51 protein-coding genes and 1 pseudogene (2 of these 52 cut by a window edge) are annotated in these 57,671 nt (G+C 37.2%); 37 read left to right on the top strand and 15 right to left on the bottom strand.

All coding sequences use genetic code 11. From position 1 onward, the window contains the following. From ACYQ0E_RS09420 to folA, 12 genes are all read left to right on the top strand, one after another. Positions 1-66: the end of a peptidoglycan D,D-transpeptidase FtsI family protein gene (locus ACYQ0E_RS09420; protein WP_460187974.1), read on the top strand. The gene continues 1,863 nt to the left of window position 1, outside the view; only the last 66 of its 1,929 coding nucleotides appear in the window; its start codon lies beyond the left edge, outside the window; it ends in the stop codon at positions 64-66. Between the two features lie 12 nt (positions 67-78). After that, positions 79-1,719 (top strand): UDP-N-acetylmuramoyl-L-alanyl-D-glutamate--2,6-diaminopimelate ligase, encoded by a 1,641-nt coding sequence (locus ACYQ0E_RS09415; protein WP_460187973.1) that lies wholly within the window; start codon positions 79-81, stop codon positions 1,717-1,719. Further along, entirely contained in the window at positions 1,716-3,296 is a 1,581-nt protein-coding gene (locus tag ACYQ0E_RS09410; protein WP_460187972.1) for a UDP-N-acetylmuramoyl-tripeptide--D-alanyl-D-alanine ligase, read from the top strand. Before ACYQ0E_RS09415 ends, ACYQ0E_RS09410 begins: the two co-directional genes overlap by 4 nt. Before the next feature lie 96 nt (positions 3,297-3,392). Continuing rightward, positions 3,393-4,475, top strand: a complete 1,083-nt coding sequence (gene mraY / locus ACYQ0E_RS09405; protein WP_460187971.1) for a phospho-N-acetylmuramoyl-pentapeptide-transferase — start codon at positions 3,393-3,395, stop codon at positions 4,473-4,475. A 32-nt stretch (positions 4,476-4,507) separates the two neighbouring features. Beyond that, a complete protein-coding gene (gene murD / locus ACYQ0E_RS09400) occupies positions 4,508-5,917 on the top strand; it encodes a UDP-N-acetylmuramoyl-L-alanine--D-glutamate ligase (RefSeq protein ID WP_460187970.1) in 1,410 nt (469 codons plus the stop codon). Between the two features lie 157 nt (positions 5,918-6,074). After that, entirely contained in the window at positions 6,075-7,328 is a 1,254-nt protein-coding gene (gene ftsW / locus ACYQ0E_RS09395) for a putative lipid II flippase FtsW (RefSeq protein WP_460187969.1), read from the top strand. A gap of 69 nt (positions 7,329-7,397) precedes the next feature. Beyond that, positions 7,398-8,468, top strand: a complete 1,071-nt coding sequence (murG, locus tag ACYQ0E_RS09390) for an undecaprenyldiphospho-muramoylpentapeptide beta-N-acetylglucosaminyltransferase (RefSeq protein ID WP_460187968.1) — start codon at positions 7,398-7,400, stop codon at positions 8,466-8,468. 90 nt (positions 8,469-8,558) lie between these two features. After that, positions 8,559-9,338 (top strand): SDR family NAD(P)-dependent oxidoreductase, encoded by a 780-nt coding sequence (locus ACYQ0E_RS09385; protein ID WP_460187967.1) that lies wholly within the window; start codon positions 8,559-8,561, stop codon positions 9,336-9,338. 327 nt (positions 9,339-9,665) lie between these two features. Further along, on the top strand, positions 9,666-11,696 hold the full coding sequence (locus tag ACYQ0E_RS09380; RefSeq protein ID WP_460187966.1) for a methyl-accepting chemotaxis protein: 2,031 nt from the start codon (positions 9,666-9,668) through the stop codon (positions 11,694-11,696). A gap of 176 nt (positions 11,697-11,872) precedes the next feature. Further along, positions 11,873-12,697 carry a prolipoprotein diacylglyceryl transferase gene (gene lgt / locus ACYQ0E_RS09375; protein WP_460187965.1) on the top strand — a complete coding sequence of 275 codons (825 nt, stop codon included), beginning with the start codon at positions 11,873-11,875 and terminating at the stop codon, positions 12,695-12,697. Between the two features lie 110 nt (positions 12,698-12,807). After that, a complete protein-coding gene (locus ACYQ0E_RS09370) occupies positions 12,808-13,641 on the top strand; it encodes a thymidylate synthase (RefSeq protein ID WP_460187964.1) in 834 nt (277 codons plus the stop codon). Further along, on the top strand, positions 13,638-14,126 hold the full coding sequence (folA, locus tag ACYQ0E_RS09365) for a type 3 dihydrofolate reductase (protein ID WP_460187963.1): 489 nt from the start codon (positions 13,638-13,640) through the stop codon (positions 14,124-14,126). Before ACYQ0E_RS09370 ends, folA begins: the two co-directional genes overlap by 4 nt. A gap of 61 nt (positions 14,127-14,187) precedes the next feature. On the opposite strand, the gene ACYQ0E_RS09360 is transcribed toward folA, so the two are convergent. Together ACYQ0E_RS09360 and ACYQ0E_RS09355 are read right to left on the bottom strand one after the other, a co-directional pair. Then, on the bottom strand, positions 14,188-14,985 hold the full coding sequence (locus ACYQ0E_RS09360; RefSeq protein ID WP_460187962.1) for an iron chelate uptake ABC transporter family permease subunit: 798 nt from the start codon (positions 14,983-14,985) through the stop codon (positions 14,188-14,190). Continuing rightward, positions 14,982-15,833 (bottom strand): ATP-binding cassette domain-containing protein, encoded by an 852-nt coding sequence (locus tag ACYQ0E_RS09355; RefSeq protein ID WP_460187961.1) that lies wholly within the window; start codon positions 15,831-15,833, stop codon positions 14,982-14,984. Before ACYQ0E_RS09355 ends, ACYQ0E_RS09360 begins: the two co-directional genes overlap by 4 nt. A gap of 149 nt (positions 15,834-15,982) precedes the next feature. On the opposite strand from ACYQ0E_RS09355, the gene ACYQ0E_RS09350 reads away from it, so the two are divergent. The 11 genes from ACYQ0E_RS09350 to lpxC all read left to right on the top strand — a co-directional run bounded on the left by ACYQ0E_RS09350 (position 15,983) and on the right by lpxC (position 28,993). Continuing rightward, positions 15,983-17,023: a zinc ABC transporter substrate-binding protein gene (locus ACYQ0E_RS09350; protein WP_460187960.1), complete on the top strand. Its 1,041-nt coding sequence runs from the start codon at positions 15,983-15,985 to the stop codon at positions 17,021-17,023. 49 nt (positions 17,024-17,072) lie between these two features. Next, on the top strand, positions 17,073-17,909 hold the full coding sequence (locus tag ACYQ0E_RS09345; protein WP_460187959.1) for a GTPase: 837 nt from the start codon (positions 17,073-17,075) through the stop codon (positions 17,907-17,909). Positions 17,910-18,041: 132 nt separating this feature from the next. Next, entirely contained in the window at positions 18,042-19,553 is a 1,512-nt protein-coding gene (gene sufB, locus ACYQ0E_RS09340) for a Fe-S cluster assembly protein SufB (protein WP_460188711.1), read from the top strand. Between the two features lie 64 nt (positions 19,554-19,617). After that, complete coding sequence (sufC, locus tag ACYQ0E_RS09335) at positions 19,618-20,376, top strand: Fe-S cluster assembly ATPase SufC (protein WP_460188710.1); 759 nt, start codon at positions 19,618-19,620, stop codon at positions 20,374-20,376. Positions 20,377-20,395: 19 nt separating this feature from the next. Then, positions 20,396-21,721 carry a Fe-S cluster assembly protein SufD gene (gene sufD, locus ACYQ0E_RS09330; protein WP_460187958.1) on the top strand — a complete coding sequence of 442 codons (1,326 nt, stop codon included), beginning with the start codon at positions 20,396-20,398 and terminating at the stop codon, positions 21,719-21,721. An 84-nt stretch (positions 21,722-21,805) separates the two neighbouring features. Then, positions 21,806-23,035, top strand: coding sequence for an aminotransferase class V-fold PLP-dependent enzyme (locus ACYQ0E_RS09325; protein WP_460187957.1), 1,230 nt, complete (start codon positions 21,806-21,808; stop codon positions 23,033-23,035). Between the two features lie 471 nt (positions 23,036-23,506). Continuing rightward, positions 23,507-24,895 carry a UDP-N-acetylmuramate--L-alanine ligase gene (gene murC / locus ACYQ0E_RS09320; RefSeq protein ID WP_460187956.1) on the top strand — a complete coding sequence of 463 codons (1,389 nt, stop codon included), beginning with the start codon at positions 23,507-23,509 and terminating at the stop codon, positions 24,893-24,895. Continuing rightward, positions 24,895-25,800, top strand: a complete 906-nt coding sequence (locus tag ACYQ0E_RS09315; protein WP_460187955.1) for a D-alanine--D-alanine ligase — start codon at positions 24,895-24,897, stop codon at positions 25,798-25,800. The genes murC and ACYQ0E_RS09315 overlap by 1 nt, the downstream gene beginning before the upstream one ends. Positions 25,801-25,905: 105 nt before the next feature. After that, entirely contained in the window at positions 25,906-26,583 is a 678-nt protein-coding gene (locus ACYQ0E_RS09310) for a cell division protein FtsQ/DivIB (RefSeq protein ID WP_460187954.1), read from the top strand. A 61-nt stretch (positions 26,584-26,644) separates the two neighbouring features. After that, positions 26,645-27,892 carry a cell division protein FtsA gene (gene ftsA / locus ACYQ0E_RS09305; protein WP_460187953.1) on the top strand — a complete coding sequence of 416 codons (1,248 nt, stop codon included), beginning with the start codon at positions 26,645-26,647 and terminating at the stop codon, positions 27,890-27,892. Positions 27,893-28,069: 177 nt separating this feature from the next. Beyond that, positions 28,070-28,993 carry a UDP-3-O-acyl-N-acetylglucosamine deacetylase gene (lpxC, locus tag ACYQ0E_RS09300; protein ID WP_460187952.1) on the top strand — a complete coding sequence of 308 codons (924 nt, stop codon included), beginning with the start codon at positions 28,070-28,072 and terminating at the stop codon, positions 28,991-28,993. 48 nt (positions 28,994-29,041) lie between these two features. Here lpxC and ACYQ0E_RS09295 read toward each other — a convergent pair whose 3' ends face one another. Then, positions 29,042-29,479: a DciA family protein gene (locus ACYQ0E_RS09295; protein ID WP_460187951.1), complete on the bottom strand. Its 438-nt coding sequence runs from the start codon at positions 29,477-29,479 to the stop codon at positions 29,042-29,044. Positions 29,480-29,680: 201 nt separating this feature from the next. Between ACYQ0E_RS09295 and secA the strand changes: the two genes are divergently transcribed. Next, on the top strand, positions 29,681-32,398 hold the full coding sequence (gene secA / locus ACYQ0E_RS09290) for a preprotein translocase subunit SecA (protein ID WP_460187950.1): 2,718 nt from the start codon (positions 29,681-29,683) through the stop codon (positions 32,396-32,398). A 108-nt stretch (positions 32,399-32,506) separates the two neighbouring features. Continuing rightward, the gene (argJ, locus tag ACYQ0E_RS09285) at positions 32,507-33,718 is read left to right on the top strand and encodes a bifunctional glutamate N-acetyltransferase/amino-acid acetyltransferase ArgJ (RefSeq protein ID WP_460187949.1); all 1,212 of its coding nucleotides are present in this window, start codon (positions 32,507-32,509) and stop codon (positions 33,716-33,718) included. A gap of 163 nt (positions 33,719-33,881) precedes the next feature. On the opposite strand, the gene hisC is transcribed toward argJ, so the two are convergent. Then, the gene (gene hisC, locus ACYQ0E_RS09280; protein ID WP_460187948.1) at positions 33,882-34,940 is read right to left on the bottom strand and encodes a histidinol-phosphate transaminase; all 1,059 of its coding nucleotides are present in this window, start codon (positions 34,938-34,940) and stop codon (positions 33,882-33,884) included. A 246-nt stretch (positions 34,941-35,186) separates the two neighbouring features. Between hisC and ACYQ0E_RS09275 the strand changes: the two genes are divergently transcribed. Continuing rightward, a complete protein-coding gene (locus ACYQ0E_RS09275) occupies positions 35,187-36,128 on the top strand; it encodes a Nudix family hydrolase (RefSeq protein WP_460187947.1) in 942 nt (313 codons plus the stop codon). Positions 36,129-36,153: 25 nt separating this feature from the next. On the opposite strand, the gene coaE is transcribed toward ACYQ0E_RS09275, so the two are convergent. The 3 genes from coaE to ACYQ0E_RS09260 form a co-directional block, all read right to left on the bottom strand. After that, a complete protein-coding gene (gene coaE, locus ACYQ0E_RS09270; RefSeq protein WP_460187946.1) occupies positions 36,154-36,753 on the bottom strand; it encodes a dephospho-CoA kinase in 600 nt (199 codons plus the stop codon). 65 nt (positions 36,754-36,818) lie between these two features. Then, the gene (locus tag ACYQ0E_RS09265) at positions 36,819-39,056 is read right to left on the bottom strand and encodes an EAL domain-containing protein (RefSeq protein WP_460187945.1); all 2,238 of its coding nucleotides are present in this window, start codon (positions 39,054-39,056) and stop codon (positions 36,819-36,821) included. Continuing rightward, the gene (locus tag ACYQ0E_RS09260) at positions 39,053-39,961 is read right to left on the bottom strand and encodes a DUF1749 domain-containing protein (protein ID WP_460187944.1); all 909 of its coding nucleotides are present in this window, start codon (positions 39,959-39,961) and stop codon (positions 39,053-39,055) included. Before ACYQ0E_RS09260 ends, ACYQ0E_RS09265 begins: the two co-directional genes overlap by 4 nt. A gap of 380 nt (positions 39,962-40,341) precedes the next feature. Here ACYQ0E_RS09260 and ACYQ0E_RS09255 point away from each other — a divergent pair. The 3 genes and pseudogenes from ACYQ0E_RS09255 to grxD form a co-directional block, all read left to right on the top strand. After that, a pseudogene (locus tag ACYQ0E_RS09255) lies at positions 40,342-41,259 on the top strand (IS256 family transposase, variant Zn-binding type); the annotation flags it as partial. A 200-nt stretch (positions 41,260-41,459) separates the two neighbouring features. Further along, positions 41,460-43,283, top strand: coding sequence for an N-acetylglutaminylglutamine amidotransferase (locus tag ACYQ0E_RS09250; RefSeq protein ID WP_460187943.1), 1,824 nt, complete (start codon positions 41,460-41,462; stop codon positions 43,281-43,283). Positions 43,284-43,362: 79 nt separating this feature from the next. Then, positions 43,363-43,713: a Grx4 family monothiol glutaredoxin gene (grxD, locus tag ACYQ0E_RS09245; RefSeq protein WP_460187942.1), complete on the top strand. Its 351-nt coding sequence runs from the start codon at positions 43,363-43,365 to the stop codon at positions 43,711-43,713. A gap of 113 nt (positions 43,714-43,826) precedes the next feature. On the opposite strand, the gene rnt is transcribed toward grxD, so the two are convergent. Together rnt and argA are read right to left on the bottom strand one after the other, a co-directional pair. Continuing rightward, complete coding sequence (gene rnt, locus ACYQ0E_RS09240) at positions 43,827-44,447, bottom strand: ribonuclease T (protein WP_460187941.1); 621 nt, start codon at positions 44,445-44,447, stop codon at positions 43,827-43,829. A 21-nt stretch (positions 44,448-44,468) separates the two neighbouring features. Continuing rightward, positions 44,469-45,755, bottom strand: coding sequence for an amino-acid N-acetyltransferase (gene argA, locus ACYQ0E_RS09235; RefSeq protein WP_460187940.1), 1,287 nt, complete (start codon positions 45,753-45,755; stop codon positions 44,469-44,471). Between the two features lie 100 nt (positions 45,756-45,855). Between argA and ilvD the strand changes: the two genes are divergently transcribed. Next, positions 45,856-47,715, top strand: a complete 1,860-nt coding sequence (gene ilvD, locus ACYQ0E_RS09230; protein ID WP_460187939.1) for a dihydroxy-acid dehydratase — start codon at positions 45,856-45,858, stop codon at positions 47,713-47,715. Positions 47,716-47,735: 20 nt separating this feature from the next. Next, positions 47,736-48,137 (top strand): tellurite resistance TerB family protein, encoded by a 402-nt coding sequence (locus ACYQ0E_RS09225; protein ID WP_460187938.1) that lies wholly within the window; start codon positions 47,736-47,738, stop codon positions 48,135-48,137. Between the two features lie 212 nt (positions 48,138-48,349). Here the strand turns inward: ACYQ0E_RS09225 and soxA are convergent, their stop codons facing one another. From soxA to ACYQ0E_RS09200, 5 genes are all read right to left on the bottom strand, one after another. Continuing rightward, entirely contained in the window at positions 48,350-49,180 is an 831-nt protein-coding gene (soxA, locus tag ACYQ0E_RS09220) for a sulfur oxidation c-type cytochrome SoxA (RefSeq protein WP_460187937.1), read from the bottom strand. Positions 49,181-49,284: 104 nt separating this feature from the next. Further along, on the bottom strand, positions 49,285-49,596 hold the full coding sequence (soxZ, locus tag ACYQ0E_RS09215) for a thiosulfate oxidation carrier complex protein SoxZ (protein ID WP_460187936.1): 312 nt from the start codon (positions 49,594-49,596) through the stop codon (positions 49,285-49,287). A 56-nt stretch (positions 49,597-49,652) separates the two neighbouring features. Continuing rightward, positions 49,653-50,120 carry a thiosulfate oxidation carrier protein SoxY gene (soxY, locus tag ACYQ0E_RS09210; RefSeq protein ID WP_460187935.1) on the bottom strand — a complete coding sequence of 156 codons (468 nt, stop codon included), beginning with the start codon at positions 50,118-50,120 and terminating at the stop codon, positions 49,653-49,655. Between the two features lie 36 nt (positions 50,121-50,156). After that, positions 50,157-50,534, bottom strand: a complete 378-nt coding sequence (soxX, locus tag ACYQ0E_RS09205) for a sulfur oxidation c-type cytochrome SoxX (protein WP_460187934.1) — start codon at positions 50,532-50,534, stop codon at positions 50,157-50,159. A 184-nt stretch (positions 50,535-50,718) separates the two neighbouring features. Next, positions 50,719-52,200, bottom strand: coding sequence for a M48 family metallopeptidase (locus ACYQ0E_RS09200; protein WP_460187933.1), 1,482 nt, complete (start codon positions 52,198-52,200; stop codon positions 50,719-50,721). Between the two features lie 90 nt (positions 52,201-52,290). Here ACYQ0E_RS09200 and ACYQ0E_RS09195 point away from each other — a divergent pair, with 90 nt between their 5' ends. From ACYQ0E_RS09195 to rimI, 6 genes are all read left to right on the top strand, one after another. Then, positions 52,291-52,503, top strand: coding sequence for a sulfurtransferase TusA family protein (locus ACYQ0E_RS09195; RefSeq protein WP_460187932.1), 213 nt, complete (start codon positions 52,291-52,293; stop codon positions 52,501-52,503). Between the two features lie 4 nt (positions 52,504-52,507). After that, positions 52,508-53,032, top strand: a complete 525-nt coding sequence (locus ACYQ0E_RS09190; protein WP_460187931.1) for a DsrE/DsrF/DrsH-like family protein — start codon at positions 52,508-52,510, stop codon at positions 53,030-53,032. 233 nt (positions 53,033-53,265) lie between these two features. Next, positions 53,266-54,153, top strand: a complete 888-nt coding sequence (gene pssA / locus ACYQ0E_RS09185; protein WP_460187930.1) for a CDP-diacylglycerol--serine O-phosphatidyltransferase — start codon at positions 53,266-53,268, stop codon at positions 54,151-54,153. 59 nt (positions 54,154-54,212) lie between these two features. Then, positions 54,213-55,757, top strand: coding sequence for a 2-isopropylmalate synthase (locus ACYQ0E_RS09180; RefSeq protein WP_460187929.1), 1,545 nt, complete (start codon positions 54,213-54,215; stop codon positions 55,755-55,757). 45 nt (positions 55,758-55,802) lie between these two features. Beyond that, positions 55,803-56,459 (top strand): hypothetical protein, encoded by a 657-nt coding sequence (locus ACYQ0E_RS09175; RefSeq protein WP_460187928.1) that lies wholly within the window; start codon positions 55,803-55,805, stop codon positions 56,457-56,459. Positions 56,460-56,487: 28 nt separating this feature from the next. Continuing rightward, positions 56,488-56,985 (top strand): ribosomal protein S18-alanine N-acetyltransferase, encoded by a 498-nt coding sequence (rimI, locus tag ACYQ0E_RS09170; protein WP_460187927.1) that lies wholly within the window; start codon positions 56,488-56,490, stop codon positions 56,983-56,985. A gap of 82 nt (positions 56,986-57,067) precedes the next feature. Here the strand turns inward: rimI and ACYQ0E_RS09165 are convergent, their stop codons facing one another. Continuing rightward, positions 57,068-57,671 carry the 3' portion of an inositol monophosphatase family protein gene (locus tag ACYQ0E_RS09165; RefSeq protein ID WP_460187926.1) on the bottom strand. It continues 206 nt past the right edge of the window, so only the last 604 of its 810 coding nucleotides appear in the window; its start codon lies beyond the right edge, outside the window; its stop codon occupies positions 57,068-57,070.

The following is a 57,671-nucleotide window of genomic DNA, read 5'->3' as shown; positions in this document are numbered from 1 at the left end:
GTCATGGAAGAAGCTTTGCGCTTACGAGATGTTCCGCCTGACGAGTTATTAGTGAATCATAAATGATGGGTTGTTTGTATGGTAGTTACTAACCAAAAAACAGATCAACAAGCTAAAACGGTTGAACAAATAGCGCAATTTTTGGTGGAATACTCTGCTTGTTTTGATCGTAATCTTTGTTTAAAGGCTTATCAAAAAAATGAAATTACCAGGCCTGGTAAAAATCAAAAACAGAGTTTGATTAAACACTGTTCATTAGATTCAAGAGAGATTACACAAGGTGATTTGTTTTTAGCGATTGAAGGTGAGCAGCGACACGGTATTGATTTTTTACAGCAGGTTTTAACAAAATTACCAGGCCTGGTAATTTGCGATAGAAACTTAACGAAAGCTGAAAACTTATTACTGCAAGAATCATTACAACAAAGTAATAAACCTAAAACAGAAGTGTGGATTGTTAAAGACATAAAAACATTTATAGGTGATTTTGCCGCTTGGTTTTATAACCAACCCAGTCAAAAAATAAAAGTGGTTGGTATTACTGGTACTAATGGAAAAACGTCAAGCGCTTTTTTTACAGGGCAGTTGTTAAAACAATTGGGTAAAAAAGTGGCACTTATTGGTACTTTAGGCAATGGGCCAATTGACGCTATTAAGCAGTCAAACAACACCACTCCAGAAAGTGTGACTGTGCATAGATTATTGCATGAGTTTTATCAACAAGGCATTGAATGGGTCATTATGGAAGTGTCTTCGCATGGTTTGTGTTTAGGGCGAATTCAAGGGGTCGTTTTTCAAACCGTTGCGCTGACTCAAGTAACGCGTGATCATATTGATTTTCACGGCACAGAGAGCGCATATAAAGAAACCAAAAAACGCTTATTTACAGAATATAAAACACAAAATCAGGTTATTAATTTAGATGATGCTGTGGGTCAAGACTTATGTTTATTAGCCAATAATACACACAATAATCAGTGGTGTTACGGCACTCACTCTTATACAGAGCAAGCCAATTTACAATGCGTTAATAGTCAGTTAACGCCAGATGGCATTATGTTTGACGCTATGGTTAAAGACAAAGCCAATAGCGGGACTACTCAAAAAGAGAATCAGGAATTTAACGGGATTAAACTGCCATTAATGGGAGTGTTTAATTTAGAAAATTGCCTTTGTGCCTCATCTATATTATTGGTGAACGGTTTTAATGCAGAGCAAGTTTTTGCAAAAATTCCGACTCTTCAATCGGTTGCAGGTCGAATGCAAATATTGGCTAAATCGCCAACGATTATTTTAGATTTTGCACATACGCCAGATGCTTTACAACAAGTATTAAAAGCGGTTAAAGCGCATTTACAAGAATCTAAAGGTAAATTAACAGTGGTATTTGGTTGCGGTGGTAATCGTGACCAAGGCAAACGTCCATTAATGGGAAAAGTGGCAGAAGACTTGGCGGATAACATAATGGTAACAACCGACAACCCACGAGATGAACAGCCAGAACAGATTATAAAAGAGATCGAAAAAGGCTTAAGTTTTCCGCAAAAAGCGATGCAACAGATAGATAGAACTCAAGCTATTTTATCTGTGTTAAGTCTGGCTAAAAAAGAAGATATTATTGTTATTGCTGGCAAAGGGCATGAAGAGTACCAAGAAATAAAAGGGGTAAAACACCCTTATAGTGATGCGGCAGTGGTAAAAAATTGGTTGCAACAATGATGACTCAAATAACGGCAACAGAAACTTCTGAACAGCTTGTAGAAAATTTGCAAAATCAACTCAATGGCAATAACGATGTTAGTGCGATTAATAAGGAAACAAATATGTTCTTTTGGACGTTAGAACAACTTTGTGAAAGTACCGATGGCGATAGAATTGGTCCCATTTCTGATACGGTTAAATTTACCTCCATCAGTACGGATACTCGTACCTTACAACCTGGGGCTTTATATATTGCCATTAAAGGTGAAAACTTTGATGGTCACGTTTTTATAGATAAAGCCATTCAACAAGGTGCAGTAGCGGTTTTGGTTTCGGATGATATTGATGTCATTGTGCCCGGTGTACAAGTTGCTGATACACGTGTGGCATTGGGTGAATTTGCCCGCTGGCATCGTTTACAAATGCCGGTAGAAACATTGATAGCCGTAACAGGTAGTAATGGTAAAACCACCACAAAATCATTGTTGCAAAACATTTTTTCAAACGTGGGTAATACGCTGGCAACCGAAGGCAATTTAAATAACGATTTTGGTGTGCCACGGACTTTATTGAATCTAAGACCTGAACATCAATTTGCGATTATAGAGATGGGGGCAAACCATCAGCATGAAATTACCTATTTAACCGCCTTAGCTTTACCTGATATCGCCATGATAAATAATGCCTCTGGCGCGCATTTAGAAGGATTTGGAAGCTTGCAAGGTGTTATAAAAGCCAAAGGTGAAATTTTTGAAGGGCTAAATAAAATACCTGGTCGTAAACCAGGTGTAGCGATTTTAAATACCGATACAAACGGTTATAAAGATTGGTTGTTTAGCTTAGAAAAGATGAATGTAAAAAATGTCATTAGTTTTGGCACAGCCAAAAATGCGCAAGTGAAATTAGCCAACTTTACAACTGCTAATAATCAAGTTAATCAAGCAAGTCAGAACAAAGAGGATAGCCTCTCAATTGCTTTTGATTTAATCATTAATGGCAATAACAAAGATGTTGCGGTGCATAGAGTACAAATGCCTGTATTGGGTTTACATAATGCCATGAATGCCGCAGGTTGTACTGCAATAGCATTGGCTGCAGGTTTAAACTGGAATCAGATTTTACCAGGCCTGGTAAATTTTACAGGCGTTGCAGGAAGGCTGCAAAAAACCCGAATAAATCATGGTTGGTTAATTGATGACAGTTATAATGCCAACCCAGAATCTGTTAAGGCTGGTATTGATGCGTTAGTCTCTTTACCAGGCCTGGCAATTTTGTGTTTGGGTGCCATGGCAGAGATTGGCAAAACCTCACAACAAGTACATCAGCAAATAGCAGAATACGCCAAAATTAAAGGGATTAAATATCTATTTGTATTTGGTGAGGCGGCTAAAAATATGCCCAATGTTTTTGGCGAAAATGCACATTATTTTGAAACACATTCCGCTTTAGCTAATCATTTATTAGCGATATTATCGCAGCCTGATAACCAACAGAAGGCAATGAATATATTAGTAAAAGGTTCAAGAAGCGCCAAGATGGAAATGGTGGTACAAAACATTTTACAGAGTGTAAAAAAAACAGACAGCAGTAACTAAAAAGGTCACCAAGCCTAAAACCCATCTGCGCACAAAAGTGATTAAAGGTCTAAATATTTATACACACAACTCGACTGGCTTAGAGGAAACAATGACATGCTCATTTATTTAACAGATTATTTACAGCAATATATCTCAGGTTTTGGGGTGTTTCATTACATCACCATGCGTGCGATTATGAGTGTGTTAACCGCCTTAGTGTTATCGTTTCTTGTCGGGCCATCCATGATACGTTGGCTTACCCGTTTAAAAGTGGGTCAAGCCATTCGACAAGATGGACCACAAACCCATTTAATCAAAGCCGGTACGCCAACCATGGGCGGTACCATGATTATATTTTCAGTTGCTATGGCGGTTGTTTTGTGGGGGGATTTAACCAACCATTATTTATTGATTATTACGTTATCTATGTTTGGTTTTGGGGTGATTGGTTTTGTAGATGATTATAAAAAAGTCGTTTACAAAGATCCAAATGGTATGCGCGCTCGTACCAAATATTTATGGCAGTCTATTATTGGGTTTGCCACCGCTTATGCCATTTTTGCCTTAGCCACGGTGCCTGCAGAAACCGACTTATTAATCCCATATATGAAAGATACCGTTATTCACTTAGGTGCGTGGACAGTCGTACTAGGGTATTTTGTTATTGTGGGAACCTCAAATGCCGTGAATTTAACCGATGGTTTAGATGGCCTGGCCATTATGCCAACGGTTATGATTTCTGCGGCATTGGGCGTGTTTGCTTATCTTTCTGGTCATGTCTATTTTTCCGCCTACTTAAATATTCCTTATATTCCGGGGGTAGAAGAGCTGACAATATTGGCAGCCGCATTAGTGGGTGCTGGTTTAGGTTTTTTATGGTTTAACGCACACCCTGCACAAGTCTTTATGGGAGATGTAGGTTCATTAGCGATTGGTGCTGCCTTAGGGGGTATGGCCGTAGCGGTAAAACAAGAATTGGTTCTGTTTATTATGGGTGGTATTTTTGTGGCAGAAACCGTGTCAGTTATATTGCAAGTTGGTTCATTTAAGTTACGTGGAAAGCGCATCTTTTTAATGGCGCCATTGCATCACCATTATGAGCAAAAAGGCTGGCACGAATCGCAAGTGATTGTGCGTTTTTGGGTTATTACCATTATTTTGGTATTAATTGGTTTAGCCAGTTTAAAACTGCGCTAATCGGTTAAATACGCTTTAAAGAGAGTTTATAAATGTACTTAATAGCTGGGTTAGGGGTGACGGGGCAATCTGTTTTGCGCTATTTTAAGGCTCTAAAAGAGCCTTGCTTAGCGTTTGATACCCGTGCAGATTTAGATGTGTCTGAGTTGCAACATACGTTTCCTGATGTGCAGTTTGCCTTAGGCGAAATACCCAATTCTTGGCTTAAAAAAATTGAATTTGTTGTTTTAAGTCCTGGTATTGCAATAACAGAGCCTTGGGTTACGGCATTACAAAAATTAGATAAACAAATTATTGGTGATATTGAACTGTTTGCCAGAGCAGTCGGTGCGCCGGTTATGGCCATTACGGGTTCAAATGGTAAAAGTACAGTCACAACCTTGGCAGGTTTAGCCCTGCAAGAAGCGGGTTATTCTGTGGGTGTAGGCGGTAATATTGGTCTACCTGCTTTAGACCTATTAATTGATGATAATGAATATGATGTATATGTGCTTGAGTTGTCGAGCTTTCAATTAGAAACCACCTATTCATTAGCCACCATCTCTTCTACGGTATTAAATATATCGGAAGACCATATGGATCGATATTTAGGCATTGAAGATTATATTCATGCCAAAACCAAAGTATTTGCTGAAACCGATTTAGCCGTAGTTCCAAAAGATTTTGGGCTAGAAGGATTAATTCATCATGGCAAAGTAGTACGTTTTTGTGCCGATGATAACTATATCCAAAACGATAGTCATTATGGATTACTGCAACATAATGGTGAAACCTGGTTAGGGCATGGAAATACTCCGCAAGTACCGATGAACGCTATGAAATTACAGGGCAAACATCATGTATTAAATGCGCTGGCGTTATTAGCCTTATGCCAACCTTTTAATATTGAAAATAAACACTTTGAAAAAGTACTTAGCGAGTTTGTTGGTTTACCGCATCGTACACAGTTAGTGCAAATCGCACATGATATTGCCTGGATAAATGATTCAAAAGGCACAAATGTTGGGGCGACTATTACTGCAATTGAAAGCATTGGCGAACAAATTAAAAATACACAATCTATAGATAGTCAAACCTCAGGGCAAATGATTTTAATTGCTGGAGGTGTAGGTAAAGATGCCGACTTTTCAGCATTAAAACAGCCAATATATGAATTTTGTAAACATGTTATTTTATTTGGTAGAGATCAAGATGTCATTGGTTCGGCGATACGGCAAGAAGAAGTCAATGCGGCAACATTAACTGTAACCAAAGTTGAAGACCTTGCTTCAGCCGTTGCCATAGCTTTAGAAAACGCTTTACCAAATGATTGTGTTTTGTTTTCACCGGCATGTGCTAGTTTTGATCAATATGCTAACTATGTACAACGTGGCGAACACTTTGTTGAATTAGTGCATCAAGCTTGTAATGTGATTCACATTAATGAACAAAATATGGGTTAGAGTCGAGTTGCCTGAATCAACAAAAAACAGGTGTGTTTTAGCCATTTTTAACCGAAATATTATTAATAAATATTATTAAGTTAAACACAATGCCCAAAATAGTTATAAAGACAATTTGTCTATAACGTAAATAAACTGGTAACGAGCCAAAATACTGATGAAAGCTTTTATTTACAATATTCAACAACAAAATAAATCCTGGCCAATGGACTTTTGGCTACTTGGTTTTATAGTGATATTAGCTGTCACTGGATTAACAATGGTGGCATCCAGTTCCGTTGCCATTAGCCAAACGCGTTTTGGTAACCCAGACCATTATTTTTTTAGGCAGCTTATGTCTATGGGAATGGGAGCGGTAGCCGCTTATATCTTTTTTCAAATTCCGCTCGCCTTTTGGGAAAAACATCGCGGTAAAATTTTCTTGTTTGCTATTTTTTTGCTTATTGCTGTGTTGCTTTTTGGCCGCGAGATAAATGGTAGTAAACGCTGGTTACCGCTTATTGTTATGAACTTTCAACCTTCTGAGTTTATGAAACTGGCTATCGTGCTGTTTATGGCAGGCTATTTAGATAGACATGCTTCTGCAGTTAAAGAAGATTTTAGTGCGGTCATACGATTAGCTTTACCGTTTGGTTTAATGGCAATTTTACTGTTGATGGAACCTGACTACGGCAGTACTTTTGTTATTGCCGTTATTATTACAGGAATGTTGTTGATTGCAGGTGCGCCTTGGCGTTATTTTGTATTAACGGTTTTGCCTATGGTCACGATATTGGTTGCCTTGGTGGTTACATCCAAATATCGTATGGCACGAGTCAGTAGCTTTTTAGATCCTTGGCAAGATCCATTTGGTGCGGGGTATCAGCTCACTCAGGCCCTAATTGCGTCGGGCAGTGGAGAATGGTTTGGGGTCGGTTTGGGCGCTAGTGTGCAAAAGCTTTTGTACCTACCAGATGCGCATACCGACTTTTTATTCTCAATTTTTGCAGAAGAATTTGGCTTTTTTGGCGTTATTTTTTTAGTCATACTGTATTTATCTATTTTGTACCGTCTGTTTAGAATTGGACGAAAAGGGATACAAGCGAATCACTTTTTTGGCGGCATGATCGCTTACGGTATTGGTATTTGGATTATTCTTCAAGCGGGTATCAATATGGGAGTTAATCTTGGCGCTTTTCCAACCAAAGGATTAACACTTCCCTTTATGAGTTATGGCGGTAGTAGTGTTTTATTACTCAGCATTGCTTTAGCCATTGTCTTTAGGGTAGATTATGAAACTCGTTATCATCCTAGAGAGCCTAAAGAAGAAGTGGATAAAGAGCCCGAAGAAGATCAAGAAAAACAAAAAACAAAACGTAAAACACCTAAAACAAGACGAGTTTCTCCATCGCGCGGCGTAGCAGGAAGTTAGCTTGAATTGTCATTTCTAAATAACTAAAGATATCTAGCTTTAGTTCTCTTTTATAAGCAGAAGAAAAGTATGGCGCAAAGAAAAAAAATATTAATTATGGCTGGCGGTACGGGTGGACATGTCTTCCCTGGTATTGCTTTGGCAGACGCATTAAAACAAAAAAATATTGACGTTTTTTGGTTGGGAACAGAAGGTGGTATGGAAGCCACTTGGGTAAATAATGCACAAATTCCTTTGTATACCATTTCAATTAAAGGTTTACGAGGTAATGGTTTAAAAGGTTGGTTAAAAGCGCCTATAAATGTAGCTAAAGCATGGTCACAAGCTAAGAAAATAATGCAAAAAGTTCAGCCAGATTTAGTTTTAGGAATGGGTGGGTTTGTGTGTGGTCCAGGTGGGTTAGCCGCAAAATCATTAGGCATACCATTAGTTTTACATGAACAAAATGCCATCCCAGGTTTAACCAATAAACTACTCTCTCGTTTTGCAAATTTAGTCATTACAGCGTTTCCGCAAAATAAAATAACAAGTAAAAATGTTATTAATATTGGTAACCCCGTAAGAGCAGGCCTGGAAGATATAGATATTGTTGAAAACACACAGCCATGTCACTTGTTGGTTTTAGGCGGAAGTCGCGGAGCCTTAGCCTTAAATGAAACCCTACCAAAAGCCCTTGCATTAATGGACGAATCCATTAGACCAGTGGTGAAACACCAAACGGGCGAAAAAACTTTAGAACAAGCTAAAAAAGCCTATGAAAAAGCGGGTATGCAAGCGGATGTTGTGCCGTTTATAGACAATATGCTTTTAGCCTATGCTAGTGCAGATATGTTGTTATGTCGTTCAGGTGCTCTAACAGTCAGTGAATTAATGGCCTGCGCAAGGCCCGCTATTATGGTGCCTTATCCACATGCGGTGGACGACCATCAAACCGCAAATGCTCAAGCATTGGTTGATCTTGATGGGGGTGAAATAATTCAGCAGAACGAGCTTACGGCAGAAGCTCTTGCCAGCGCATTAACACTTTGGTGTGAACAGCCAGAAAAGCGTGTTACAGCGTCTATTAATATTCGTTACCAAGCTAAAACGCAGGCCACTGAAAAAATTGTAGAGCAACTACTTAATATATTAAATAAATAAAAGATTTTACCGGTATATCAAATAGTTAAATGTTCTCTTGTAAGATAATAAATACACATAAAGTTCGTAATTAACGAACAGGGTTAAAGAATGACAGGTTTAAAAAATAAACGAATTTTAATTACCGGTGCTTCAAGTGGTATTGGTGCAGGTATGGCTAAAGTATTAGCTCGTGAAGGTTGTCAGCTTGTTTTACATTACAACCGTAATGTGTCTGGTATTCAAAATACACTGCAAGAAGTAAAACAATTGGGTGCTAAAGCAAAATTGCTTAAATGTGATTTTAAAAACTTAGCGAGTTTACCAGACTTTTTTTATCAGGCCTGGTCACTATTTGGTGGATTAGATGGTTTAGTAAATAATGCTGGTATTGTCACTAAAAGCACTGCGCTAAACGATCCTTTAGGTGAGAAGTTTGCAGAGACTTTACTTGTTAATTTACAAGCGCCATATCAATTAAGCGTGGCTTTTGCCAATGCCTGTATTAAGGCTAAACAGCCTGGTGTTATTGTGAATAACAGTAGTATTCATGGACAGGCAACTTGTGAATGGTTTTCGGCCTATTCAGCCTCTAAAATGGGATTAGATGCCATTACAAAAGTTCAGGCCGTAGAATGGGGTAAATTTGGTATACGTGTTAATGGATTGGCTCCTGGAGTTGTGCCTGTTGAACGGACTAATAAAATCTTGCATGAACCCTCTATGGAAAAAAAATGGTGTGAACAAATGCCAGCAGGGCGTTATGGTACGACCGAAGAGATGGGTGAAGCAACGGCTTTTTTACTGTCAGATGCCGCTAAATGGATGACAGGTTCTGTTTTAACAATGGATGGCGGTTTAATTGCTCGTGGTAATTATCCCGTTAGATAATAGTTAAATTCAATAAATTACCCGTTGAGTTGATTTAACGGGTTGTTAAGTTAAGGGTTAAATAAAGCAATAACTAACATCCAAAACTCAATCTATAACAAAATCTAAGGGTAGATTGTTTCAAAATTACCAGGCCTGGTAAAACTCCAATTTACCTTATTGCAAGTCCGCTATAGCAGTAATCTTCAAAGCTTAATCATATTCACCATAGATTGCCACGTCGCTCCACTCCTCTCAATGACATGAATATTCAAAATCCAAAATCCAACGAATGGCATTTAATTTGCTTTTACAAACCATTATGTGTCAAAAAAATGAAGAAGCGTTATGAAGAATTGGTTGAATAAACTGACAATTAAACAAAAAATGCGTTTTGGTTTTGGTGTTATCTGGGCTGTTTTAGCGATTATTACCATTCAAGCAGCGGCAAATTTGTACGTTGTACGTTCAAATATGTCAGATGTGGTAACTGAACAACAGCCTGTTGCCTTAGACGCGATGGAATCAGCTTTTTTGCTAGAAAAAAGCATGAATGATTTAAGTATGTACATCTTAATGAATGATGAAGAATTGCTTAATAAATATGAAAAAGGCATTGATTCTGTTCAGAAAAATATGGCAAAGGCACAAAAAAATCTAACAGGTAGTGGTGTTGAAGAGAATATATTAAAAGATAAATACAAAGTACTAGATCAGCATCTTGCGCAGCTTAATGGGTTAGTTACCGATGTTAAAAGTTTTCAAAAAAATCGAGCAGATAATTTCCCTGCATTTAAATATGTAAATAACAATATGTTGACGGTGGCCAAACAGATTCAACAAATTATCTCAATGATGATTGATTCTGAATTGTCAGATTTATTGCCACAGCGTAAAAAAGTGATTAGTGATCTGCTGGCCTTACAAAAGAATTGGTTAAATGTGACCAGTAGTTTACGTGGGTATATTGGCTTTAGAAGTCAAGTTATGTCGGATGCAACGGATAACTACCTTGATCAATTTGAAACGGTGATGAAAAGATTAAATAATCAAAAACAGGTCGAATTAACGATTGAAGAAGAGGATGGTTTAAGTAATCTTGAAGGCTTGTATGAAGCGTATCGTGAACACTTTATGGTGGTTAAAGGGATTCATGGCGGTGATAAGTGGCGCATGGATGTTTGGTTTATGAGTAATAAAATTCAACCGTTATTCCATACGTTAGATAAAGAACTTATGTCTATTTCAGAGCTGGCTGTTTCAAAAGTGAAGGCAACAAGTGAAAATGTACTCGATCTTAGTTTAAATAGTATTATCTTATTAATACTTTTATCTGGTATTGGACAGATAGCGGGCATGATTATTTCAAATAGAGTAACTCGTTCTGTGGTGACTCCTATTCAAGAAATTTCAGCAGCCATGAAGGATATCTCAGAAGGTGAAGGAGATCTAACTCGAAGACTTCCGGTTAATAGCTCAGATGAAATGGGGCAGTTAGCACAACACTTTAATTTATTTGTTGAGAAAATTCATCAGATGCTGTCAGAAGTGTCTAGCACCATTCGTGAGTTAGAAGTTTCCTCTTGTGATTTACTTAAAATTACCACTCAAGCAAAATCAGGCGCACAACAACAGTTATCCGCAAGTGGTGGTTTATCTGCCTCTATGGTTGAGATGACTCAAAAATCTAAGAGCGTTGAAGATCATTCGCATAATGCATCTAGAGCAACCAATGAAGCCACCGAAAGAGTGAAACAAGGTGGTGAAATGGTGTTGAACACAGCAGGCCAAATTCAACAACTTACCAATGGTATGGATGAAATGACGGCTTCTGTTAAATTGTTAAGAGAAGACAGCGAATCTATTGGTACTGTGGTGAATGTGATTAGAGAGATTGCTGAACAAACCAACTTATTATCCCTCAATGCGGCGATTGAGGCAGCAAGAGCGGGTGAACACGGCCGTGGTTTTGCTGTAGTGGCTGATGAAGTACGAGGGTTGGCACAACGTACTCAAGATTCAACGCGTCAAATTGAACAAATTATTGAAAAAATTCGTCACGCAACGTTAACAACAGCCGATGTGGTTGAAGCAGGACAAAGTGCGACTAAAGCGAGTTGTGATGCTATTTCTAAAACTAAAGATGCATTGCAGCCAGTGATTATTTTAATGGATGATATCAATAAAATGAGTCAACAGATGTCAAGTGCGGCACATTCACAGAGTGTGTTAGCGCAAGAAATTAATCAAAATATTACCCAAATACATGATGTCACTGAAATGGTAGCAAACGGATCAACAGGGACAGAACAGGCGGGTAATCATTTGCAAGTTTTGGCAGATAAGTTAGAGCGGTTGGTTCATCAATTTAAAATATAATCTTTCTCATCTAAACGACCACTTCAGGTCGTTTTTTTATGTTTCAATTTTATCCAACTAATGATGAATTGTTTTAAAGGTTTATTAACCATTTTCTGACGTATTTAGAGTTAGAAACTATATAATGCAACCAAGTTATTTCTTTTGCCCAATTAACGTGAGTTTACATTTATCTTATGTGGTCTTATCCAAATATTAATCCCGTCGCCCTTGATTTAGGTTTTTTACAGGTACATTGGTATGGTTTGATGTATTTATTAGCCTTTGCTTTAGGCTGGTTTTACGGCACTTATCGAGCTAAAACAATTAAACCTTGGAACAGTGAAATGGTAGGAGACCTACTGTTTTATGTTGCTATGGGTGTGGTATTAGGCGGTCGAATTGGTTATATTTTATTCTATGATTTAAGTCACTATTTGGTTGCTCCGCTTGACGTATTTAAAGTATGGCAAGGTGGTATGTCTTTTCATGGTGGTTTATTGGGCGTGACGATCGCCATGATTTTATTTGCTAGAAAAACACATCAAAGCTTATTTCAAGTGGCCGATTTTGTGGCTCCTTTAATACCCATTGGTTTATTTACAGGGCGTATTGGTAACTTTATTAATGGTGAGTTATGGGGTAAAACAACCGATTCACCTTTAGGTATGTGGGTCTATGACCCCGTGTTACAACAAACTGTACAGAAGTACCCAACTCAACTTTTAGAGGCTTTGTTAGAAGGTATTGTATTATTTACTTTATTAGCGTGGTATGCCAGAAAACCACGAAGCTCTGGTTCTGTTGCGGGTCTGTTTTTAGTCGGTTACGGTCTATTTAGATTTACGGTTGAGTTTTGGCGAGTGCCTGATGTTCAGTTGGGCTATTTACTTTGGGGTTGGGTCACTATGGGGCAGGTTTTATCGCTTCCTATGATTTTAGTCGGGCTAGGGTTAATGGCTTATAAAAGTAAAAATAACACCAAAGCAGAATCAAATAAAGACGTAAAAACAGCGGTTTAATGTAATGAATTTAATGTTTTTACCAGGCCTGGTAAAATGCATTTATTCATATTAATCCCCCTTAAACTATTTTAGCCTTATTAAGTCATTAACAAACAAAGCGTATCATTATGAAACAGTATTTAGAATTATTAACCCATATATTAGAAAACGGAACCGACAAAGGCGATAGAACAGGTACGGGTACACGTTCGGTATTTGGTTACCAAATGCGTTTTGATTTGCAAAAAGGGTTTCCGTTAGTGACCACTAAAAAACTGCATATACGTTCTATTGTGCATGAGTTATTGTGGTTTTTAACGGGCGATACCAATATTCAATACCTAAAAGATAATGGCGTAAGTATTTGGGATGCTTGGGCAACTGAATCGGGAGATTTAGGGCCTTTATATGGTAAACAGTGGGTCGCTTGGCAAAAACCAAATGGCGAAACTATTAATCAGATTGCTGAGGTGGTAGAAACCTTAAAAAATAACCCGAATAGTCGCCGTATGATTGTGACGGCATGGAATCCGGCAGACTTACCAGATGAATCAATTAGCCCACAACAAAATGTAGAAAATGGGCAAATGGCTTTAGCAACTTGCCATGCGTTTTTTCAATTTTATGTCGCTAATGGCAAGCTTTCTTGCCAATTATATCAACGCAGTGCAGACACGTTTTTAGGCGTACCTTTCAATATTGCAAGTTACGCTTTATTAGTACACATGATTGCTCAGCAAACAGGGTATGACGTTGGTGATTTTGTATGGACTGGCGGTGATGTGCATTTGTACAATAACACCATGGATCAAGCTAAAGAGCAAATAACGCGTACTCCTTATGCATTACCTAAATTGGTTATTAAACGTAAACCAGACACTATTTTTGATTATAAATTTGATGATTTTGAAATTGTCGATTATGAATCGCACCCACATATAAAGGCTTCGGTATCAGTATGAAGATTGCCATGATTGCCGCTATGGCAAATAACCGAGTAATTGGTTTAGACAATGATATGCCTTGGCATTTACCTGATGATTTAAAGTTTTTTAAATCGGTAACAACCGGTAAACCTGTGATTATGGGCAGAAAAACATTTGAATCCATTGGTTCAAGACCGTTACCTAATCGCCCTAATTTTGTGATTAGTCGCCAAGCCGGTTTTAATGCACCAGGGGCAAGCGTTTTTAGTTCTGTTGATGATGCTTTGGCAGAATTATCGAATGCTGAAGAGGTGATTATTATGGGGGGTGGTCAGCTTTACAAAGAGATGTTAGTTAAGGCGGATACCTTATATCTTACACAAATTGAGGCTAATATTGACGGTGATACGTTTTTTCCAGACTGGACTCAAATGCAATGGAAAGAAGTGGCCAGAGAGCATCACGATGCAGATGAACGTCACCAATATGCTTTTGATTTTGTGACTTTGCAAAGAGTTTAAAATGTAAATGCATAGAGTAGTAAAAAAGGGCTTTATTAAGCCCTTTTTTTATATCTATAAATTATTGATTAGGTTGCGGTTTGAGCAGTAATAATACAAATATAATTGTGGCTGTGGTAACAATGCTTGGGCCTGTTGGTAAGTCAACTTGGTAGGAGAGTACCAGGCCTGACAAAATGGATAAACAACCAATTAAAATACTATAACCCAGCATTTGTTCAGGTGAACTAGATAAGCGTCTGGCCGCAGCAGCAGGAATAATCAGTAATGACGTTACCAATAAAACACCGACTATTTTCATTGATAAAGCAATCATAAAGGCTAAGAGTAAAATAAACAGTAATTGTACACGTTTAACATTTACACCTTCAACCTGAGCCAGTTCTGGATTGAGGGTAACGTTTAATAATGATTGCCAGTGTTGCGCATAAAATAGCAGTATTAAAATACTGGTTAATAAAATTAGGCTTAAGTCGACGGCGTTAATACTTAAAATATCACCAAATAAATAGGACATTAAATCAACTTGAATATTGTCTTGTAAGCTAATTAAAATTAATCCAAAAGCCAAACTACTGTGCGCCAATATCCCCAGTAAGGTGTCTGAAGAGAGTTGATTAAAATGGTTTAGCCAAAAAATCATTGCCGCCACAATCATAGACACAATAATGACACTTAGAGTTAAGTCTATTTGTAAAAAAAGGCCAATGCTAATTCCTAAGAGTGCTGAATGCGCTAGTGTTGCGCCAAAATACGATTGTCTTTGCCATACCATAAACACCCCTAAAGGCGCAGAAATAATGGCTAAACCCATTCCACCAATTAAGGCGTAAAGCATAAAGTCAGGCAGCCAATTCATGAGTTAGCTCCCTTGTTTTTTATATTTTTAGTTGAATCTTCTGGGGCGTGATTGTGTGTATGACCGTGCGTTTGACTACAGGAACCGTCATGATGGTGCTCATAAATTGCTAAGCTGTCAGATAAATCACCAAATAAAGCTTTAAATTCAGTTGATTTACTGACGCTCAGTGGGTGGCCAGTACAGCACATATGCTGGTTTAAGCACAGCACTTCATCAGTATGTTTCATAACAATATGTAAATCATGGCTTACCATTAATATGCCACATCCATACTCGTGGCGAATTTTATTAATGTAGTCATATATTTCAGTTTGTCCTTGTAAGTCAACACCTTGAACGGGCTCATCTAAAACTAATAAGTCAGGTTTTCTTATTAAGGCTCTGGCTAATAAAATGCGTTGCATTTCACCGCCCGACACTTTTTGAATCGGTTTTTTTAATAAGTCGGTAATATCAAGATCCGAGGTGGTTTTATCCATCAATGTGGTAAAATGTTCAGCGCTAGATTGACGGCTAAATAGTTTTTTAAAAAGATTGCTGTTTGGTAAGCCAAGTTGTAAAAAGCGTTCAACAGTCATCGGTAAGGTAGGGTCAATTTGAATTTTTTGTGGCATAAAACCTATATGCAAATTCTGTTGACGAGTTATCGTGCCTTGAGTGGGGGTAATTAAACCAAGTAAAATCTTAAGCAGAGTTGATTTACCCGCACCATTAGGCCCAATTAGGGTCACAATCTGCTTTGGAAATATTTGTAATGAAATCTGTTGCAGTACTTGGGTAGAATTGAACTGATGATAGACATTAGTTGCCTGAATCAGTGGTTGCGAGGATTGTGATGATTGCACGATAGCAAAAGCCTTTGATTAACAAATATATATTACAAAATAAAAGTAAGTGGTTAATATTAACTAAGTATTAGCCGTTTAGTAAATAGTTTAAAGTATTTAAGCTAATAGAATTAGGTTAGCTTAATTAAGCAAGGAATAGAAATATAGTGAATATTTTATCGAGTTTACAGCGTAAAGTCAGAAAAGAATCGTTTTTACATCATACTATTTTGGCTAGCGGTATGTTTTTTGCAATGGGGTTTTCTTCGGTAGCCAATGCAATTAATATTACAGTATCAATACCTCCTATTGCCGGAATGATTGCACCTCTATTGTCTGATGATGATCATATTGATGTTATTTTAAAGCCTGGAGCCAGTCCACATGGCTTTCAGCTTAAGCCATCAAACATAAAGACCATACAGCAAAGTGATTTGGTTTTATGGGCAGGGTCTCCAGTGGATCATTGGATGGAAAAACCACTAGAAAACAGTAAAGCTCCTGTTATTTCTATTTTATCGTTGCCTGATGTGCAGCAATTACCTATTCGTCAAGGCGGTTTGTGGGAACGAAAAAATCATAAACATGGCGATGAAAATGAAGAGCATGAAGATCACGAAGAGCATGATCATGACGAGCATGCCAATATGAATCAAATGGATGGACATATTTGGATGTCTTTTAATAACGCCCAGAATTTGATTAAAGCCGTTTCAAGTCAACTTCAAAAACTGAAACCACAACAAGCTAAAGAGATTCAACAAAAAACAGATGCGTGGCTGTTAGAACTTGTTTCGGTTGATCTGCAAATACAGAGTCAGTTATCGCCAGTAAAAGAAGTGCCTTTTATGGTATTGCATGATGCTTTTCAGTATTTTACAAACCGATACAATTTAAACGGTGTAGGCTCAATTCAGTTAAACCCAACCATTTCTCCGAGTTTAAAACGTGTGGCTTTATTGCGTAATAAAATTAAGCAGGGTGGCGTACGTTGTGTTTTTAAAGAGCCGCAGTTTCCTGAAAAACGTGTATTAGCTGTAACAAAAGGTTTGGAGGTTAAAGTCGGTAGTCTTGATCCTATAGGCTTGGTTTCAAAGGCGTATCAACAAAAACACAATTTGGATTTTATGCCATATGACGAGTTTTTAACTCAGTTGTCTAATCAGTTTTATAACTGTTTATCTCAGCCAAAGTCTATTTCTAAGTAAGTCGTTGGTTTTTAGATAAAGCAAAGAGTCCATTCTTAAATTGATGAAGATGCAATCACAAAATATAGTGCTAGTTGGTTTACCAGGCGCGGGTAAAAGCCAATTAGCAAATGCGTTGCAAAATCAATTTGCTTGTAGTGTGTTGGATAAAACGGCTATAAAACGTGATAACCAACAGATTGAATTTACCAGGCCTGGTATATATGAATGGCATGATTTAAATCATTTGCCTATATTGAATAATCAATATTTGGTGTATTGCGTGATTGATATACGTTCAGTATTGCTCAATCACGCGCATCAATGGCCACAACAGATTTTGCAACGATTGCTTAATTTAGCTGATGGTGTTGTGTTTAGTTTTACTGAAAACAGCTCATTAAATGACCAGGCCTGGTGGAATCAATGGCTCACTCAGAACTCTCCATTAAAACGACTTCCTGTTGTTAGGCTTCTAAACCAAAATTTACCTAATGAATTTAAAGGTTTTGAAAAACAAAATAATCCAATTATTGAAGAATCTACAGGTTCAAATCAGCCGACTAAAAACACCCAATGGCCACCACTTGCGGAGATACAATGTTTTGAATTTTATGTTGAACGAGTGATGCTTGAGCATTTGTTAATGGTGCTCGATAATGCCAGACAAAATCTACAAGCCAATATTACTCGGGTAACAGGAGTGATAAATACCTTTGAGTATCAAAATTTAGTGCAGATCGAAGGCACGCCATATCGTTGGGACACCTTTGCTGCGGACAACACTTTTAATGATGATCAAAAAAGTCATTTAGGGCGAGACTTTAAGGTTGGAAAAATTACCGTGTGCGGTACAGAAATTAATCAAAATTGGTTAGCTGAATTAATACAAGCCTGTAAAGTTTAAAACCCTTTCCATTCACCAAAATATATTACCTAAATACCTTGCAGTTAGTGATGTAAAATTTGGGCTAGGCATGGACTTTTGGTAAATAACCCACTAAAATACTCTGATATTAAAACTAGGCGATTTAGAATGATGGCTAATGCAGAAAAAATAACCGAATTACAGCCTCAAAATAGAGCAGATGAAAGTGATTATGAAGAGATAAATGCTCTTCTATCTAAAAATCAGCACTATAAAGAGGGTTTTGTAACTACGACCAATGTAAATACCTTTGCTAAGGGATTAAACGAAGATGTCGTGCGCGCAATTTCCGCCAAAAAGAATGAACCAGAGTGGATGCTAGATTTTCGCTTAAAAGCATTTTCCTATTGGGAAACTTTAGAAGAACCGCATTGGGCAAAACTTGAATATACCCCTCTGGATTATCAAGAGTACAGTTATTATTCTGCACCAGAATGCGGTTCATGTGCGGGTACCTGTGCTACAGAAGAAGAAAATAATGAAATTGATCCAGAAGTAGCAAAAGCCTTTGCAGAATTAGGCGTACCAATTACAGGTGATAATTCTAATGTAGCGGTGGATGCCATCTTTGATTCTATTTCGGTTTCAACGACCAAAAGAGAAGATTTAGCTGAATTAGGCATTATTTTTTGTTCTTTCTCAGAAGCGGTGCAGGATTATCCAGAGTTAGTACAAAAATATATTGGTAGTGTGGTTCCATATCATGACAACTATTTTGCCGCTTTAAACTCGGCGGTTGCTTCTGATGGAACGTTTGTTTACATTCCAGAAGGCGTACGTTGCCCGATTGATTTATCGACCTACTTCCGTATTAACGAAGCCAAAACAGGGCAGTTTGAACGAACTATTTTAGTGGCCGAAAAAGGCAGTTATGTTAGTTACTTAGAGGGTTGTTCTGCCCCTGTGCGCGATACCTATCAATTACATGCTGCAGTGGTAGAAGTTATTGTCCATGAAGAGGCAGAGGTTAAATATTCAACCGTACAAAACTGGTACCCTGGTGATGATGATTGCCAAGGGGGAATCTTAAATTTTGTAACTAAACGTGGTATTTGTGAAGGTAAAAATTCAAAACTATCATGGACACAAGCTGAAACAGGATCGGCGATTACCTGGAAATACCCAAGTTGTATTTTAAAAGGGGATAACTCTATCGGTGAATTTTACTCTGTGGCCTTAACCAATCGCAGACAGCAAGCCGATACGGGTACCAAAATGATTCATATTGGTAAAAACACACGTAGTACCATTATTTCTAAAGGGTTATCAGCAGGTAAAAGTAACAATACCTACCGTGGTTTAGTTAAAATTTTACCTACGGCAGAAGGGGCAAGAAACTTTACCCAATGCGATTCTATGTTAATTGGTGATAAGTGTGGTGCTCATACTTTTCCGTATATTGAAGTAGAAAACCCAACCGCTCAAATTGAGCACGAAGCAACAACATCACGTATTGGTGAAGATCAGTTGTTTTACTGTAAACAGCGTGGAATCAGTGAGCAAGATGCAATCTCTATGATTGTGAATGGTTTCTGTAAAGAGGTATTTAGTGAGTTACCACTTGAGTTTGCGCAAGAAGCGGAAGAGTTGTTAGCAATTAGTTTAGAAGGGTCTGTTGGTTAAGTTGCAAACGCAAAACCCAATATTGACTAAACATAAAAGAATTAATAAAAAAAGTATTGATGCCATGTTATTAAAAGTAGAAAACCTACAAGCAGAAATTGATGAAAAACAAATCCTTAAAGGATTAAATCTTGAAGTTAAACCTGGTGAAGTTCACGCCATAATGGGGCCAAACGGTGCGGGTAAAAGTACTTTAGCAAATGTATTGTCTGGTAGAGATGATTACGAAGTCACTGGCGGTAGCGCTGAGTTTGATGGTGAAGATTTACTTGAACTTGATCCAGCAGACCGTGCTCGTAAAGGAATCTTTTTGGCGTTTCAATACCCAGTAGAAATTCCAGGCGTTAGTAATAAACTATTTATGCAAACCGCTTTAAATGCCATTCGTGAAGAACGTGGTTTACCCGCTCTTGATATGTTTGACTTTGACGAATTTGCTAAGGCAAAAATTGAACTGTTAGACATGCGTGCTGATTTACTAGAGCGTTCGGTTAATGTTGGTTTTTCGGGTGGTGAGAAGAAGCGTAATGACATTTTTCAAATGGCGCTTTTAGAACCAAAGCTTTGTATTTTAGATGAAACCGATTCGGGATTAGATATTGATGCCTTACGAGTGGTTGCTAATGGGGTAAATGCTTTACGTTCTAAAGACAGAAGTTTTATTGTTGTAACGCATTACCAGCGTTTGCTTGATTATATTAAGCCAGATCACGTTCATGTTTTATATGACGGAAAAATTGTAAAATCAGGCGGCTTTGAATTAGTTCATGAGCTTGAAGAGAATGGTTATGATGACATCATTCAGCAAAATCAATCTAACTAAGACAATAGCGGATATCTAAATGCAAAGAAAAATCTCTCCCGTAGCCAAAAAAGCGGTTGAGCATTATATCGCTCAGTCTGAGTTGCTAAATGCCAATTGCCAAAGTGCGGCTTTTAAAAAAGTTCGTAAACAAGCCCAAGAGCACATTGCGTTGCAAGGTTTTCCAACACAACGTGATGAAAACTGGCAATACACTCGTTTAACGAACTTTGTGCAAAATCAATTTCAAATGCAAGATGCCAATACGGTAAGTCGTGAGCAAATCAGCGCATTAAGACCAAGTTTTGCCGTTTCTATGGTGGTATTTGTGGATGGTTGGTTTAGCGAGTCTTTATCGGATGATTTAACGTCTTTACCTAATGGTGTGATTTTTGAATCGTTTAGAGATGTCGAGCAACTTTCTGGTGACTCTTCTGTCATTTTTGAAAATCAATCCGCTATTTTTGATGAACCTTTTGGTGTGTTAAACAGCTTGTTATTAGCAGATGGTTTTTATTTGCAGTTAGCCGCAAATGCCTATTTAGAAACGCCATTTTTTGTATTAAATGTTCAGACTCGTGCTAATCAAATGAGCAATGTACGCAACCGTATTGAGCTGGCTGAAAATGCAGAGCTTACCATTATTGAACGTTTTGTTAGTTTAAGTGAAGACACTGAACAAACGGCTTGTACTAATGTGGTAACAGAAATTCATTTAGATAAGCAGGCACGTTGTAAACAAGTCTTAATGCAAGAGCAAAATGACCAGGCCTTCTATTTTAATAATCAGTTTATTTACCAAGCGGATAATAGTAATTTTAATACTTTCTACGCTGGTTTAGGTTCGCAATTATCTCGCCATCAAAACCATATTTATATGAATGGCGAACATATTGAAAACAACCAAAATAGTGCGTGTTTGGCTAAAGATAATCAAGTAGTTGATTCTCGTAGTGACACTCAACATAATGATGTTTGGGGGTTAAGTCAGCAGCTGCATAAATATGTTTTGGCTGATCATGCGATTGGTGTCTTTAACGGTATGATTAAGGTAGATCAAAAAGCTCAAAAAACCGATGGTCAGATGGATAATAAAAATTTATTGTTGTCTGATACCGCAAAAATGGATACCAAACCGCAATTAGAAATTTATGCTGATGATGTTAAATGTTCGCATGGTGCGGCTTCTGGGCAAATTGATAAAAATCAAATTTTCTATTTGCAGGCGCGCGGTATTCACCGTGCCGATGCCATTAAAATGATAACGCATGCCTTTTTATTAGAACCCGCAGAAGGCATTAGTAACCTTAATATTCGTCATTGGGTAACCGAGCGTTTATCAGCTAGTCTACTAAAGGTTCAATAGTCGTTTCCAATAAAGCGTCTGTAAATTCATTAGATTCATTCACTTGGTTCACTCTTAAAGGAGTGAATAATTAACGGAATAAGTATGTCAACAAATACCGTGGACTTTGCAAAAGTAAGAGCTCAATTTCCAATACTCAATGTCGTTGAAAATGGTCACTCTTTGGTTTATTTAGACAGTGGTGCTACATCACAAAAACCTTTAAGGGTGATTGAAGCTTTAGATAAATATTACCGTGAAGAAAATGCCAATGTACACCGTGGGGTGTATGGCTTAAGTGAGCGTGCCACCGAAAAATATGAAGCCGCACGTGAAACGGTTAGAAAATTTTTAAACGCCAAAAGCACCAAAGAAATCGTATTTGTTAGAGGTACAACCGAGGCCATTAACCTAGTGGCGCAAAGTTGGGTGCTAGAAAACCTTAAAGAGGGTGATGAAGTCATTGTGACAGAGATGGAGCATCATTCAAACATTGTGCCTTGGCAGTTATTAAGAGATCGTATTGGTATACGTTTGATTGTTTTGCGCATGAACCAAAAAGGTGAAGTGTGCATGAATGCCTTAAAAAGTTTAGTGTCTGACAAAACTAAGCTTGTTTCAGTAACGCACATGTCTAATGCGTTAGGCACAATAAATCCGGTTAAAGAAATGGCAGAAATCGCCCATTCGGTTGGCGCAAAAATTATGGTGGACGGCGCTCAAGCGACACCGCATATGGCGGTAGATGTACAAGATTTAGATTGTGATTTTTATGCTTTATCGGGTCACAAAATGTATGGCCCAACGGGTATTGGTGTTTTGTATGCCAAAGAAGCATTATTAGAAGCGATGCCTCCTTACCAAGGTGGTGGGGATATGATTTATTCTGTTACTTTTGATAAGACTGAATACAATATATTGCCTTATAAATTTGAAGCCGGTACACCGCATATTTCTGGAGCAATTGGTCTTGCAGCCGCCATAGACTTTTTAAATGAAGTTGGTTTAGATAACCTTGCACAGCATGAAGCCGAGTTATTAGCCTACGCCACAGAAAAACTCTCTGAAATTGAAGGCTTGCGTATTATTGGGCAAGCTGAGCATAAGGGCGGCGTCGTTTCTTTTATTATAGATGGTGTTCATCCGCATGATATGGCGACGCTAATGGATCAAGATGGTATTGCAGTAAGAGCAAGCCATCACTGTGCGATGCCTGTAATGCAACATTACAATGTACCCGCCACCATTCGAGCTTCTTTTGGCGCTTACAATAATTTTGATGATATTGATCGTTTGGTTGAATCTATTATTGATGCCAAAGAAATGCTGTTGTAATTGGTCTTTAAATCCGTTTGTACGCGGTATTTTAATGCACTGATTTCTTATTGGTTTACAAATTACCAGGCCTGGTAATTTGTAAACCTCTTAATATTCTTTAACTCAACGAGTTTATTCCCTTTTAAGGCGTGTTAGTTTGGTATTAATGCCTTTTGTTTTTAAACTTATAATTACATTCTGTTATGTAATATTACTTTACATAATATTACTCTACATAATATCGCTTACATAGTTCCCTTCACATCATCACAAAATCTTAACTAAATTTACTTTATTTCGTTTTAATAGCCCTTGAATTCGAATACTAATTGATTAGAGGATTCAATAGCTTGGTTGTTTACTGTTTTTAAAGGGTGAAGAAAGTATTAAAAAACCACTCTTTTTGCGCTAGAAATTAGCCTTACTTTACGTAAATCATTGTATGATATTGCACATATCCAAAATTTAAACGATGAAGTTAACAAAGCAATGAAAGAACAAGTAAGGCAGATACATTTTGTAGGTATTGGTGGAGTAGGTATGGCAGGCATAGCCGAGGTTTGTTTAAACCTGGGCTATATCGTGTCTGGCTCTGATTTAAAGCACAATCCAACGGTTGCTAGATTGGAATCTTTAGGTGCTTTGATTCAATTAGGGCATGAAGCTAACCATGTTAAAAACACCGATGTGGTGGTTGTATCTACAGCAATTAGGGCAGGTAATGCGGAAGTTGATTGGGCTAAATCAGCTAGAATCCCCGTTATTCCCCGTGCAGAAATGTTAGCTGAGTTAATGCGTATGCGTTTTGGTATTGCTATTGCAGGTACACATGGTAAAACGACAACAACCAGTTTAGCTGCCTCAGTATTAACTCAAGGCGGTATTGATCCAACTTTTGTTATTGGCGGCAAGTTAAACCAAATTGATTCCAATGCACGTTTGGGTTCTAGTCAATATTTATTGGCAGAGGCCGATGAGTCTGACGCTTCTTTTTTACATCTTTCACCTATGATGTCCGTGGTCACCAATATTGATGAAGACCACATGGAAACCTACCAAGGTGATTATCAAAATTTAGAAAATACTTTTATTGAATTTATTCATCGTTTACCGTTTTACGGTATCGCTATTATGTGTATTGATGATGAGAATATACAAAAGATTCTGCCTAAACTGTCACGTAAAATCATGACATATGGTTTTTCTGAAAATGCGGATATTAGAGCCATTAATGTGAGTGCGCATGGTTTACAAATGCAGTTTCAAGTACTGGTTGGACGTGAATTAAGTTTTGACGTGACCCTAAATGCGCCAGGAAAACATAACGTATTAAATGCCCTTGCTGCAATTGGTATTGCCTTAGAACTTGACGTTACGGTTGAAGCTATTCAGCAAGCCTTAACTTTATTTGAAGGCGTTGGCAGACGTTTTGAAGTGTATCCAAACCGAATTATTGGTGAGCATACGGTCACGTTAGTAGATGATTATGGGCATCACCCAACTGAATTAGAAGCTACGATTTCTACGGCTAAAGAAGCGTTTACAGAAAAAAGATTGGTGTTGGTCTTTCAGCCACATCGTTATACCCGAACCCGCGATCTGTTTGATGATTTTGTACAGGCATTAATGGGACCAGATTTAGTTATTTTATTAGAAGTCTATGCCGCAGGTGAAACACCTTTACCTATGTTCGATTCAAAAGCGTTGTTACAAGCTTTAAGGCTTAGAGGTGGGCATGGTTTTTATGCCGATAGTCTAGAGCAGTTAGATGAAATTGCTAAAGACGTTCTGCAAAATGATGATGTGTTACTGGTTATGGGTGCAGGTGATGTAGGGCAAGTTTCTAAAAATTGGCAAAGTATAGAGGGGCACGCGTAATGAATTTTGGAAAAGTTGCTGTTCTAATGGGGGGGAATGCCGCTGAACGAGAAGTGTCCTTACGTAGCGGTACTGCAGTAACTCAAGCTTTTATTGATCAAGGTATTCAAGCCGTTTCTGAAGATGTCACCAATCTTCAGGACTTACAACGTATCGCTAAAGAATATGACCGAGCTTTTATCGCTTTGCATGGCCGTTGGGGTGAAGATGGCGTAGTACAAGCTATTTTAGATGATTTAGAATTGCCTTACACAGGAAGTGGTATGGCGTCATCTGCCGTTGCAATGGATAAATTAAGAACTAAATGGATGTGGTTGGGTGCAGGTTTGCCTACACCTGGATTTATTTGGGTTTCTGATATTATGCCGTTAGACATCGAAGAATTTGATTTACCTTTTCCTGTTATTGTAAAACCAAGCCATGAAGGGTCTAGTATTGGAATGCGTAAAGTCTATGACAAAGCCAATTTGTTAGAAGCCGTTAACTACGCACGTGAATTTGACTCGGAAGTCTTGATTGAACAATGGATTACAGGACGTGAATATACAGGTGCCGTGTTAAATAATGAGGCTTTACCTCTTATTGAACTCAAAACAACACACGATTTTTACGATTTTGATGCCAAATATAAAGCGAATGATACACAATATATTTGCCCTTGTGGTTTAGATTCGGAAACAGAAAAAGATATTCAAGAACTGATATTACAAGCCTTTCATGTGCTAGGTTCTAAAGGTTGGGGGCGAGTAGATTTAATGTTAGATGACGATGACCAACCTTGGTTGATTGAATTAAACTCTGTTCCAGGAATGACTGACCATAGCTTGGTTCCAATGGCCGCTAAAGTAGCCGGTATAAGTTTTGAACAACTGGTGCTTGAGATTTTAAAAACCACCTTAAAATAATAACCTGATTAAGACATTAAAAAGGGTTCTTTTTACTATGTCTAATGATTATCTAATGTTGCCTAAATGTTGAGTATATAAATTTTGTTTAATGTAAAACGCAGTATGCAAATAGCAACACTTATTTTGGCTTTGATTTTACTAGGCCTGGTAGGTTGGTTGTCTACTCAAAAAAACTCACCTTTTTATCAACCTATAGAAAGCTATGAGTTGCTTACACCAATACAACAAGTGACTCAAACAGAAATAGATAAAACGATTAAGCCATATTTAGGCAGTTCTTTTTGGGATATTCCACTCAATAAAATTCAGGCCGATTTAACGCATTTAGATTGGATTAAATCATCCCAAGTAAAGCGTGAATGGCCGAATTTGCTGTATATTTCAATTAAAGAACAAACGCCTGTTGCACGTTGGGGAGATTCAGGCCTAGTAAATCGTTCTGGTGAAGTATTTTTCCCCCAATCTATTGATGGCTTTAAAAACCTCGTTAAATTAAATGGCTCTTTAGATGAATCAGAGAAGGTGTTACGCTATTTTATTAGCTTACAAAATCAGTTTAAAGAATTGGATTTAACCATTAAGTCATTAGAGTTATCACCAGATAAAGTCTGGCACATCTCATTCTTAAATGGTCCATCGGTCGTTTTAGATTCATTGAATTATGAACATAAGTTACAGCGATTTATTAAAGCCTATCCAAAGCTAGATTTGGATATGAGAAAATCAGCAAGAATTTATGATTTACGCTATAGTAATGGTTTTATTATTGCCAAAAAATAGATCATTAATTTCTTGGAAAATTTAAAGTTTGATAGTGTGAAAATAAAAGGTAAAGCATAGCATGGCGCGAAAACAACACTCCTCAAATACCGTAGTAGGTTTAGATATTGGTACTTCTAAAATTGCTGCCATAATCGGTAAAATTAAAGCTGATGGTGAAATAGAAGTCATTGGAATGGGGACTCACCCATCAAGAGGATTAAAAAAAGGTGTTGTGGTTAATATCGATTCTACTGTTGAATCGATTCAGCGCGCAATTGATGAAGCTGAACGTATGTCAGGCTACGAAGTTGAATCGGTGTATGTTGGTATTGCTGGAAGCCACATTAAAAGCTTTAACTCTAACGGTATGGTTGCTATCCGCAATCAAGATGTTCAACATGATGATATTGAACGTGTTATGGATGCGGCTCAAACAATAGCTATACCTGGCGATCAACGCGTTTTACACATACTTTCACAAGAATACATTATTGATAATCAAGGTGGAATTCGTGAGCCAATTGGCATGTCAGGCGTTCGTTTAGAAGCCAAAGTTCATATGGTTACGGGTTCAGTTAGTGCGGCACAAAATATTACTAAATGCGTAGAACGTTGTAATTTAGGTGTGGCAGACATTATTCTTGAACAATTAGCTTCTAGTGAAGCGGTACTTTCTGAAGATGAAAAAGAGCTAGGTGTTTGCTTAGTTGATATTGGAGGAGGTACCACTGATATTGCTGTATTTCATAATGGTGCTATTCGCCACACGGCGGTTATTTCTGTGGCAGGTGATCAAGTCACAAATGATATTGCTGTGGCGTTACGTACACCAACGCAAGCAGCCGAAGAAATTAAACGTAAATACGCATGTGCCTTACCTCAGTTGATTGATAAAGATGAAGAAATTGAAGTGGCTAGTGTGGGAGATCGTCCAGCTCGTTGCTTATCACGTCGTACCTTAGTTGAAGTTATTGAACCGCGCTATGAAGAATTGTTTCAATTAATTCAGGCGGAACTTCGCAGTGCAGGATTTGAAGAAGCATTGGCAGCAGGTATTGTTTTAACAGGTGGTAGCTCTTTAGTTGAAGGTGCTGTTGAATTAGCTGAAGAAGTTTTTCATATGCCTGTAAGACTCGGTTATCCACAAGGTGTTCATGGACTTAAAGATGAAGTTAATAGTCCCTCTTATGCCACAACCGTTGGTTTATTAATGCATGCAAGAGATCATTTAGGCGCAGGTGTTTCAGAGGTGGCTGAGAAATCAAGTTTTGCAGATGCCGGTACAATATATGAGCGCATGAAAACCTGGTTTAGTAAAAGTTTTTAAGGTTAATTTACGCTAAGAATAAGTAGATTTAGGTCTAATTTGTAGTGTGTTTTGTATGGTAAAATGCGGGCATTCATTACAGATATCAGTTGGCTATAAATATTAGTGAATGTACATATGTGCAATCTTTGTTCACTAAGCCAAAATATAAAATAAAATTTAAAGAATGAGTTTCCATTGAATCAAAGAACATTAGCCAACAAAATTAAAGCCAAAGGTATTGGTCTACACACCGGTCATGAATCAGTTATGACCTTACGTCCAGCGCCTGTTAATACAGGTATTGTTTTTAGACGTATTGATTGTTCACCTGTTATAGAGTTTAGAGTGTCACCTGAAATAGTTGGAGAGACCACTTTATGTACAACTATTGTGCGCTCAATAGAGGGTAAAAAACTCAAAATAGCCACTATCGAACACCTTATGTCAGCACTTGCGGGAGTGGGTGTAGATAATGTGTATATTGATATTTCTTCTGATGAAGTGCCGATCATGGATGGTAGTTCTTCTCACTTTATCTTTTTACTACAATCTGCTGGTATTGAAATTCAGGATGTACCTAAGAAATTTGTAAGAATTTTAAAACCTATTCGTGTAGAAAATAATAAGGGTGGTTCTGCTGAATTTAAACCTTATGAAGGTTATCGATTAAACTTTTCGATTGATTTTGAGCACCCAGCTTTTCAACAAACAGCTGAAAAAATGACTTTAGAATTTTCTTCTACGGCTTATTTTAAAGAAGTCAGTCGCGCTAGAACGTTTGGTTTTATGAAAGACATGGAAATGTTAAGAGCGCAAAACTTAGGGTTAGGGGCTAGTTTAAAAAATGCCATAGGTTTAGATGAACAAGGCGTGATGAATACAGAAGGTTTAAGAGACAAAGATGAATTTGTTCGTCATAAAATCTTAGATGCCGTAGGTGATTTATATATGCTCGGTCATCCAATTGTCGGTCAATTTACTGCTCATAAATCGGGACATGCTTTAAATAATCAATTATTACGATCATTATTATCTCAGCCAGATTCATATGAAATAATTGAATATGTCGATGGTGTAAAACCGCCTGTGCAATACGGTAGCAGTAAAGTCGTAGCTTAAAAATACAGGTAATTGAGTTTACCAGTAACAATATAAATAAAAACGTCCTTATTTAAGGGCGTTTTTTTTTGCTCGTAAACTCAGAGATTTTAAAGCGTCACTTAATCCTTTAGATTTAACGTGCTGGCTTATCTCAAGCATTTGTTCAGCATCCATTTCACTGGGAGGAGTAACGACTCTTTTGGTTTTAATAGGTTCAGGTGATTGTGGTAAAACCTGAACTTTAACTTTGTTAAGTTCTAAGTGTGGAAAATGTTCTTGATAAATACCTAAAAGGTTAGGTTCATAAAAGCGCAACTGAGTGGCCCAAATACTCTCATCTAATTGTAATAACAACGTATTTTTTTCAAAACTCACCCCTACTAAATGGGGTTGTAAATCCATTGGTAGGCTATCTTGACCGACTTCAAGTAATGCTTGAAATAGCTGAGCATCAGCAAGTAAATTTTTTAGCGCGCCCTGTGCCTGATTTAAGAGTGGTTTCATACTGTTACTGTTTGGTTTTATGTTAGAATATTTGCTCATTTTACCGCATTAAGATTAACTTAAATCCCAATAATTGATGGTTACTCTAAAATGGTATTTTTTTAGAGAGGGTACAAAAGCTCTCTTACACAACAAGATTTACTTAATTTGCAGTCGGTAACATTACACTGTTAGCACTTTTTAACTGGAATGAACATTTAAATGGCCTTAAATATCTTTACAAAACTCTTTGGTAGTCGTAACGAGCGTATGCTTAAACAGTACCGCAAAGTGACTCAATCAATTAATGCTTTAGAAGCGTATTATGAAGCGTTGTCTGACGCTGAACTGCAGCAAAAAACCGAAGAATTTAAACAGCAGCTTGCAGATGGTAAAACTCTAGATGATATTTTACCGCAAGCATTTTCTGTCGTTCGTGAAGCAGGTAAGCGTGTATTTGGTATGCGTCATTACGATGTTCAGATGATTGGTGGTATGGCACTACATGAAGGGCGTATTGCTGAAATGCGAACTGGTGAAGGTAAAACCTTAGTTGCAACCTTACCTGTATATTTAAATGCCTTAACGGGAGAAGGTGTTCACGTTATTACGGTCAATGATTATCTTGCTCAGCGTGATGCCGAACAAATGGGCCAATTATTCTCATTTTTAGGGTTAAGTACCGGAGTTATATTAAGTGGTCAATCTCAGCAAGAGAAGCAAGAAGCTTACGCTAAAGACATAACCTACGGAACCAACAATGAATTCGGTTTTGATTACTTACGCGACAATATGGCAATTTTTTCTGCCGAGAAAGTGATGCGTGGTCAACACTATGCGGTTATAGATGAAGTTGACTCAATTTTAATTGATGAAGCTCGTACACCTTTAATTATTTCAGGGCCATCTGAAGATAAATCAGAGCTGTATAGAACCATTAACCCATTAGTGACTAAGCTTGAGCAAGGTGAAGAAGATTTAGAAAGTAAAACATCGTCAGGTGATTTTACAATTGATGAAAAAGCCAAACAAATTTATCTAACAGATGACGGTCACGCAAAAGTTGAAGCGATGATGGCTGAACAAGGCCTGTTGGAAGAAGGCGACAGTTTATATGATGCCGCACACATTGGTTTAATGATTCATGTAAATGCCGCATTACGAGCAAATTTATTATTTGAAAGAAATCGTGATTATATTGTTGAAAATGACGAAGTGGTTATTATCGATGAGTTTACTGGACGTAAAATGGAAGGCCGTCGTTGGAGTGAAGGGTTACACCAAGCAGTAGAAGCAAAAGAAGGCGTTAAAATCCAACAAGAAAGTCAGACTTTTGCTTCAATTACATTCCAAAATTACTTCCGTCAGTATAAAAAATTATCTGGTATGACAGGTACGGCTGATACTGAAGCGGGTGAGTTTCTTTCAACTTATAACTTAGAAGTTGTAGTTATTCCGCCAAATAAAGTACCAACACGAAATGATTTACCCGATTTAGTCTTCTTAGATATGGAAGGCAAGTTTGCTGCAATTGTTAAAGATATTGCTGAAACACACAAAAATTCACAACCTGTACTCGTTGGTACGGCCTCGATTGAAATGTCTGAATTGTTATCAGGCTTTTTAACACAAGCCAATATTCCACATAACGTATTAAACGCCAAACAACATGAAAGAGAAGCTTCAATTATTGCCAATGCTGGTCAGCCTGGTGCAGTAACGATTGCAACCAATATGGCTGGTCGTGGTACTGATATCGTATTGGGTGGTAATCTTGAACTTGAAATTGCTGAATTAAAAAAACCAACTCAAGAAGCCATTCAAAAAGTTAAAGAAGCTTGGCAAATACGTCATGATCAAGTTTTAAATGCTGGTGGTTTAAAAGTAATTGGTTCTGAACGTCATGAATCTCGTCGTATTGATAACCAGCTTCGTGGACGTTCTGGTCGACAAGGGGATGTGGGTACAACTCGTTTTTATCTTTCATTAGATGATGACTTAATGCGTCGATTTGCTTCAGAAAAAGTAAAATCAATGATGAAACGTTTAGGTATGAAGTCAGATGAAGCCATTGAACATAAAATGGTTTCAAAATCGATTGAACGTGCTCAAAAACAAGTTGAACGTATGCATCAAGATGAGCGTGCAAATTTACTTAAATTTGATGATATTTCTAACCAACAACGTAAAGTGGTTTATCAACAACGTAATGAATTAATGGAAGCCGAAGATGTTTCTGAAGTCATTGATAATTTGCGTGAACAAGTTGTTGAACAAATTATGGGTATGTATATTCCGTCAGGTTCTCTAGAAGAACAATGGGATATCCCTGGTGTTGAAAAAGCCTTAGCAGAAGAGCTGGGGGCACATTTTTCAATTCAAACCTGGTTAGATGAAGATAAAAATCTATATGAAGAAAAATTAATTGAACGTGTTCTTGCCGAAGTTGCAGAAATGTATGAATCAAAAATGACGGTGGTTGATCCAGCCACACGTCATCATTTTGAAAAAGAAGTTCTGTTAAGAACGATTGACAGTAAATGGCGCGAACATTTATCTGAAATGGACTATTTACGTCGTGGTATTCATTTACGTGGTTATGCTCAAAAAGACCCATTCCAAGAATATCGCCGTGAATCATCAGAAATGTTTCACACCTTCTTACAAGAAGTGACTTTTGAAACCGTTAAGGTTCTTTCTCTAGTTCAAATAGAGGGTTCACAAGACGTTGCTGACTTTGATGAACAGGCGGAGAAAGAACGTCCACATGAGTTAGATGCCGTGCATCCTGATGCTGATCACGTATCTGACCATAATTCGGATGTAGAAAATGAAGCAGATACGACCTTTAAAAGGGAAGCGCCAAAAGTTGGGCGTAATGATCCTTGTCCATGTGGATCGGGTAAAAAATATAAACAATGTTGTGGAAAAATAAGTTAATTGGCAGTATGCTAAATTAATTTTATAATCTCTCAAACGTTATAAAACCCACCTTATGGTGGGTTTTGTTTTTCCCTATTATAGAAAGGGAATTTTTAAGGAATAGTTATGAATATTGATACTCTAGAACTGCATCCAATAGCAGGTGTTTATTTAGGTTCTTGTGAAGCAAAAATCAAAAAAAATGGTAAAACAGATTTAGTTATTTTAGAGCTGGCAGAAGGCGCTCTTACTGCCGCCACTTTTACGTTAAATGCATTTTGTGCTGCCCCCGTTACTTTGGCTAAAAAACACTTAAAAGTGGCGCAGCCACGTGCTTTATTAATTAATAGTGGTAATGCTAATGCAGGTACAGGTAAACAGGGCATGCAAGATGCACAGCAAACATGCGAGTGGGTTGCGCAAGAGCTGGGCTGTTCTGTTGAAGAAGTTTTGCCTTTTTCAACTGGGGTGATTGGTGAGAATCTTCCGCTTGCTAAATTTGAAACGGGTATTCCTTTAGCGTTATCAAATTTATCTATATCAGGTTGGCAAAATGCTTGTAAAGGGATTATGACAACGGATTTAGTCCCTAAAGCAGTCAGTAAAGTGGTTGATATAGATGGCCATTCAGTGACGATTACGGGTATCTCTAAAGGTTCGGGTATGATTCATCCTAATATGGCGACAATGCTTGGATTTGTGGCTACTGACGCTAAAATTAATCAGGCCTGTTTACAGCAATGTTTATCAGATGCAGTAAACTTATCTTTTAACCGTATTACGGTTGATGGCGATACCTCTACCAATGATGCTTGTACCTTAACAGCCACACAACAAGCGGATATGCCTGAGATTAATTCTACTGAGTCAAATGCCTACAAAGCCTTTGCGATTGAAATTAATAGCGTTATGACGGAATTAGCGCAGATGATTGTTCGTGATGGTGAAGGCGCTACTAAATTTGTTAGTGTGATTGTTGAAGGTGGTGTAAACCAAGAGGAGTGTTTAAAAGTGGCTCACGCGGTCGCTTTGTCGCCATTGGTTAAAACAGCATTGTTTGCTTCAGATCCTAACTGGGGTCGTATTTTAGCGGCGGTGGGTAGAGCGGGTGTTGATTCACTTGATGTTGATGCGCTTAAAATTTATTTGGGTAAAGAGTGCATTGTTGAGAATGGTGGTAGAGCCGCAAGTTATACCGAAGCTGCAGGCCAAGCGGTAATGAATCAAACGGATATTGATATTTTGATTCAATTAAACCGTGGTGATGCTAAAGAAACGGTTTGGACCACGGATTTTTCATATGATTATGTAAAAATTAACGCTGAGTATCGTTCATAATTTTGATAGATATTCGTATTTAAACTATTTGTTTTTATACTCGGTATCAATCAAAAGCCCTGAATTAGATTATCTAATTCAGGGCTTTTTTATGGACAAATTTATTGCCAGAGTATTATCCGTTTAATGCCTGTTTACACAGTCAGTGTTGTTAAATCGAATATTAGCCAACAATTTCACTTAACGCGTTACACAACGCTTGGTTTTCTTGGTTATTACCAATCGTAATACGAAGGTGTTGATCGATACGAGGTTTGTTAAAGTAACGAACAATAATAGATTTATCGCGTAACTTAGTGGCAATCTCTTCTGCGGCAAAGGTTTTATGACGAGCAAAGATAAAATTGGCTTTTGATGGAATAACATCAAATCCAATTTTTTCAAGGTGAGAAACTAACTCCTCGCGAGTTTTTATAATAGCTTTACAGGTTTGTTGAAAAGCATCTTCATCATCAAAAGAAGCTGCAGCACCATATATTGCCATGCGGTCTAAAGGATATGAGTTAAAACTGTTTTTAACGCGTTCTAATCCTTCAATAAGGTCAGCATGACCAATGGCAAAGCCTACTCGTAAACCTGCTAAAGAGCGTGATTTAGATAAGGTTTGTGTAACCAATAAGTTTGGATATTGATTAACAAGTGTAATTGCACTGTTTCCACCAAAATCAATATAAGCTTCATCAATAACCACCACTTGGTTTGCATGGCTTTTAAGTAAAGATTCAATTTGATTGAGTTCTAACAAACGACCTGTTGGCGCATTTGGATTAGGGAAAATAATGGCGCCACACTCTTGTTGGTAATCATCTATATTGATTGTAAAGTCATTGGTTAAAGGTACTTCTTTAAAATCAATATTATAAAGGCCACAATAAACTGGGTAAAAACTGTAAGTAATGTCTGGAAACAATAAAGGTTTATCGTGTTTTAGCAAAGCCTGAAAAGCGTGCGCTAACACTTCATCAGAGCCATTACCGACAAAAACTTGGTTAGCTTGTAAGCCATGGTAATCTGCTATACGCTGTTTAAGGACGTCGGCATTTGGGTCTGGATAAAGTTTTAATTTATCATCGGCCACGTCTTTAATCACCTTTAATACATGCTCAGAAGGTGGGTATGGGTTTTCATTGGTATTGAGTTTTATTAAGTTACTTACTTTTGGTTGTTCACCAGGAACGTAAGGCGTTAGGGTGTGAACTAAAGAACTCCAAAATTGACTCATGCGCTAGACTCTTAAAATGTTAAATAGGGTTTTTCTGCTTATTTATTGTTGATTCGTTGTTCTGCTTTAAACAGAGTTATATATTACATTGAATAAGCATTAAATGATTTTGACTATTTTACATTAATTTACCAGGCCTGGTCATTTAGGCTTTGCAGTTATAGCAAAGCAACTATCGTCTTATGTTTAATTAAGGGATAATATCCACTATAAAATAATAATCAATTTACAGTTAAAGGCTAAAATTTGAAACCATTTATTGATATAGCGATTGGTATTCTTAAAGATCAAAATAAAATTTGTTTAAGTTTAAGACAACAACATCAATCACACGCTCATCATTGGGAGTTTCCTGGTGGCAAAAAAGAAGCGGATGAAACCATCGAACAAGCACTTATTAGAGAGTTTAAAGAAGAGCTTGCAGTAGAGACTAAAGGCTGGCAGAAGTTAATAGAAATACCTTGGCATTATGAAAAAGTATCGGTGCGTTTACACGTTTATCAAACCGCGAAGTTTATAGGTGAACCTATTGGCAATGAAGGTCAAAAGATACAGTGGTTTACTTTGAATGAACTTGCAGAATTGACTTTTCCAGCGGCGAATAAAGGCATTATTACGGCACTGCAATTAGCGGATCAATATATGATTTCAGGCGCATTTGGCAATGCAGGTGAGGCAATAACCAAATTTACCCAGGCCTTAGAAAATGGTTTACGTTTTTGCCAACTAAGAGCTAAAAATATAACGGATGATGCGTTTGCAGAGGTGGCTATTCCTGCGATAAAACTCTGTCATTCTTACAATGCTAAATTGTTGCTAAACGGCAAGATTGATTTATTACAAATGTTTCCACAGGCTGATGGTCTTCAGCTCGCTTCTAGTGAAATCTATAAGTTTAAAAAACGCCCAATACCGTTAGAAAAATGGCTAGGAGTTTCGGTTCATACGGATGAAGATATTACCCAGGCTTTAAAATTAAATGCGGACTTTCTTTTATTGTCTCCGGTCAAAGAAACAAAATCTCATCCTGGTGTGCCTGGATTGGGTTGGGAAGTTTTTGCCCAAAAAGTAAAGAATATTCCCGTTCCTGTATTTGCATTAGGAGGTATGAAATCAGATGATTTGGCTGAAGCAAAAAAGCAAGGTGGTCATGGAATAGCGGCTATTTCTGGATTTTGGCCGAGTTGACTCGATAAAAAAGAAGCTGGATTAATTACTTTATTTTATTAAATAAAGTTGTTTTAAGGTGGTCTAGCCCATGGCTATTATCGATGACAAAATCAGCATGCTTTATACGTTGTTCTCGAGTGGCTTGTTGGGCAATAATTTTTTCAATTAATAATCTATCATTACCGTCACGTTGTATAGCACGTTGTATTTGTTGTTCAACAGGGCAGTCTACTACCCATATTTCATCTAAATAACCAGGCCTGGTAAAAGTTTTTAGCATGGTTTCTATTAATAAAGGTATTGCAACAATAATATACGGGGGATTAAGTTGTTTAAATGCTTCAATTTGTTTTAGGGTTTCTGCCTGAATAAGTGGGTGCAATATAGATTCAAGCTTCTCTTTTTCCGTAGAATTATTGAATATAAGTTCTCTTAAATAAGGACGTTTGAGAGTACCATCGTTATTAAGACAGGCTTTACCGAAATGATGGGTGATTTTGTTTAGTCCAATAGATCCAATTTGAACAACCTCTCGGGCTATTATATCGGTATCAATAATGGCATAGCCCTGTTCTGCTAATAAGTGGGTGACGGTGCTTTTACCTGATCCAATACCACCTGTAAGACCAATGATTAACGTCATTTAAAACTCTTAATTGGGTTTGTAGATAAAGGTATTTTGCATATTCTAAAAATATTTGTCATGTTTTATATCAGATAAGTGTCAGTGGCTGGCTGACTTAGAGGTTTTCCGATAAGGAAACCTTGAATATGTGTTGCTCCTGCATCAATGGCCTTTTGCAACATAATTTCATCTTCTACACCTTCCATCACTAAATCATAACCAGAATTTACAATCATTTCTGCTGTTGTTTTGATGATATTTTGTGTTTTTACGTCTTCATCTAATAAAGCCCAAGTCATTGTCATATCAAATTTAATAATATCTACAGGCATATGTGCTAAATAACGAATAGAAGAATAACCACTACCAAAGTCATCTAAGGCAATTAAAAAACCATCTTCACGTAAGTTATTTAAAACATGCTGAGCGTATTCCATATGTTCTATCAAGCTGTTTTCAGTAATTTCTAATACGATTTTATAGTCGTTTAAAAATGGTTTTATTGATTTGAATAATTCAGGAAAGCTGGGTTGTAGCAAAGTTTTACCGGAAATGTTAATGGCTAGGCCTGTACCTTTAGGCAAGATACCTTGTTGTAAGGCTTTATTAATTTGCTGTATGACTTGAAGGTCAAGTTCAAACTCTAATCGACGTCTATCAACAACGGAAAAAATATCATTAGGGTAAATAATTTTATCTTCTTGTTTAATTCGTATGAGAGACTCGTAATAAATAGAATTATCTTTAACGGATTTGATAGGTTGGTAATGCATTTGAATATAGTTACCGCTATGAATTGCGTCAACAATCGTATTTACCATACTATTTGATAATAAAGACATGGATTCTTTATCAAAATTACGGTGATAACACTGAATTTTTTCTTTAAGTGATTGTTTGGCCTTATACATGGCAATATCGGCTTGTTTAGGTAGGTGAAGAATATCGTTACTCATATCAGGTAAGGTACTACTAACCCCTACACTGAAGTTTAAATGTTCTTTTATACCGATGCTCGTAAATGGAGCCTCTTCAATCGCATTTAAGCAACGTTGCGCAATTAGTATCGTTTCTTCTGTGGTTTTATTTTGAAGAATGACTGCAAATTCATCCCCACCAATTCGATAAACAGGGCAGTCTAAAGGTAGGCTTTGCTGTATGGTTAGTGCTGATAATTTAATTACCTGGTCACCGATTTCATGTCCATAAGTATCATTTAATGCCTTAAAAAAATCACAATCAAAAAGCATAAATGTCGTTGGAATTGGATAATGAGAGTATTCTTCAACAGCAAGGTTCCATGCTTCGTCAAAAGCTCGGCGATTGTATATATTGGTTAATACATCTCTACGAGCTTGCTCCCAAACTGCTTGGTTTTGTTGGTCTAAATCATCGTGAGCTTTTTGAAGGCTGTAATGATACTTGTGAATAGTTTTCTTTAATTCTTCAAACTCTTTTAGCAAAAATATTTTAGAGGGGATTGGGTGAATTTCATTAGGATTATTTTTAAGCTGATGTAGGTAGTTAGATATGATTTTTAAAGGTTTATAAATATTTAAATTAAATAAAATGGTCACTATAAGGGTAACGATGATCATCAAGAAACTGAGTTCGATAATAAAGTCTTGAATTAGGCGCCATAGATAATCACTTACTGGGTTTGATGTCGCTTTATAAGATAAGAAGTTGTTAATTTCACTCAAGGGATGTTGACCTGTTCCATTGAATGAAATAGTGGATTTATCTACACGGTAAAAAGTATTTTTACTGAGTAAAAGGGCGTTAAAGTCAACAGATATTCCCACGTACCCTAGGGGTTTATGAGTACCTCTTTGTGTGACTTTATGAAATACATTTAGCTGTAAATTACCCTGTTTATCAAATACTATTTTTGGTTCAAAATTATCTATCTTTAAAGGGAAAAATAGCTTGGAACTCTCAAAGGCTGACTCTGACATAAGCAAGCTAGTATCTGTTTTGTACAGCTCTAATGCATTATAGTAAGGTTTAAAATAACTACTCTCTTTTAGACGTTCTTCACGCCAAAAAAAGTAATAAGTTGGGTCATTAAACTGTTGATGAATTTCATCCCATTTAGCGAGTTTTGCGGCTTGACTTTGAACTAACACTTCTGATTGATTGATAGCATCTTCTATCTCTTTTTGTGCCTCAAGTTGAGATTGCGCTTTGACAGTCTGTCGAATATTTTCACCCTCGTAGTACAGTGTTAAATCGACTAATAAAAGCACAAAAACAGAAAGAATTAAAAAGAGTGAAAAGTAGTAGCGGATAGGGCGTATTAAATATTTAGACAGTTTCAATGGACATGCTTCCCAGCGCTATCAATGTCGCTAATTATTTTAATTATAATATCTTGTAAATCAAATTCGTGTTCGCTTGAAAAAAAATGATTAGCGCCTTTCACTTCAATTACATGAGAGCCGGTTTTTTTGAGGTCGTTTAACCAAGCCTTACCTACTTTTTGGTAACGTTTATCCGCGCTTCCCATAATGGTGTAATTGGGTATTTTTAAGTGTTTTAAACTATTTAATACATAACGCTTATCTAGCTTTAAATAAGATAAATAGCTTTCTGGAGTGGCAGAGTAATTATTTTTACAAAAAAGAAAACTATATTTATATGGATAGTGCTGGTTTCTCTCGATTAAATCTTGCGCATAGACGATTTCATTTTTAAGCGTACCAAGTTCTTTACCTTTAAAATAAAATAAGCTAGTAAATATTGCTCCCTCAATATGGGCATTAGATTTGGTACTTAAATATTCAACGAGTTCTTGGCTTCCACTAGAGTGGCCAATAAGAATGATCTTGTTATAACCTTTAGCAACAAGCCAGTTTACCCAATCTTCAATCTCGTTTACATCAGACTCTAATGTGTGTGTATGAATAGAGTTACATTTAATAGAGTTTTTACGTTTATTAATGCCTAAGGTCAAAGTTGGTGCAAGGGTTGTATATCCTTCTTCTTGCAAGCTTTTACTCATGGTGGCAACCGTATGAAATTTGTTTGTAGTTAAAAAACCATGAACTATCAATATTGCTGGTTTGTTTGCTTGACCTTCCTTATAGTCGGCTTCAGCAATGTTTTGTGAATGTAGTAGTTTGTGTGAAACGGTTTCAGCATAACTGGAAAAAGACAAACACAATAATATAGGCAAACTGAGTAAGCGTATAAATAAAAAATGTAGCTTGTCATCGAAAATCATATTTCTCAGCTTTGTGTAGGTAGTAAATACAAGAATATTAAAATCACACTTAACAAGTTCAAAAAGTACTGTTAATTTCTTTTTTAAAAAGGGTTTGCGAATTTTTACTAAACTGTATATGTAAAAGGAGTTAATTATTTGATTATATAATAAATATGAGTAGTCTTGAGAGCATATAACAAGGATTACTATAATAAATTTATGTTTGTAATCAAGATGATTTTAGAAAAAAGAAAATTAAAATAAAAGTCTCTTTATTTTAAAAAAAGAGTTAATGAAAAAAATAGGGGTCTGTTTTTAGATGTAACCTGTTTAAAATAAAGGGTTTTTAGGTAAAGTTTTAAAATGAGTTTTAAAAGTTTGCGAAAAAATGCCCTAAATGCACCTCAAATAGAACCAAAAAGGCAGGCAAGCGTAACGGTATCCAGCGTTACTTTTGTCACGTCTGCCAATCAAAATTCCAGCTCAAACGAAAGCCTAAAAAACACATCGATAAAGTCTTTAAGGAATACTTCTATCAAAGACAGACACTTCAATGTTTGGCCGATAAATACAAAGTAAGCATCCCCACTATTCGGTCATGGATTTCACAATATACCCCAACAAAAGCAACCGCAATTCCAAGTGACATCATCCTCATTGCAGATGCGACTTTTTTTGGTAAACGCATCGATAAGTTTGGCGTACTTGTGTTTAAAGATGCCATCACATCTAAGGTACTCTGCTGGCGTTATATTCAAACAGAAACAATTCAAGATTACATCGTTTTAAAACAAGAATTAGAGGATCAAGGATTCAATATAAAAGGTGTCGTACTGGATGGACGAAGAGGCTTAATTCAAGCGTTTGAAGGAATTCCTGTTCAATTATGTTTATTCCACATACAGGCGACTATCACCCGTTATTTAACAAAAATTCCCAAGCTAATGCCTGCAAAAGATTTAAAAGAAATCGCTGGATATATTCAATATGTTGACGAAGATTTATTTAAAGAAATGTTGGAAGAATGGTTTTCAAAACACGAAGCATTTTTAAAAGAAAAAACATTTCATGAGCATTCAAATCGATGGAGTTATAAACATCGTAGAGTAAGATCCGCTTATCGAAGTTTGAAAACAAATATAGCATTTATATTTACCTATCAAAAACGCAAACGGCTTCAAATCCCAACCACCACAAATGGACTTGATGGCGGGGTATTTTCACCATTAAAAAACTTACTTAGTGCGCATAAAGGAATGAATTTTGAGTTAAGAAAAAAGCTGATAGATGACTTTCTAAATACCTTACAAAAATAATGGTATCAGACCCCCGTTTTTTTCATTAACTCTAAAAAAACAAGTCCTTTATTTATGGCGTATATCTTAACTATATTGCCAAAGAGTATCCCAAATAGTATTTATTAATTTACGGCACTTATTGACGTTAAATATCAGCGAGTAAAGAACAAAAACGTTAGAATATGAGCAATTTGATTTAACTGAAAACGAGAATAATTATGTGTGGAATTTGTGGAGAAATTTATTGGAATGGTAAGCAGGCTTCGGTAGAAAACTTATCTCCTATGTTAAATGCCATGCATAAACGAGGCCCTGATGATGAAGGTGTTTGGTTAAATGGGCATATAGGTTTAGGCCATAGACGTTTATCCATTATTGATCTTTCATCTGCTGGGCATCAGCCTATGATAGATGAGTCATTAACACTGGTTTTTAATGGCTGTATTTATAATTACGAAGCCTTAAAAATAGAGTTGGAAGAGTTAGGTCAAACCTTTGTGTCACACTCGGATACAGAAGTGATTCTTAAAGCTTATCGTCAATGGGGAATGGAATGTGTTTCTCGTTTTGAAGGTATGTTTGCGTTTGCTATTTGGGATGATGAGCAGCATCAATTGTTGTTAGCGCGCGATCGCATGGGTATTAAACCTTTATATTACGCGCCAGTCGAAGGCGGTGTGCGTTTTGCTTCTAATACTCAAGCTTTATTAGAGTATAAAGATATTAATACGGAAATTGACCCAATTGGATTACATCATCAGTTAACGCTTCATGCAGTTATACCTGCTCCACATACTATTTTAAAGGGTATTAAAAAGCTGGAACCAGGTCATTGGTTAATTGTGAATCCTGATGGGCAAATGTACAAAAAATGTTTTTGGCATTTAGAAGCAAAACGACCAGAACGGTTAAATGGTTTGCCAGCACCTAAAACTGAAAAAGAGTGGATTGATGCAATACATGTTTCTTTAAAAGAGGCGGTATATAAACGTTTAACGGCATCAGATGTGCCTGTTGGCGTGTTGCTTTCTGGTGGGTTAGATTCGAGTTTACTGGTTGCCTTACTGGCCGAAGCGGGTGTAAAAAATATTAAAACCTTTTCAATTGGGTTTGAAGATGCACCCGAAGAAAAGGGCAATGAATTTGAATTCTCAGATTTGGTTGCCGAACGCTATCAAACAGATCATAAAAAATATCTTATCTCTAATAATGACGTTTTACCTCGCTTGCATGAAGCCGTAGAGTCTATGTCTGAACCAATGGTAGGCCAAGATGCGGTAGCATTTTATCTGTTATCTGAGCAGGTTTCTAAAGAGGTAAAAGTCGTCATGTCTGGTCAAGGGGCGGACGAAGTTTTTGGTGGTTATTTTTGGTATGCCAAAATGGCAGAAGCGGCAAAAAATAAAGATATTACGAATCCAAAACAGGCGCTATCGGCTTTTGCACCGTATTATTTTGACCGTTCACACCAAGAATGGTTAGAGGTCATTAATCCTAAATATCATATTCATGATGTAACCTCGGATTTAGTGAGCGATAAGCTTACTGACCCAGGAGCAGATACTTTTTTAGACCAAGTATTACGTTTTGATGTAACGACCTTAATTGTCGATGATCCCGTTAAGCGTGTGGATAACATGACAATGGCGTGGGGTTTAGAAGCTCGTGTGCCATTTTTAGATCATAAATTAGTCGAAATGGCGATGGCTGCACCAGAACAACTTAAATTGAAAGATGATGGTAAATATATTTTAAAAGAAATTGGTCGTGGAATTGTGCCAGATGAAATTATTGACCGACCTAAGGTGGCGTTTCCTATGCCGGCTTTAAAATATGTACGTGGTGACTTTTTTGAATATATGAAAACGTTGTTAACATCACCACAAGCAAAGGCTCGCGGTATATTTAATCAACAAAAACTAGATGAACTATTAGCCAACCCAGAAGCGCCTAATGCCTTTACCGCTATTCAAGGCAGTAAGCTTTGGCATGCCGCATTACTGGAATTTTGGTTACAAAAGCACGTAGATAAAACAATTTAATCAAGCACCAAGAAAATCTATATTTTTTTGTGATAACCTAGTAAACTACTCTGGAATTATAATTATTAAGGAAGAAAGCATGGAAAACCAAGACCCGATTGTAAAAGAAACTTTAGAGCGTATTCATAGTCAAGTGACAAATAATCCGGTTGTTTTATACATGAAAGGTACACCACAAATGCCATCTTGTGGATTTTCTAGTCGTGCTGCCCAAGCCCTTGCAGAAACAGGCGAAAAGTTTGCGTTTGTAAATATTTTGGCAGATGCGACTATTTTTGAACATTTACCAAAATATCAAGATTGGCCTACATTCCCTCAGTTATACATTGATGGTGAGTTACAAGGTGGATGTGATATTACGCTTGAATTAGCGGAATCTGGTGACTTGAAAACAATGATGGCAGCCGCTAACGCTAAAAAAGAAGCGTAGTAAAACTGAGAATTGATTTTTTATTAACGCATTTTTGCAGACTATAAAAAGGCACCTTAGAGTGCCTTTTTTAGTTTTTAAATTTACCAGGCCTGGTAAATCCTAATATAAAACTAATCATTTGGCTGTAGTTTGATTGGCCATTGATTTACGATTTCACAAAATAAATCAGCCGTTTTTTCAGTATCGTATGCTGCAGAATGTGCTTGCTGATTATCCCATTCTAATCCCGCACAAGCTGCCGCTTTAGCTAAAACGGTTTGGCCATAAGCTAGCCCAGCAAGCGATACCGTATCAAATGTACTAAACTCATGAAACGGCGATTTAATTTTGCAACGTTCGGCGGCTTTTTGAACAAAGTTTAAATCAAAAAAAGCATTATGACCTACTAAAATAGCTCGTGTGCAACCTGTTGCTTTTATTTGTTGTTGTATAGGTGCAAACAGCTCATTTAAAGCACGTTTTTCATTTATGGCATTTCTAAACGGATGATAAGGATCTTCCATGCCAATAAATTTTAATGCACTTTCTTCCAGGTTAGCACCTTCAAAAGGCAAAATATTACGGTCAATGGTTTCATTTCTTGATAATAAGCCTTTGTCATCCATCTTTAATGTTACTACTGCCATTTCTAGCAAGGCATCGGTATTGCAGTTAAAACCAGCAGTTTCAACATCGACTACAACAGGTAAAAAACCGCGAAAACGATCTTTGATTTGAGTTATTTGGCTCATTTAAAACACTTTAGCTGTAATTTACAGCGGTTTGACAAGCACTTTGGATTGTCTTTGATAATTATAAAGGGATTGTTTTTGATTAGGTAAGGCGGAGATATCGGCTAGGTTAAAGCCGTGTTCAATAAACCAATGATGGGTATGCGTTGTGAGTAGAAAAAGGCTTTTCATATTCTTAGCAGTGGCATTCGCTTCGATTGCTTTGAGTAACTCAGTTCCTAATTCTTGACCTTGGTATTCTTTACGAACAGCTAAACATGCAAGCTCTGCCATATTGTCATCATTTTCATACAGGGCAGCGCAACCGATGATAAGTTGATCACGTTCAATAACAATAAAATTACTGATTTCTAGTTCTAAACGTTCTCTTGATCGTTTAACTAAAATGCCTTCTTGTTCTAAAGGTTCAATAAGTGCAAGTATGCCGCCAACATCATCTATAGTGGCAGGTCGTAATTGATGGTAACGATCACTAAAAATAAGGGTTCCTGAACCATCACGAGAAAAAAGTTCGAGTAATAAAGCGCTTGGATTATCTTGATCCATTAAGTGCACGCGTTTTACTTTAGTATTGGTGTAAGAAATTTGTTTAAGCAATAACGCCTGTTCATTATTGGCTGGATTTTGCATGATTTTTTCTAATTGAGGAATGCTTAATTGTTTAGGGAGTTCTGTCAGTTGTTGTGTTGAGCCATAAATCATTAATTTATCAGCGTGAATCGCACTGGCCATTTGACAAGCCTGTTCTAACGTATTTAAGTTAAAAACTTCACCCGTTAATGAGTACGCAATAGGGGTTAATAAAGCAACTTGACCTGAGTTTAAGCAATCAGAGATAGCTTGATGACGAATTTTTCTTAATTTACCCGTATGTTGAAAATCTATCCCATCAATCACCCCTTTAGGTTGGGCAATAACCCAGTTACCTGATACTAAAGTGGGTGGATTTGGTTGTAAGCAATTGGCTTGACTGAATGTCGCTTCTAACTGACTGCGTAAAAGCCCAATTGTTTGCTGAAAAACGGGTATAAGCTCAGTAGGCGTAATTCTAAATTGATGGTGCAACTGCCAATTAATACCGGCATCACTAAAAGCTTGGTCTAATTGTGGGGCAGCCCCCATGACTAAGACAATCTTTAAGCCAAGGTTATAGAGCAATCCAATGTCTTGAGATAGCTGAGAAGCGGAATCTTTGGACGACAGAAATTCTCCAGGTAAATAGATAACACAGGTTTTTCCACGGTGTTGTTCTATATAACGTGAGGATTGTCTTAATGTATTAATAAAATCTAATTCAGATTGCTGCATGAATGTGCGAGAATACCAGTAATAATTTTTGTAAGTATAACAGTCTCAAGGGCAAAATCTAAAGTGTAAATTTATTTAGCCCTTTTAAAAGGAGTTTTTAATGCCGCAATATCGTTCAAAAACAAGTACTCACGGTCGTAATATGGCAGGTGCCAGAGCACTATGGCGTGCAACAGGAATGGGCACAGAAGATTTTGGCAAGCCAATCATTGCTGTAGCCAATTCGTTTACTCAATTTGTTCCTGGTCACGTTCACCTAAAAGATATGGGTCAATTGGTTGCCCGTGTAATAGAAGAAGCTGGTGGTGTAGCCAAAGAATTTAATACTATTGCTGTAGATGATGGTATTGCAATGGGTCATGATGGAATGCTGTATTCACTTCCATCTCGTGATTTGATTGCTGACTCTGTGGAATATATGTGTAATGCGCATTGTGCAGATGCTTTAGTTTGTATCTCAAACTGCGACAAAATCACTCCAGGGATGATGATGGCTGCCATGCGTTTAAATATCCCAACCATCTTTGTAACCGGTGGGCCAATGGAATCAGGTAAAACGGTATTAGGTGGAGAAGGCATTAAATTAGATTTAGTTGATGCGATGGTTATGGCTGCTGATGATTCTTGTTCTGATAGTGATGTTGCAGATGTTGAAGTTTCAGCTTGTCCAACATGCGGATCTTGTTCAGGTATGTTTACAGCAAACTCAATGAATTGTTTGGCAGAAGCTTTGGGTATTGCTTTACCAGGTAACGGAACAACTTTGGCGACGCATTCTGACCGTAAAAACTTATTTGTAGAAGCAGGGCGCCGTATCGTTGAAATCACTAAACAACATTATGAAAATGATGACGATAGCGTTCTTCCACGTTCTATAGCTACTTTTGAAGCTTTTCAAAATGCAATGGCTTTAGATGTAGCAATGGGCGGATCCACCAATACTGTACTGCATCTATTGGCGATTGCTCATGAAGCTAAAGTAGAATTTACTATGCAGGATATGGATGAAATATCACGTAGAGTTCCATGTTTAGTTAAAGTCGCTCCAAACTCTAAAAAATTCCACATGGAAGATGTTCATAGAGCTGGTGGAATCATGCGTATCCTAGGTGAGCTTGAGCGTGGTGGATTAATAAATACTGATACTCATACTGTACACGCTTCATCCATGGGAGCAGCCATTGATCTATGGGATATTAGCCGTAATGATGATGAAGCCATTGAAACCTTCTTTAGAGCTGCGCCAGGTAATGTCAGAACTACCGAAGCATTTAGTCAATCAAAACGTTGGAAAACAGTTGATATTGATGCAGAAAATGGATGTATTCGATCAATGGAACATGCATATACCCAAGATGGTGGTTTGGCTGTACTACACGGAAACATTGCACTTGATGGTTGTATTGTTAAAACCGCTGGTGTGGATGAATCTATTTTTAAATTTTCTGGTAAAGCAAAAATTTACGAAAGCCAAGATGCTGCCGTAGCAGGAATTTTAGGGAATGATGTTAAATCTGGGGATGTAGTTTTAATTCGTTATGAAGGCCCAAAAGGTGGTCCAGGTATGCAAGAAATGCTTTACCCAACCAGTTACCTTAAGTCTAAGGGTTTAGGTAAAGAATGCGCTTTATTGACGGATGGTCGATTTTCTGGAGGTACTTCAGGACTTTCTATTGGACATTGTTCACCAGAAGCTGCTGAAGGTGGTAATATCGGCCTAGTTGAAGAGGGTGATATTATTGAGATAGATATTCCAAACCGTACAATTAATGCTTTGGTAACGGATAAAGAATTTGAAAAACGTAGAGAAGTAATGGAAGCAAAAGGTGCAGCTCATTCTTGGAAGCCTGAAGCGCCTAGAGAGCGTAAAATTTCAATGGCTTTAAGAGCTTATGCAGCTATGACAACAAGTGCAGCTTTTGGGGCTGTACGTAATGTAGAACAAATTGAACGTAAATAATAGCTTGGAGAATAATAGACATGTTTGCAGATAGATTAACTCAAGCACAGCGTCAGGTAGTATTTGATTTGGCTGTAAATTTGGCGGCAGCCGATAACGATGTTTCTGATGAAGAAGTTCAATATCTTCAAGATTTTAGTAGTGCCTATGGTATTGAGTACGACCTTGATAAAAGTGAAGTCAATATCGACGATGCTATTACGATTTTAAATACAAAAATTTCTCGTGTTGTTACATTACAAGAATTAATTAAGTTGTCTTATAAAGATGGGCATTTTGGTGATGAGGAGCAAGACCGAGTCTTTTTAATTGCTCAGAAGATGGGGCTTAATGATCCAGAATTAATAATTCGTATTGAAAAATGGGTTCGTCAAGGATTTGATTGGATTTATGAAGGTGAACAAATGTTGGATGTTGATTAAATCAACTTAATATTCAATATGTTTTTAAAACCAGCTTTAGCTGGTTTTTTTATAGCAAAAATTGCTGTTTTTATAATTATGCTTAAATTCGTATATTAAGTGCAATCGAATTTAAGTTGTATTGATTGTTTATATGTATTAATTAGCTATTTAGTTTTTTTAGGTATAAAAAAACCCAGCTAAAGCTGGGTTTTAAAGTGAATAATATAAAATTATTCGCGGTATGACGGACCATTAATATCTAGACCGTTACCAACGTAAGCTTCAAAGAACTCTAAGTTATTATAGTCAGTACCTTGAGTTTTAAATGGTTTAGCACGCATGTTTTTATTACAACCGTCGTAACGACGCTGTAATGTACCAAGGTTTTGCCATTTAGCGCGGAACACAGGGAAACCTGAGGTGTGACCAAGCATTGAAGATAAAATGTTTGAACGTGCTTTACGTCCAGCATTATATGTATGACACTTAGCACATGATAAGCCTAATTGACCACGAGGCTCAATATAAAGTGCACGACCAGCTTCATATGCTTTACGAGCGCCTTCACTATCAATTTTTACATTGATTTTTTGACCACGAGCATTGTAAGCAAGGTAAGCACTTACTTGTGCAATAGTACCTTTTTTCCACTTATAAGGTTTAAGACCAGCATCAGTACGACACTTGTTAATTGAACCTTCTAAGGTGACTACTTTTTGAGTTTTTTCATCAAAGTATGGGTATTTAGCACGAATCTTAGAAACGTCTGAACCAAAGCATTTTTCAAATACTGCTTTATCTTTGTTCCAGGCAGCTTCACCAGCATCAATACCATCTAAATAAGGAGGAAACTCTTCAGCTGCCTCCCATTGTGCGAATTTGTCGGCGTTATAAATATATGCGCCATTAATATATTCTTCAGGTGCAATTTTTGGATTTTTTGCTTTGAAGAAATCAACGATTTGTTGACGATCCATTTCAGGATCAACAGCCAATGCCGATGTTGAAGCGGCACCTACTGTCACACCTAATGTTAAGGCGATTAGTAGTGTTTTTTTCATTCCAATCCTCCGTCCGAGAGCTCTGTATATTTCTAATTATATTATTATTGTAGAGGGGGTAAGGTAAGCATTAGCCAATTTGACTAATGCTAGAACTCAAGAGTCTATTTTAATTTAATAGAGTGAGTACCTTTTTCACCAGTGTTATCTGTTACAGATACAGTAACTTCATCACCAGCGTTAGCTTTTACTTTTACTTCCATATATGGATTTGCAGATACTGCACCAGACCACTGAGCATCAACTGCAGTTGTTCCGTTTACAGCAACTGTAACGATATCGATATATTTAGCAGGATATGGTTTTCCAGTCTTTTTGTTCATACGAACACCAGATTCCATAGGGTGCTTAATTAGTGCCTTAACTGCAGCTACGCCAGCTTTTGCTTTACCACGCATTCTAATTTTGATAGACATGTTATTTCCTTTTAATAATTTATTTCGTTGTAGAAATTAAGTAATTTCAGTGGGGATTAACCACCACAACCACCGATTGTTACTTTAACTTCTTGTTCAGCTTTAAGTAGTTTCCCACCAGCTTTAACAACGGCAATAACATTCATTGTTTGACCCATTTTGATACGTGTTGAAACGTAACCAACAGCATTAGCACTGAAAGAGTATTCACATACTAAAGGCATAGGGTTTTTGCTTGCTAAGATAGTGATAGATTCAACACCAGAAAGACCAGAAGCATCAACAGTTACAGGAGTTACTGCTCCGTTTTCTGCGATAGCTGGTGCTTTAAGTTTGATATCACCTGAATCTGTAGCTGTAGTTGTACCGTAAACGCCGTTTAGTGCGTCGTCAGTTGTTTTAGCGCCAAATGCTTTTGCATTCCAATCAGCTAATACAGTGCTAGGTGTAAGAAGACCAGCGTTAACAGCTACTGCTGCAACACCAGTTGCTAGAGTACCTTTAAGGAAAGATCTACGTTTCATAAGGTTTTAAACTCCCGGTTAAGGTTTAATAAAAATTTATAGGGTGTAAATGTAATCAACAATTTTGCTGATTTCACTGTCTGATAATATACCATTTTTCCCGAATTTAGGCATCATGCTGTTAGGCACGGTGTCTGTTCCAGGTTTACCCCATACTTTGTTGTAAAGCTTTTGCTTATCAGGGTAACGAAGTTTCATCGCGATTAAAGCAGGACCAATGTTACCTGGCATAGCGCCTTCGCCAGCCATGTGACATGCTAGACAATTACCTTTTGATCGGCCGTATGCTAGCTTCTTACCTTCTTCAACCGTTGATGCACCTTTCTCTGCTGCTTGAACAGCTTTGATCGGCGTTGCAACTACCACAGTTGAAATAGCTAAAGCTGTCAACAGTTGCTTCATTTTAGAATTCATCATTCTTCTCCTCCAAAAGTGTCTTTCGACGTTCCCATTATATCTTGGGATTTTTTTATATGAACAAAAGAGATTGCTCTTTGTGGTGTTAGCTTACTCAGTTACTCCATAAACGCAAGGGTTTTGGCTAATGATTGCGATAGTATTATTTAATACTGATTAAATATTTTTTTATGGCAAATTATTATTCTTTTATTTTGTTCTTATTATTCAATAAGTTGTCATTATGTTCTTTAAAGCGCAAAATATCCTTCTCAATACTTTCTTCATTTTTAGATTTGTTCTTTTCTGCTTGTTTTAAGAAATATTTACTTCGTTCTATGTTTCCTGTTTGCAGGTAGGCCTTAGCTAAATTTAGGTATGCAGAGGCTTTCTGATGGCTTTTTGCATTATATTCAGAGAGCTCCATATACACATTGTATTTATAATTTAGCTGTGTTTCTGATTGTTCTAATACGTGTTCAGCTTCTTTTTGTTTACCTTGTTTTCTTAATAGGCGGCTGTAATACATCGGGATAGACACACTTTTAGGAAATAGAGTAACTTTCAAATCTATAATTTTATTTAAAGCTTCGTTATCGGATTCATTAATGGAGTCTTGTCGACTTAATTTGTTTTGTAATAAAGCGGATAAAAATATCGGACTGGCTTCTGCATTGAAAGCAAGCTTTTCCATGCAGTCTGGTGCGTTTAGGCCTTTTTTGGTTTTATTGAGGGTCTCTAGGTAGCAGGTCAGCATGGGATCCTGTTTGACGGCTTTAATTTCTGCTGCTGATACGAGTTTCTTTTTTTGATGCAAAATTCTGTTTTTTATATAGTTTAGGTAGCTTTTAGGTTCAATCTCTTTTTTTTGTGGAAGATTTTGTGCGCGGTTTTCAGCTTCAGCAAGTCGATGTTCTGATACCGGGTGGGTTCGTAGTATTTCTGGTACTTTTATAGTGTCTAATTGGCTTTCTTTTGATAAACGTGCAAAAAAATCACCCATTGCGTGAGGGTTGTATCCTGTTTTATAAAGTAGCTGGATACCAAATGCATCTGCTTCAGATTCATGTTGACGTGAATTTTTGAGTTGTTGTTGCATGTTTAAGCCCATGCCGCCCATTAAGGTGGCAATGCCTGCAGAAGGGTCTTGGCTACCAATTAAAATCGCAGCGAGTAATGTAGCAATGGTGTTGATACTGCCTTGTGTGCTTGAGTATTCATATCTTCTCGATAGGTGGTTTTGGGTGACATGAGAAATTTCATGTGCAATAACAGCGGCTAATTCATCTTCTGTATCGCAGGCGGTGATTAAACCAGTATGAATGCCTATTACCCCGTTAGGGCCTGCAAATGCATTTATGTTGTTATCATCAATTACATAAAATGAATAATGTCGATTGTTACCCGTATAGCTTGCAAGCTTATGGCCTATTTTTCGGATGTAGTCATTTGTATCAAAATCTTCATATAGATTATAGTGTCTATAAAGTGCGTTAGTAAAAGCTCTACCAAGTTCTTGTTCTGTTTGGCTGTCATATTCAACAAGATCAGGAGAGCCTAAGTCTGGTAGTGAATCTGCTTTAACAGTCGTTAATGATTGTAAAAAGACAAACGTAAGTATTGAGCCAATTATTATTAGAGGCTTAAGCATGGCTAGTTGTTTAAATAGATTGCTAAAATACATTGGGGATTTATCTTTTATAGTTAAAATGTGCTTTTGGTTATTATATTGAAGAAGTATAACGGCGTCGTAAATAGTAAAGGTATTTTAATAATGCAGTTAGATCTATCAGGCTTGGTTTGTCCAATGCCTATTATTAAACTTAAAAAATTCATTGCTGAAAATAACGAAACAGACTTAGATGTATTGTTAACGATATCTGATAAAGCAGGTTTAAAAGATATTCCTGCTTTCTGTAAACAAGTAGGGTTAAGTTGCAGCTTAGTAGAAGAAAGTGGATTAATGCAATTTAGAATAAAAGGTTAGAGTAATGCAATCTGAAATTAATCAAGAAAATAAGTTGAGTATCATCCACTCAAAAGGCACTTTAGATTGGACTTATCCAACATTTATTTTAGCGAGTACCGCTGCGGCAATGGATAAGCAAGTTGAACTTTTTTTTACTTTTTACGGTATTCAAGCCGCATTAAAGAGTACGGATGCACTTAAAGTTTCGCCTTTAGGTAACCCAGGAATGGTTATTTATAGTCCAATGGGACCCGATTGGTTTAAAAAAATAGATTTAAATCAAAATTTACCAGGCCTGGTATGGACGTTGCCAGGGATGAGCCGACTGGCTACTTGGGGGTTTAAAAAAACCTTGCTGCAACAAGGGCTTGTTCCAATAGATGAATTAAGAGATCTTTGTTTGGAACTTGGGGTTAATATGACCGTGTGTCAGATGACAATGGATTTACAAGGGTATCAAGAATCTGACTTTATGGAGGGGGTTGATTTTGCTGGTGCCGCAACGTATTTTGCCAAATCACCAGAAAATCAAAGTTTATTTGTATAGTTTAAAGTCTTTAATAAAAGATATAAATTGTGTTTTTACATTGAAAGACAGCAGGCTATCGGTAAATACTTTGGTTTTACAATAAAATTAATTGTTAGAATAACCAAATTAAGAAAATTGAGTCTAAATTTGTTGAGTTTAAGTTTTGTCGCAAAGTACTTCATCGTTACGATAAAAAATTTATTAAATACAATTTAGAAAATCAAACCAAGAAAGACTTTAGAGAAGAAATTATGAAAGGTTTTGAAAGAGGTATTTATTTACTGCCCAACTTAATGACGACCGCGGCTTTGTTCGCGGGTTTTTATGCTGTTATTGCGGGTATTCAAGGGAATTTTGAGCAAGGTGCTATCGCTATTTTGATTGCAATGGTGTTTGATGGTTTAGATGGTCGAATTGCTAGAATGACAAACTCGTGCAGTGCATTTGGTGCTGAATATGATAGTTTGGCAGATATGATTTCATTTGGTTTGGCACCTGCAATATTAATCTTTCAGTGGGCTTTAATGGATTTTGGCAAGCTAGGGTGGTTAGTGGCCTTTATTTATACTGTGGCTGCCGCTCTTCGTTTGGCACGCTTTAATACTCAGGTTGGTAAAGCCGATAAACGCTATTTTCAAGGTTTGCCAAGTCCCGCTGCAGCGGCACTCTTAGCCAGTTTAATTTGGGTGGTAGAGAGTAATCAAATAGATCTAGTCATTACGCCTGTTGTTGCCTTAGTGCTTACCATCTTTGGTGGTCTAATGATGGTAAGTAATACCCGATTTAATTCATTTAAAGAACTTAATCTTAAAGATAAAGTCCCGTTTGTTACCTTACTTGTTGTGGTTTTAGTTTTTGTGGTTATTACTATTAAGCCTGCAATGATTCTCTTTTTACTTTTCTTAAGTTATGCCGCTTCAGGGCCTATTATTACTTTAGTAACGCTTAAAAAAACAAAAGCACAGAGAAAAGGGCATAAAACAGAAAATAACGATATTGGTGATAGTTCTGATGATAAAGTTAAAGAGAGTGATGATTTAGCAATCAAGGCAGAAGCAGAAAACGATGAGGATTTGTCTAAAGAAAATTCTAAATCGCAAGATTCAGATAATCATCAAGAAAATACACCTAATAAGTAAATGTTAGGACATTGCGTGAAAACGCTTTAATTTAATTAACACTGTTTGGAAAATATAGCATGAAAGACCATTTAGTTATCTTTGATACAACACTTAGAGATGGAGAGCAAAGCCCAGGCGCTTCAATGACAAAAGAAGAAAAAATTCGTATTGCAAAGCAATTAGAAAAACTTCAAGTTGATGTTATAGAAGCAGGTTTTCCAGCGGCAAGTGAAGGTGATTTTGAATCGGTACAAGCGGTTGCATCGGTTGTTAAAGATAGCACGATTTGCGGGCTTGCTCGAGCAGTAGAAAATGACATTAGGCGCGCAGGTGAAGCAATTAAACCCGCTAATTCTGGAAGAATTCATACCTTTATAGCAACCTCACCTATACATATGGAGAAAAAACTTCGTATGTCTCCTGATGAGGTTGTTGATCGCGCGGTATGGGCGGTTAAGATGGCAAGAAACTATACAGATAATGTAGAGTTTTCACCAGAAGATGCTGGTCGTTCAGATGTGGATTTTTTATGTCGAGTTATTGAAGCTGTTATTGATGCTGGCGCAACCACTATTAATATTCCCGATACGGTAGGCTATAACGTACCGCATCAATTTGGTCGTTTATTTAAAGAAATATTAGAGCGAGTTCCCAATTCAGATAAAGCGATTTTCTCAGCGCATTGTCATAATGATTTAGGCTTGGCGGTTGCTAACTCGTTAGCCGCAGTTAGAAATGGTGCAAGACAGATTGAATGTACTATTAATGGCTTAGGAGAACGTGCTGGTAATACTGCATTAGAAGAAGTGGTTATGGCGGTAAAAACTCGTCAGGACATTTTTGATGTGGATACTCGTATTAATACTCGAGAAATACTAGCGGCTTCAAGATTGGTTTCAAATATTACCGGTTTTGCTGTTCAGCCGAACAAAGCGATTGTAGGTGCAAATGCCTTTGCTCATGAATCTGGCATCCATCAAGACGGTGTATTAAAACATCGTGAAACCTATGAAATTATGCGTGCCGAAGATGTTGGTTGGAGCACCAATAAAATGGTTATGGGTAAACATTCTGGACGAAATGCATTTAAAACACGCTTAGAAGAGCTAGGAATTGATTTTGAAACAGAGCAAGAACTTAATGAGGCTTTTATTCGATTTAAAGAATTAGCGGATCGTAAACATGAAATTTACGATGAAGATTTGCAATCGTTAGTGACCGATAACAATACTCAGCGTGTAGAGAATGAATCTTATAGATTAATTTCTCTTAAGGTGTCAACTGAAACAGGTGAAAGCCCGCAGGCTGAAGTAACGCTTTGGATTCATGGTGATGAAGCAAGTGCCTTAGCAACGGGTAGTGGTGTTGTGGATGCTACTTTTAAAGCAATTGAATCTATGGTTGAATCAGGCTCTTCTTTGCAGTTATATTCAGTTAGCAATGTAACAAATGGTACCGATTCATTGGGTGAGACGACTGTTCGACTTGAAAAAGGGGGACGCATCGTCAATGGGCAAGGTTCTGATACGGATATTGTTACCGCTTCTGCAAAAGCTTATATAAATGCTTTAAATAAACTTGATGCGGATGTGAGTAAAGAACATCCACAGGCAAGAGTTTAATGTTGTCAACGCATCCGTCTCTAACTCATGTAAGTATTTTTTAATATGTCGAATGTCAGATTTTCAGATGAGTTATTTAAGCAGTTAGGAGGCATAAATTGGATTACCAGGCCTGGTAAATTCAATTCAATGCCATTTTCTGCCCCCGCCGAAATAGCACCAGTAAAAGAAGTGTTGCCTAAAGAGGATGTGCTTGAAGATAATTCAGCCCATAATGAAATAGAGCAGAAACCGTTTATTGCAACCGAGCAATTAAATACTGTTGAACAAGAAAGTGATACTGAAGTAAGTCAGCAATCTATTGAGGAAGCGAATCCCGCTCCTATTCATGTAGCTGAAAGCTTGCCTTTGTTATCTGTTGTGGTTATTGGTGCAGGCTTAGAAGCGGTTTGGCAAAATGAAGAAAGTTTGGCTTGGCAGCTTTGGCAAAATATTATGAAAGCCTTTGATTGGGATGAAAATCACGTTGTCTTTTTTGATACCGATCATTTAGTCACCGAAGATGCTATCTTTTCTACAATGGAAGAGGTGATTGATTTAGGTGTTGAATGGGTATTAACCATGAATGAAGATCACGAGATTACAGAACAATTGGCTGAAGGTGTTCAAGTTGTTAGTGTCGCTGATTTTGAACAAATGCTATCTGATCCTTATGCCAAACAAAGTTTTTACCATTCAATCATCAATCTTGGTAACCCTTGATTAAATCTCTTTAATTCGATGCCAAATCATGTCTAACTCCTCAGTTTTTAATTATTTACGATTAATGGATGAATCTGATCTTAATCAGGTTTTTGCTATTGAGCAAAAGTCGTACGATTTTCCTTGGACGTTTAATGGTTTTGAAAAAAGCCTAGATCAAGGCCTTAATTACGTTTTTAGTGATATTGATGATCAAATGTTGGGGTATTGTTGTATTTTGCCTGTTTTGGATGAAGCGCATATTTTAAATATTTGTGTAGCGCCAAAATTTCAAAGAAAAGGCGTGGCAAAACAAGCCTTTTTAAAGTTGTTAGAAGGGCTTAAAGATCGAAATTTTAAAATGGTGTTTTTAGAGGTAAGAGAGTCTAACTTTGCAGCATATTCACTTTATAAACAGTTAGGGTTTACAGAGGATGGTGTTAGAAAAGGTTATTATCGTTCTCAAGCTTGGGATGAAGAGACGCAAGATTTAATAGAGGAAAAAGAAGACGCGATTTTAATGTCTTTTGGAATTGATTCACTTTAGTCGGTAAAGTTGTTATGCGTACTTGCACCCAAAATGGGTGCGAGTGCGTTAGATTATGCGATTGCTAAATGAAATTAGGAATTTATTTACGTAAATCTAAAGGTATTGTTTTGGCTAAAGTTTGCGCCATCTCTTTATACAGCTTAGGGTTAGCGGCCAAGATGTTTCCATGTTTTAAAAAGTCATCACCACCTTTAAAATCGGTAGATAACCCACCAGCTTCGGCAACAATTAGTGCGCCGGCCGCAATGTCCCATGGTTTTAAGTTAAACTCCCAATAACCATCTACACGGCCACAAGCCACGTAAGCTAAATCTAACGCAGCTGAACCTGCTCTACGTACTCCAGACGTTGTGGTGATAAACTCTTTTAAACTCGACATGTATGCTTCTAAATAGCTAAAGTCATGGTAAGGAAAGCCGGTAGCAAGTAAAGAGTTATCAAGTGTTTTTTGTTCAGAAACGCGAATACGGCGATTGTTAACAAAAGCACCGCTTCCACGACTCGAAGTAAACATTTCATCACGTACAGGATCATAAATGGCAGCATGTTGAACTTTTCCTTTTACTTCAATAGCAATCGATACTGAGAACTGTGGAAATTGGTGAAGAAAATTGGTTGTACCGTCTAAAGGGTCAATAATCCAACGAGTATCTGATTTTTTACCTTTAGTTTTTGAAGCACCA

It is taken from the genome of Thiomicrorhabdus hydrogeniphila (genome assembly GCF_054656895.1).
This window is presented reverse-complemented; position numbering and strand designations above follow the sequence as displayed.

Coding starts and splice junctions, on each gene's coding strand:
- ACYQ0E_RS09315 (WP_460187955.1), top strand. CDS start 24,895: ATGAATTTTGGAAAAGTTGCTGTTCTAATGGGGGGGAATGCCGCTGAA.
- ftsW (WP_460187969.1), top strand. CDS start 6,075: ATGAAAGCTTTTATTTACAATATTCAACAACAAAATAAATCCTGGCCA.
- murG (WP_460187968.1), top strand. CDS start 7,398: ATGGCGCAAAGAAAAAAAATATTAATTATGGCTGGCGGTACGGGTGGA.
- ACYQ0E_RS09200 (WP_460187933.1), bottom strand. CDS start 52,200: ATGTATTTTAGCAATCTATTTAAACAACTAGCCATGCTTAAGCCTCTA.
- ACYQ0E_RS09195 (WP_460187932.1), top strand. CDS start 52,291: ATGCAGTTAGATCTATCAGGCTTGGTTTGTCCAATGCCTATTATTAAA.
- sufB (WP_460188711.1), top strand. CDS start 18,042: ATGGCTAATGCAGAAAAAATAACCGAATTACAGCCTCAAAATAGAGCA.
- sufD (WP_460187958.1), top strand. CDS start 20,396: ATGCAAAGAAAAATCTCTCCCGTAGCCAAAAAAGCGGTTGAGCATTAT.
- ACYQ0E_RS09225 (WP_460187938.1), top strand. CDS start 47,736: ATGTTTGCAGATAGATTAACTCAAGCACAGCGTCAGGTAGTATTTGAT.
- pssA (WP_460187930.1), top strand. CDS start 53,266: ATGAAAGGTTTTGAAAGAGGTATTTATTTACTGCCCAACTTAATGACG.
- ACYQ0E_RS09295 (WP_460187951.1), bottom strand. CDS start 29,479: ATGAAACCACTCTTAAATCAGGCACAGGGCGCGCTAAAAAATTTACTT.
- secA (WP_460187950.1), top strand. CDS start 29,681: ATGGCCTTAAATATCTTTACAAAACTCTTTGGTAGTCGTAACGAGCGT.
- murD (WP_460187970.1), top strand. CDS start 4,508: ATGTACTTAATAGCTGGGTTAGGGGTGACGGGGCAATCTGTTTTGCGC.
- lgt (WP_460187965.1), top strand. CDS start 11,873: ATGTGGTCTTATCCAAATATTAATCCCGTCGCCCTTGATTTAGGTTTT.
- murC (WP_460187956.1), top strand. CDS start 23,507: ATGAAAGAACAAGTAAGGCAGATACATTTTGTAGGTATTGGTGGAGTA.
- rnt (WP_460187941.1), bottom strand. CDS start 44,447: ATGAGCCAAATAACTCAAATCAAAGATCGTTTTCGCGGTTTTTTACCT.
- ACYQ0E_RS09190 (WP_460187931.1), top strand. CDS start 52,508: ATGCAATCTGAAATTAATCAAGAAAATAAGTTGAGTATCATCCACTCA.
- ACYQ0E_RS09410 (WP_460187972.1), top strand. CDS start 1,716: ATGATGACTCAAATAACGGCAACAGAAACTTCTGAACAGCTTGTAGAA.
- ACYQ0E_RS09415 (WP_460187973.1), top strand. CDS start 79: ATGGTAGTTACTAACCAAAAAACAGATCAACAAGCTAAAACGGTTGAA.
- grxD (WP_460187942.1), top strand. CDS start 43,363: ATGGAAAACCAAGACCCGATTGTAAAAGAAACTTTAGAGCGTATTCAT.
- ftsA (WP_460187953.1), top strand. CDS start 26,645: ATGGCGCGAAAACAACACTCCTCAAATACCGTAGTAGGTTTAGATATT.
- ACYQ0E_RS09260 (WP_460187944.1), bottom strand. CDS start 39,961: ATGATTTTCGATGACAAGCTACATTTTTTATTTATACGCTTACTCAGT.
- sufC (WP_460188710.1), top strand. CDS start 19,618: ATGTTATTAAAAGTAGAAAACCTACAAGCAGAAATTGATGAAAAACAA.
- ACYQ0E_RS09385 (WP_460187967.1), top strand. CDS start 8,559: ATGACAGGTTTAAAAAATAAACGAATTTTAATTACCGGTGCTTCAAGT.
- ACYQ0E_RS09250 (WP_460187943.1), top strand. CDS start 41,460: ATGTGTGGAATTTGTGGAGAAATTTATTGGAATGGTAAGCAGGCTTCG.
- ACYQ0E_RS09310 (WP_460187954.1), top strand. CDS start 25,906: ATGCAAATAGCAACACTTATTTTGGCTTTGATTTTACTAGGCCTGGTA.
- argA (WP_460187940.1), bottom strand. CDS start 45,755: ATGCAGCAATCTGAATTAGATTTTATTAATACATTAAGACAATCCTCA.
- ACYQ0E_RS09180 (WP_460187929.1), top strand. CDS start 54,213: ATGAAAGACCATTTAGTTATCTTTGATACAACACTTAGAGATGGAGAG.
- mraY (WP_460187971.1), top strand. CDS start 3,393: ATGCTCATTTATTTAACAGATTATTTACAGCAATATATCTCAGGTTTT.
- folA (WP_460187963.1), top strand. CDS start 13,638: ATGAAGATTGCCATGATTGCCGCTATGGCAAATAACCGAGTAATTGGT.
- coaE (WP_460187946.1), bottom strand. CDS start 36,753: ATGACGTTAATCATTGGTCTTACAGGTGGTATTGGATCAGGTAAAAGC.
- ACYQ0E_RS09380 (WP_460187966.1), top strand. CDS start 9,666: ATGAAGAATTGGTTGAATAAACTGACAATTAAACAAAAAATGCGTTTT.
- ACYQ0E_RS09370 (WP_460187964.1), top strand. CDS start 12,808: ATGAAACAGTATTTAGAATTATTAACCCATATATTAGAAAACGGAACC.
- ilvD (WP_460187939.1), top strand. CDS start 45,856: ATGCCGCAATATCGTTCAAAAACAAGTACTCACGGTCGTAATATGGCA.
- ACYQ0E_RS09175 (WP_460187928.1), top strand. CDS start 55,803: ATGTCGAATGTCAGATTTTCAGATGAGTTATTTAAGCAGTTAGGAGGC.
- soxA (WP_460187937.1), bottom strand. CDS start 49,180: ATGAAAAAAACACTACTAATCGCCTTAACATTAGGTGTGACAGTAGGT.
- argJ (WP_460187949.1), top strand. CDS start 32,507: ATGAATATTGATACTCTAGAACTGCATCCAATAGCAGGTGTTTATTTA.
- ACYQ0E_RS09325 (WP_460187957.1), top strand. CDS start 21,806: ATGTCAACAAATACCGTGGACTTTGCAAAAGTAAGAGCTCAATTTCCA.
- soxX (WP_460187934.1), bottom strand. CDS start 50,534: ATGAATTCTAAAATGAAGCAACTGTTGACAGCTTTAGCTATTTCAACT.
- rimI (WP_460187927.1), top strand. CDS start 56,488: ATGTCTAACTCCTCAGTTTTTAATTATTTACGATTAATGGATGAATCT.
- ACYQ0E_RS09360 (WP_460187962.1), bottom strand. CDS start 14,985: ATGAATTGGCTGCCTGACTTTATGCTTTACGCCTTAATTGGTGGAATG.
- soxZ (WP_460187936.1), bottom strand. CDS start 49,596: ATGTCTATCAAAATTAGAATGCGTGGTAAAGCAAAAGCTGGCGTAGCT.
- hisC (WP_460187948.1), bottom strand. CDS start 34,940: ATGAGTCAATTTTGGAGTTCTTTAGTTCACACCCTAACGCCTTACGTT.
- ACYQ0E_RS09345 (WP_460187959.1), top strand. CDS start 17,073: ATGCAATCACAAAATATAGTGCTAGTTGGTTTACCAGGCGCGGGTAAA.
- soxY (WP_460187935.1), bottom strand. CDS start 50,120: ATGAAACGTAGATCTTTCCTTAAAGGTACTCTAGCAACTGGTGTTGCA.